Annotated in this window: 53 protein-coding genes (2 of these 53 cut by a window edge); 20 read left to right on the forward strand and 33 right to left on the reverse strand. The window is 66.9% G+C overall.

Annotation, left to right across the window (positions count from 1 at the left end; translation table 11 throughout):
- A protein-coding gene (locus tag DFR24_RS09310) for a diguanylate cyclase domain-containing protein (RefSeq protein WP_133880986.1) crosses the window boundary here: on the forward strand, positions 1 to 860 show its final stretch. 2,275 nt of this gene lie to the left of the window's left edge; only the last 860 of its 3,135 coding nucleotides appear in the window; the start codon falls outside the window, past its left edge; its stop codon occupies positions 858 to 860.
- Positions 861 to 953: 93 nt separating this feature from the next.
- On the opposite strand, the gene recJ is transcribed toward DFR24_RS09310, so the two are convergent.
- The 12 genes from recJ to leuB form a co-directional block, all read right to left on the reverse strand.
- Positions 954 to 2,726, reverse strand: a complete 1,773-nt coding sequence (recJ, locus tag DFR24_RS09315) for a single-stranded-DNA-specific exonuclease RecJ (protein WP_133880987.1) — start codon at positions 2,724 to 2,726, stop codon at positions 954 to 956.
- A complete protein-coding gene (locus DFR24_RS09320; protein WP_133880988.1) occupies positions 2,665 to 3,462 on the reverse strand; it encodes an SPOR domain-containing protein in 798 nt (265 codons plus the stop codon). The genes recJ and DFR24_RS09320 overlap by 62 nt, the downstream gene beginning before the upstream one ends.
- On the reverse strand, positions 3,455 to 4,711 hold the full coding sequence (gene folC / locus DFR24_RS09325; protein ID WP_133880989.1) for a bifunctional tetrahydrofolate synthase/dihydrofolate synthase: 1,257 nt from the start codon (positions 4,709 to 4,711) through the stop codon (positions 3,455 to 3,457). The genes DFR24_RS09320 and folC overlap by 8 nt, the downstream gene beginning before the upstream one ends.
- 5 nt (positions 4,712 to 4,716) lie before the next feature.
- Entirely contained in the window at positions 4,717 to 5,583 is an 867-nt protein-coding gene (gene accD / locus DFR24_RS09330; RefSeq protein ID WP_133880990.1) for an acetyl-CoA carboxylase, carboxyltransferase subunit beta, read from the reverse strand.
- A gap of 73 nt (positions 5,584 to 5,656) precedes the next feature.
- Positions 5,657 to 6,463: a tryptophan synthase subunit alpha gene (trpA, locus tag DFR24_RS09335; protein WP_133880991.1), complete on the reverse strand. Its 807-nt coding sequence runs from the start codon at positions 6,461 to 6,463 to the stop codon at positions 5,657 to 5,659.
- 64 nt (positions 6,464 to 6,527) lie between these two features.
- Positions 6,528 to 7,046, reverse strand: a complete 519-nt coding sequence (locus DFR24_RS09340) for a dihydrofolate reductase family protein (RefSeq protein ID WP_133880992.1) — start codon at positions 7,044 to 7,046, stop codon at positions 6,528 to 6,530.
- Between the two features lie 46 nt (positions 7,047 to 7,092).
- The gene (gene trpB / locus DFR24_RS09345) at positions 7,093 to 8,304 is read right to left on the reverse strand and encodes a tryptophan synthase subunit beta (protein WP_133880993.1); all 1,212 of its coding nucleotides are present in this window, start codon (positions 8,302 to 8,304) and stop codon (positions 7,093 to 7,095) included.
- Entirely contained in the window at positions 8,301 to 8,990 is a 690-nt protein-coding gene (locus DFR24_RS09350) for a phosphoribosylanthranilate isomerase (protein WP_246051575.1), read from the reverse strand. Before DFR24_RS09350 ends, trpB begins: the two co-directional genes overlap by 4 nt.
- Positions 8,991 to 8,995: 5 nt before the next feature.
- Positions 8,996 to 9,775, reverse strand: a complete 780-nt coding sequence (gene truA, locus DFR24_RS09355; protein WP_133880994.1) for a tRNA pseudouridine(38-40) synthase TruA — start codon at positions 9,773 to 9,775, stop codon at positions 8,996 to 8,998.
- A 9-nt stretch (positions 9,776 to 9,784) separates the two neighbouring features.
- Positions 9,785 to 12,145 (reverse strand): FimV/HubP family polar landmark protein, encoded by a 2,361-nt coding sequence (locus DFR24_RS09360; RefSeq protein ID WP_133880995.1) that lies wholly within the window; start codon positions 12,143 to 12,145, stop codon positions 9,785 to 9,787.
- A 224-nt stretch (positions 12,146 to 12,369) separates the two neighbouring features.
- Complete coding sequence (asd, locus tag DFR24_RS09365) at positions 12,370 to 13,482, reverse strand: aspartate-semialdehyde dehydrogenase (protein ID WP_133880996.1); 1,113 nt, start codon at positions 13,480 to 13,482, stop codon at positions 12,370 to 12,372.
- 192 nt (positions 13,483 to 13,674) lie between these two features.
- Positions 13,675 to 14,751: a 3-isopropylmalate dehydrogenase gene (gene leuB, locus DFR24_RS09370; RefSeq protein ID WP_133880997.1), complete on the reverse strand. Its 1,077-nt coding sequence runs from the start codon at positions 14,749 to 14,751 to the stop codon at positions 13,675 to 13,677.
- Here leuB and DFR24_RS09375 point away from each other — a divergent pair.
- Positions 14,750 to 14,974 (forward strand): hypothetical protein, encoded by a 225-nt coding sequence (locus DFR24_RS09375; protein WP_133880998.1) that lies wholly within the window; start codon positions 14,750 to 14,752, stop codon positions 14,972 to 14,974. The genes leuB and DFR24_RS09375 overlap by 2 nt on opposite strands.
- A 5-nt stretch (positions 14,975 to 14,979) precedes the next feature.
- Here the strand turns inward: DFR24_RS09375 and leuD are convergent, their stop codons facing one another.
- The 4 genes from leuD to leuC are packed head-to-tail and all read right to left on the reverse strand — an operon-like array spanning position 14,980 to position 17,981.
- A complete protein-coding gene (leuD, locus tag DFR24_RS09380; RefSeq protein WP_133880999.1) occupies positions 14,980 to 15,618 on the reverse strand; it encodes a 3-isopropylmalate dehydratase small subunit in 639 nt (212 codons plus the stop codon).
- 24 nt (positions 15,619 to 15,642) lie between these two features.
- Complete coding sequence (locus tag DFR24_RS09385; protein WP_133881000.1) at positions 15,643 to 16,077, reverse strand: PaaI family thioesterase; 435 nt, start codon at positions 16,075 to 16,077, stop codon at positions 15,643 to 15,645.
- Complete coding sequence (locus tag DFR24_RS09390) at positions 16,074 to 16,559, reverse strand: PaaI family thioesterase (RefSeq protein ID WP_133881001.1); 486 nt, start codon at positions 16,557 to 16,559, stop codon at positions 16,074 to 16,076. Before DFR24_RS09390 ends, DFR24_RS09385 begins: the two co-directional genes overlap by 4 nt.
- A gap of 9 nt (positions 16,560 to 16,568) precedes the next feature.
- Entirely contained in the window at positions 16,569 to 17,981 is a 1,413-nt protein-coding gene (leuC, locus tag DFR24_RS09395; protein ID WP_133881002.1) for a 3-isopropylmalate dehydratase large subunit, read from the reverse strand.
- A 142-nt stretch (positions 17,982 to 18,123) separates the two neighbouring features.
- On the opposite strand from leuC, the gene DFR24_RS09400 reads away from it, so the two are divergent.
- On the forward strand, positions 18,124 to 18,987 hold the full coding sequence (locus DFR24_RS09400; RefSeq protein WP_133881003.1) for a LysR family transcriptional regulator: 864 nt from the start codon (positions 18,124 to 18,126) through the stop codon (positions 18,985 to 18,987).
- Positions 18,988 to 19,181: 194 nt separating this feature from the next.
- Here DFR24_RS09400 and DFR24_RS09405 read toward each other — a convergent pair whose 3' ends face one another.
- From DFR24_RS09405 to DFR24_RS09420, 4 genes are all read right to left on the reverse strand, one after another.
- A complete protein-coding gene (locus tag DFR24_RS09405) occupies positions 19,182 to 19,838 on the reverse strand; it encodes a glutathione S-transferase family protein (RefSeq protein WP_133881004.1) in 657 nt (218 codons plus the stop codon).
- An 83-nt stretch (positions 19,839 to 19,921) separates the two neighbouring features.
- The gene (locus tag DFR24_RS09410) at positions 19,922 to 20,746 is read right to left on the reverse strand and encodes a crotonase/enoyl-CoA hydratase family protein (protein ID WP_133881005.1); all 825 of its coding nucleotides are present in this window, start codon (positions 20,744 to 20,746) and stop codon (positions 19,922 to 19,924) included.
- 33 nt (positions 20,747 to 20,779) lie between these two features.
- Positions 20,780 to 21,613 carry a hypothetical protein gene (locus tag DFR24_RS09415; protein WP_133881006.1) on the reverse strand — a complete coding sequence of 278 codons (834 nt, stop codon included), beginning with the start codon at positions 21,611 to 21,613 and terminating at the stop codon, positions 20,780 to 20,782.
- A gap of 10 nt (positions 21,614 to 21,623) precedes the next feature.
- Complete coding sequence (locus tag DFR24_RS09420; RefSeq protein WP_133881007.1) at positions 21,624 to 21,848, reverse strand: hypothetical protein; 225 nt, start codon at positions 21,846 to 21,848, stop codon at positions 21,624 to 21,626.
- A gap of 295 nt (positions 21,849 to 22,143) precedes the next feature.
- On the opposite strand from DFR24_RS09420, the gene DFR24_RS09425 reads away from it, so the two are divergent.
- Positions 22,144 to 25,278 (forward strand): EAL domain-containing protein, encoded by a 3,135-nt coding sequence (locus DFR24_RS09425; RefSeq protein ID WP_133881008.1) that lies wholly within the window; start codon positions 22,144 to 22,146, stop codon positions 25,276 to 25,278.
- A gap of 130 nt (positions 25,279 to 25,408) precedes the next feature.
- A complete protein-coding gene (locus tag DFR24_RS09430) occupies positions 25,409 to 25,897 on the forward strand; it encodes a prepilin-type N-terminal cleavage/methylation domain-containing protein (protein ID WP_162851122.1) in 489 nt (162 codons plus the stop codon).
- Positions 25,898 to 25,917: 20 nt separating this feature from the next.
- Here the strand turns inward: DFR24_RS09430 and DFR24_RS09435 are convergent, their stop codons facing one another.
- The 4 genes from DFR24_RS09435 to prmB form a co-directional block, all read right to left on the reverse strand.
- Positions 25,918 to 27,111 carry an MFS transporter gene (locus tag DFR24_RS09435; protein ID WP_133881010.1) on the reverse strand — a complete coding sequence of 398 codons (1,194 nt, stop codon included), beginning with the start codon at positions 27,109 to 27,111 and terminating at the stop codon, positions 25,918 to 25,920.
- Between the two features lie 113 nt (positions 27,112 to 27,224).
- Positions 27,225 to 28,325: a chorismate synthase gene (gene aroC / locus DFR24_RS09440; protein WP_133881011.1), complete on the reverse strand. Its 1,101-nt coding sequence runs from the start codon at positions 28,323 to 28,325 to the stop codon at positions 27,225 to 27,227.
- A 65-nt stretch (positions 28,326 to 28,390) separates the two neighbouring features.
- Positions 28,391 to 29,410, reverse strand: a complete 1,020-nt coding sequence (locus DFR24_RS09445) for a cation diffusion facilitator family transporter (protein ID WP_133881012.1) — start codon at positions 29,408 to 29,410, stop codon at positions 28,391 to 28,393.
- Positions 29,407 to 30,342 (reverse strand): 50S ribosomal protein L3 N(5)-glutamine methyltransferase, encoded by a 936-nt coding sequence (gene prmB / locus DFR24_RS09450; protein ID WP_246051576.1) that lies wholly within the window; start codon positions 30,340 to 30,342, stop codon positions 29,407 to 29,409. Before prmB ends, DFR24_RS09445 begins: the two co-directional genes overlap by 4 nt.
- 107 nt (positions 30,343 to 30,449) lie before the next feature.
- Here prmB and DFR24_RS09455 point away from each other — a divergent pair, with 107 nt between their 5' ends.
- From DFR24_RS09455 to DFR24_RS09465, 3 genes are read left to right on the forward strand one after another with little or no spacing between them, the layout of a single operon-like run.
- Positions 30,450 to 31,088, forward strand: coding sequence for an SCO family protein (locus DFR24_RS09455; protein WP_133881013.1), 639 nt, complete (start codon positions 30,450 to 30,452; stop codon positions 31,086 to 31,088).
- Positions 31,089 to 31,108: 20 nt separating this feature from the next.
- Positions 31,109 to 31,957 (forward strand): archaetidylserine decarboxylase, encoded by an 849-nt coding sequence (gene asd / locus DFR24_RS09460; RefSeq protein WP_133881548.1) that lies wholly within the window; start codon positions 31,109 to 31,111, stop codon positions 31,955 to 31,957.
- 27 nt (positions 31,958 to 31,984) lie between these two features.
- Entirely contained in the window at positions 31,985 to 32,473 is a 489-nt protein-coding gene (locus DFR24_RS09465; protein WP_133881014.1) for a DUF6010 family protein, read from the forward strand.
- Between the two features lie 12 nt (positions 32,474 to 32,485).
- Here DFR24_RS09465 and DFR24_RS09470 read toward each other — a convergent pair whose 3' ends face one another.
- Together DFR24_RS09470 and DFR24_RS09475 are read right to left on the reverse strand one after the other, a co-directional pair.
- Positions 32,486 to 33,157 carry a peroxiredoxin-like family protein gene (locus DFR24_RS09470; protein WP_133881015.1) on the reverse strand — a complete coding sequence of 224 codons (672 nt, stop codon included), beginning with the start codon at positions 33,155 to 33,157 and terminating at the stop codon, positions 32,486 to 32,488.
- A gap of 72 nt (positions 33,158 to 33,229) precedes the next feature.
- Positions 33,230 to 34,477: an acyl-CoA dehydrogenase family protein gene (locus DFR24_RS09475; protein ID WP_133881016.1), complete on the reverse strand. Its 1,248-nt coding sequence runs from the start codon at positions 34,475 to 34,477 to the stop codon at positions 33,230 to 33,232.
- Positions 34,478 to 34,620: 143 nt separating this feature from the next.
- Between DFR24_RS09475 and DFR24_RS09480 the strand changes: the two genes are divergently transcribed.
- Positions 34,621 to 35,592 carry an AraC-like ligand-binding domain-containing protein gene (locus DFR24_RS09480; protein ID WP_133881017.1) on the forward strand — a complete coding sequence of 324 codons (972 nt, stop codon included), beginning with the start codon at positions 34,621 to 34,623 and terminating at the stop codon, positions 35,590 to 35,592.
- Here DFR24_RS09480 and DFR24_RS09485 read toward each other — a convergent pair.
- The 5 genes from DFR24_RS09485 to pepN form a co-directional block, all read right to left on the reverse strand.
- A complete protein-coding gene (locus DFR24_RS09485; protein ID WP_133881018.1) occupies positions 35,589 to 36,536 on the reverse strand; it encodes a glutathione S-transferase family protein in 948 nt (315 codons plus the stop codon). The two genes, DFR24_RS09480 and DFR24_RS09485, sit on opposite strands and share 4 nt — an antisense overlap.
- A gap of 58 nt (positions 36,537 to 36,594) precedes the next feature.
- Complete coding sequence (gene phoR / locus DFR24_RS09490; RefSeq protein WP_281280148.1) at positions 36,595 to 37,968, reverse strand: phosphate regulon sensor histidine kinase PhoR; 1,374 nt, start codon at positions 37,966 to 37,968, stop codon at positions 36,595 to 36,597.
- A gap of 26 nt (positions 37,969 to 37,994) precedes the next feature.
- On the reverse strand, positions 37,995 to 38,687 hold the full coding sequence (gene phoB / locus DFR24_RS09495) for a phosphate regulon transcriptional regulator PhoB (RefSeq protein ID WP_133881020.1): 693 nt from the start codon (positions 38,685 to 38,687) through the stop codon (positions 37,995 to 37,997).
- A 113-nt stretch (positions 38,688 to 38,800) separates the two neighbouring features.
- Positions 38,801 to 40,024, reverse strand: coding sequence for a multidrug effflux MFS transporter (locus tag DFR24_RS09500; RefSeq protein ID WP_133881021.1), 1,224 nt, complete (start codon positions 40,022 to 40,024; stop codon positions 38,801 to 38,803).
- Positions 40,021 to 42,615 carry an aminopeptidase N gene (gene pepN / locus DFR24_RS09505; protein WP_133881022.1) on the reverse strand — a complete coding sequence of 865 codons (2,595 nt, stop codon included), beginning with the start codon at positions 42,613 to 42,615 and terminating at the stop codon, positions 40,021 to 40,023. Before pepN ends, DFR24_RS09500 begins: the two co-directional genes overlap by 4 nt.
- Before the next feature lie 148 nt (positions 42,616 to 42,763).
- Here pepN and DFR24_RS09510 point away from each other — a divergent pair, with 148 nt between their 5' ends.
- Genes DFR24_RS09510 through DFR24_RS09520 form a run of 3 tightly spaced genes read left to right on the forward strand, consistent with a single transcriptional unit; the run spans position 42,764 to position 44,289 of the window.
- Positions 42,764 to 43,078: an SCP2 sterol-binding domain-containing protein gene (locus DFR24_RS09510; RefSeq protein WP_133881023.1), complete on the forward strand. Its 315-nt coding sequence runs from the start codon at positions 42,764 to 42,766 to the stop codon at positions 43,076 to 43,078.
- A gap of 17 nt (positions 43,079 to 43,095) precedes the next feature.
- Positions 43,096 to 43,779, forward strand: coding sequence for a class I SAM-dependent methyltransferase (locus DFR24_RS09515; RefSeq protein ID WP_133881024.1), 684 nt, complete (start codon positions 43,096 to 43,098; stop codon positions 43,777 to 43,779).
- 12 nt (positions 43,780 to 43,791) lie between these two features.
- Positions 43,792 to 44,289: a SixA phosphatase family protein gene (locus DFR24_RS09520; protein ID WP_133881025.1), complete on the forward strand. Its 498-nt coding sequence runs from the start codon at positions 43,792 to 43,794 to the stop codon at positions 44,287 to 44,289.
- A gap of 66 nt (positions 44,290 to 44,355) precedes the next feature.
- Here the strand turns inward: DFR24_RS09520 and DFR24_RS09525 are convergent, their stop codons facing one another.
- Positions 44,356 to 45,510: an acyltransferase family protein gene (locus DFR24_RS09525; RefSeq protein ID WP_133881026.1), complete on the reverse strand. Its 1,155-nt coding sequence runs from the start codon at positions 45,508 to 45,510 to the stop codon at positions 44,356 to 44,358.
- A 47-nt stretch (positions 45,511 to 45,557) separates the two neighbouring features.
- Positions 45,558 to 46,070 carry a gamma carbonic anhydrase family protein gene (locus DFR24_RS09530; protein ID WP_133881027.1) on the reverse strand — a complete coding sequence of 171 codons (513 nt, stop codon included), beginning with the start codon at positions 46,068 to 46,070 and terminating at the stop codon, positions 45,558 to 45,560.
- A gap of 53 nt (positions 46,071 to 46,123) precedes the next feature.
- Between DFR24_RS09530 and DFR24_RS09535 the strand changes: the two genes are divergently transcribed.
- The 8 genes from DFR24_RS09535 to DFR24_RS09570 all read left to right on the forward strand — a co-directional run.
- On the forward strand, positions 46,124 to 46,750 hold the full coding sequence (locus DFR24_RS09535) for an arylesterase (RefSeq protein WP_210772290.1): 627 nt from the start codon (positions 46,124 to 46,126) through the stop codon (positions 46,748 to 46,750).
- A gap of 141 nt (positions 46,751 to 46,891) precedes the next feature.
- A complete protein-coding gene (locus DFR24_RS09540) occupies positions 46,892 to 47,158 on the forward strand; it encodes a hypothetical protein (protein ID WP_133881029.1) in 267 nt (88 codons plus the stop codon).
- A gap of 67 nt (positions 47,159 to 47,225) precedes the next feature.
- Positions 47,226 to 48,770: a Tad domain-containing protein gene (locus tag DFR24_RS09545; RefSeq protein ID WP_133881030.1), complete on the forward strand. Its 1,545-nt coding sequence runs from the start codon at positions 47,226 to 47,228 to the stop codon at positions 48,768 to 48,770.
- The gene (locus DFR24_RS09550; RefSeq protein WP_133881031.1) at positions 48,767 to 49,639 is read left to right on the forward strand and encodes a hypothetical protein; all 873 of its coding nucleotides are present in this window, start codon (positions 48,767 to 48,769) and stop codon (positions 49,637 to 49,639) included. The genes DFR24_RS09545 and DFR24_RS09550 overlap by 4 nt, the downstream gene beginning before the upstream one ends.
- Entirely contained in the window at positions 49,636 to 50,325 is a 690-nt protein-coding gene (locus tag DFR24_RS09555) for a hypothetical protein (RefSeq protein WP_133881032.1), read from the forward strand. The genes DFR24_RS09550 and DFR24_RS09555 overlap by 4 nt, the downstream gene beginning before the upstream one ends.
- Complete coding sequence (gene cpaB / locus DFR24_RS09560) at positions 50,322 to 51,350, forward strand: Flp pilus assembly protein CpaB (protein WP_133881033.1); 1,029 nt, start codon at positions 50,322 to 50,324, stop codon at positions 51,348 to 51,350. The genes DFR24_RS09555 and cpaB overlap by 4 nt, the downstream gene beginning before the upstream one ends.
- Positions 51,343 to 53,013 carry a type II and III secretion system protein family protein gene (locus DFR24_RS09565; protein WP_162851123.1) on the forward strand — a complete coding sequence of 557 codons (1,671 nt, stop codon included), beginning with the start codon at positions 51,343 to 51,345 and terminating at the stop codon, positions 53,011 to 53,013. The genes cpaB and DFR24_RS09565 overlap by 8 nt, the downstream gene beginning before the upstream one ends.
- Positions 53,014 to 53,582: 569 nt before the next feature.
- Positions 53,583 to 56,897: the 5' portion of an RHS repeat-associated core domain-containing protein gene (locus DFR24_RS09570; RefSeq protein ID WP_281280164.1), read on the forward strand. Its footprint extends 1,299 nt past the window's final position; the window shows 3,315 of its 4,614 coding nt (coding positions 1-3,315); the start codon lies at positions 53,583 to 53,585; its stop codon lies beyond the right edge, outside the window.

The raw sequence follows: 56,897 nt of genomic DNA on the forward strand, positions 1-56,897 counted from the left end.
GCGCGAGCGACGCCGTGGCCGCCGCCAAGCAGGCCGGCCGCAACACGCTGCGCGTGCACGAGGCCTCGATGAGCCGGCGCGAGACCGCGGTGGACGAATCGCTGTGGGTGCGCCGCATGCGCGCCGGCCTGGACGAGGGACTGCTGCACCTGACGACGCAGTGGATCCAGCCATCCGATCCGCTGTCGCGCGAGGGCGCGGTGTTCGAGGTCTCGCTCGCGCTCGAGGACGAGGAAGGCTTCTGGGCCGAGACCGCCACGTTCCTGCCGATCGCCGAACGCACCGGCATGGTCGCGGAGATCGAGCGCTGGGCGCTGCGCCAGACGTTCGAGCACCTCGCGCGCAGCCCGGACGTGACCGAGCGGCTCTCGTTCTGCTGCCTGCCGCTGTCACCGCAGACCGTCAGCGAAGGCGCGACGCTCGAGCTGCTCGCGCAACTGTTCCAGTCGCATCCCGACCTGCCGGCGAGCCGCATCTGCTTCGTGCTGCGCGAGACGGTGCTCAACGAGGCGCCGGGACCGGCGCTGACGTTCTGCGAGGCGATGCGTTCCCTGGGCTGCCGCGTGGCGGCGGATCATTTCCTCGCACGCGGCGTCGCCTCGGTGGACCTGCTGCGACGCCTGCCCGCGGAGTTCATGCGCATCGATGCGCGGCATTTCGTCGACGTCGGCGGCGATGCGCTGGATCAATCGATCGCGGATTCGTTCATGCGCTTGGCGCGCACGCTGCAACGCCGCGTGATCGTGACCGACATCGGCGACAACGTCGCACGCGACGCCTGGCGAAATCTCGGCGCCGACTACTTCCAGGGCCTCGCCATCGCGCGGCCGTCGCCGGTGGTGTTCACGGTCAACACCTGAGCGTCTCGAGCGCAGCCCGGGTGAAACCCGGGATGGTCTCTCGTTGTACGAATACCGTCCGCCTTCCAGCAGCCATCCCGGGTTTCACCCGGGCTACGGTGAAATCGCTTCCAGGTGCGTCAGCCGCAATTCGAGGCTCTCGTTTCCCTGCCACCGGTTGATGCTCAGCGCGTACGCCACGCGCACCCGCCCGCTCGTGCACAGGCGCGTCGCGCCGCCGAAATCGACGGCGATGATTTCGGTTCCGCGCGGGCCACGCAGGCGATAACGCACGTGCGACTGGTCGCGTCCCACCGGCTTGGCGTAGGCGACTTCGAACTCATCCTCGAACAGCGGCTCGGGCAGTCCCTGCCCCCACGGTCCCGCCTGCTCGAGCGCCTGCGCGGTCGACAGCGCGAGTTCGGCGCCATCCAGCGGCCCGTCCGTCTCGACGACGCGCTCGAGCTGCGCCGGCGTGAGCCGCTCGCGACAGGCCTCGTCGAAAGCCTCGCGGAATCTCGGCAGATCGTCTTCACGCAGGCTCAGGCCCGCCGCCATGGCGTGTCCGCCGAAGCGCAGGATCAGCTGCGGCTGGTGGCTGTCGATGTGCGCGAGCACGTCGCGCAGGTGCAGGCCCGGCACCGAGCGCGCGGATCCCTTGAGCACGCCCTCTTCCTGCGCGCGGGCGAAGGCACAGGCGGGCCGGTTCGCATGTTCTCGCAGGCGCGAAGCCACGAGCCCGACGATGCCTTCGTGCCAGTCAGGATCGAACAAGCTCAGGCCATGCGCGTCGTCTTGCGTCGCCTCGACGAGCTGGTCGAGCGCCGATTCGTTCATCTGCGCCTGCATCTCGCGACGCAGGCGATTGATCCGGTCCAGTTCGCGCGCCAGGGTCAGCGCCTCGTCGGCGTCGTCGCTGAGCAGGCAGCGGATGCCGATGCGGATGTCGTCCAGCCGTCCCGCCGCGTTGATGCGCGGGCCGAGCACGAAGCCCAGGTCGGTGGCAGTCAGTTCGCGCTCGCTGCGGCCGGCGACTTCGAGCAGCGCGCGAATGCCCGGACGCGCACGACCGGCGCGGATGCGCGCGAGGCCCGCCGACACGAGGATGCGATTGTTGCGATCCAGGCGCACCAGATCCGCCACCGTGCCGAGCGCGACGAGGTCGAGCAGTTCGGCGAGGTTGGGTTCGCTGCGCGATCCGAAGTCACCCTGCTCGCGCATGCGCGCACGCAGCGACATCAGCAGATAGAACATCACGCCGACGCCGGCCAGATGCTTCGAAGCGAACGTGCAACCGGGCTGGTTGGGATTGAGCAGCGCGTCCGAGCGCGGCAGCTGCGTTCCGGGCAGATGGTGATCGGTGATCAGCACCTGCATGCCCAGTTCGCGTGCGGCATCCACGCCGGCGAGGCTGGCAATTCCGTTGTCGACGGTGACCAGCAGCTGCGCGCCGGCCTGCGCGGCCTCGCGCGCCAGCTCCGGCGACAGGCCGTAGCCCATCGTCAGCCGGTTGGGCACGACATAGTCGACGTGGCGGGCGCCCAGGCGGCGCAGGCCGAGGACCGCGAGGGCGACGGCCGTCGCGCCATCGGCGTCGTAGTCGCCGGCGATGACGATGCGCCGGTCCGAGCGCACGGCGTCCAGCAACAGATCGGTGGCCTGCCGGATCCCGAGCAGGCCCTCGGGCGGCAGCAGTTCGCGCAGTTCGAGCGCGATCTGCTCCGGATCGATCAGGCCGCGGGCGGCCAGCACGCGCGCCACCACCGGATGCAACGTGGCGGGCAATCCGTGCGGCGGGACGCCGCGACGCCGCAGCTGCGGCGAATCAGCCGCCACTGACGACCTGGGCCGCGATGCCGCCTGCCGACAGCGCCTTGATCGCCGCATCGGCCTTCGCGCGATCCGGGAACGGGCCGCAGCGCAAGCGGTACAAAGTGCCCTTGGCCGTTTCGGCGGGTGAGATGAAGCAGTTCACGCCGCGCGCCGAGGCCTGCCCGCGAATGGTCTCGGCCTTGTCGATCAGCGAATACGCGCCTGCCTGGACCACCACCTTTCCGGCGGACGCCGCCTCGACCGGTTTGGTCGTCGGCACCGGCTTGGCGACCGGCGCGGCAGGTTTGGGCGTGGGCTCGGCCACCGGCTTCGGGGCCGGCTTGGGCTCCGGCTTGGGAGTGGGCTTCGGCTCCGGTTTGGCGATCGGCTTGGGTTGGGGTTTCGGCGCAGGCTTGGGCGCTGCTTCAGGCAACGCGATGACTTCGACGGGATCCGGTGCCGACCGCCGCGGCGCAGCGTCTTGCGCGACCACCGGCGGCACCGGCGCGGGCGCTACCGGCGATCCGTGGGCAGGCTGGCCAGCCGCGGGCGGCACGGCTTGCGGCTCCCCCTGATCCGCTTCCGGCGATTCGGCTGCGGCGGCTTCCGCCAGCGCGGGGCCTTCCTCGATAGACGACAGTCCCCCTTCTTCCGGCCGCGAATCCGCCCGCGTCAGGTCCATCGTGACGACACGTTCATCCGCGCCGCGCAGGCGGTCGAGACCCGGACGCGGCAGCAGCCAGCTCAGCAGGAACGCGATGATCGCCAGGGTCAGGATTCCGACGACCCGGCGGACCACGACCTCATCCATGGGCGAGCCCTTCCGCCACCGTCAGAAACGAACCTGTCACCAGCACCTGATCCTCCGCTCCCGCTGCATCGAACGCCGCACGCATCGCGCCGGCCACATCCGCGAACCCGCTGGCTTCGACACCGGTCGATCGCACTCGTGCGACGAGGCCTTCGGCGGCCAATCCTCGCGGGGGCGGCAGAGCAGCGCAATACACGTACTGAACATGCGGCGCGAGTACGCGGCAGAACGCTTCGACCGGCTTGTCCGCGAGCATGCCGAGCACGAGGTGCACGCGACGTCCCGGAAGCTCCGACTGGAGATGTTCGGCCAGCACCTGTGCCGCCTCGACGTTGTGCGCCACGTCGAAGACGCAGCGGCCGTGACGCTCGAAGCGACCGCGCAGCGACAGCTTCGGCAACGCGGCGCGGATCGCGGATTCGGAGACCGGCACCCTGCCCTGCAAGGCCGTGATCGCCGCGATCACGCCCGATGCATTGCGTAGCTGCGCATCGCCCCCGATGCCCGGAAACGGCAGCTCCCGCAGCGACGTGCGCCCGCGCGTCCAGTTCCAGCCATTGGTGCCACGCGTGTAGGAGAACGATTCGCCGAGGGTCTCGAAGCGCGCGCCGATGGCCTTCGCATGCGCGCGGATCGACAGCGGGACATCGGTCTCGGCACAGATCGCCGGGCGGTCACGGCGATACACGTGCGCCTTTTCGAGCCCGATGCTCTCGCGATCCGGTCCCAGCCAGTCGAGGTGATCCAGGCCGATGCTGGTCACCAGGCTCGCATCCGCGTCGACCAGATTCACGGCGTCGAGCCGTCCGCCCAAGCCGACTTCGAGCACCTGCACCTGCACGGCGCGCTCGCGGAACAGCCATAGCGCGGCGAGCGTGCCGTATTCGAAATAGGTCAGCGCGATCTCGCCGCGCACCGCCTCGATCGCGGCAAACGCGCGCACGAGGTCGGCGTCGCTGGCGGCAACGCCGCTCAGTGAAACGCGTTCGTTGTAGCGCAGCAGGTGCGGCGAGGTGTAGAGGCCGCTGCGGTATCCGGCCTCGCGAAAGATCAGGTCCGCGAGCGTGGCGCTGGAACCCTTGCCGTTGGTGCCGGCGACGATCAGCGTCGGGATGCTCGCGTCCGGAAGATCCAGTCGGCTCGCCACCTTGCCGACACGATCCAGCCCCAGCTCGATGTTCCGGGGATGCAGCCGTTCCTGGTAGTCCAGCCATTCCGCCAGCGAGGAAGCGGCGGATGGCACGCGCATTACGCTCAAGCCTCCGCGGGGGCCCAGTGCGTGAGCATGGCGAGCATGCGATGGATCTTTTCGCGCAGCTCGCGGCGGTCCGTGATCATGTCGATGGCGCCGTGCTCGAGCAGGAATTCCGAACGCTGGAATCCTTCCGGCAGCTTCTGGCGCACCGTCTGCTCGATGACGCGCGGACCGGCGAAACCGACCAGCGCACGAGGCTCGGCGATGTGGATGTCGCCCAGCATCGCCAGGCTCGCCGATACGCCGCCCATTGTCGGGTGCGTGATCACCGAGATGAACGGCAGCCCGCGCTCGCTGAGCTTGGCCAGCGCCGCGGAGGTCTTGGCCATCTGCATCAGCGAGAACAGCGATTCCTGCATGCGCGCGCCGCCCGACGAGGAGAAGCACACCAGCGGCACGCCGAATTCGAGGCAGGCGTTGGCGCCGCGCACGAATTTTTCGCCGACGACGCTGCCCATCGATCCGCCCATGAAGCCGAACTCGAAGGCGCAGACCACCAGCGGCAGTCCGATGAGCTGGCCGCGCATGACGACCAGCGCATCCTTCTCGTCGGTCTCGGCCTGCGCTTCCTTGATGCGCTCGGTGTACTTGCGTGAATCCTTGAACTTCAACGGATCCATCGGCGTGACGTCGGCGCCGATCTCGTGCCGCGATTCCGGGTCGAGGAAGTGGTTCAGGCGCGCCCGGGCCGTGATCGGATGGTGCGCCCCGCACTTCGGACAGACTTCCAGCGTGCGTTCCAGCTCGGCTCGATAGAGCACCGATTGGCAGCTGTCGCACTTGGTCCAGAGACCCTCGGGCACATTGCGCTTGCGTACGCCCTTGGTCAGCAACTGCGACCCTGAAATCTTGTCCAGCCAGCTCATGCGAAGTCCTGATCCAAAGCGGGAAATGCGGGGTGCAGCAATACGGAACGCCGGGTCCCCGGTATCGCCGCGATCATAAGCGATCCATCGCCATGCGCATCGGGGCGAGCTTGGCCTTGAGCAGCTCCGGCAGGCGCTCGGGATGGGCCTGGTTGCGCTCGATTTCAGAGACCAGCGCGCTGCCGACGATCACGCCGTCCGACACCGCGGAGACCGCCGACGCCGAGGCCGCATCGCGGATACCGAACCCCACGACGACCGGGATGCCGGTGATGCCCCGGATCTCGGCGACCTTGGCCGCGACGCTGTCGACGTCCAGGTTCGCAGCGCCGGTGACGCCCTTCAGCGACACGTAGTACAGATAACCACTGGCGAGCTTCGCGGCGGCTTCGATGCGCGCGGCAGGGCTCGTCGGCGCGATCAGGAAGATGCAGTCGAGGCCGGCCTTGGCCAGCGTCGGCGAGAATTCCGGCGCCTCTTCCACGGCGAGGTCCACGACCAGCACGCCGTCGACACCAGCCGCGTGCGCGGTCTTGGCGAAATTCTCCAGCCCCATCGCCTCGATCGGGTTCAGGTATCCCATCAGCACGACCGGCGTCTTCGTGTCGCGCTGGCGGAACTCGGCGACCATCGCGATGCACTGGCGCAGCGACGTGTGGTGCACCAGCGCGCGTTCGCAGGCGAGCTGGATCACCGGGCCGTCGGCCATCGGGTCCGAGAACGGCACGCCGAGTTCGAGCACGTCGGCGCCCGCCTCGACCAGCGCGTGCATCAGCCCGACCGTGTGCTTCGGGTGCGGATCGCCCGCCGTGATGAACGGGATCAGGGCCTTGCGGCCCTTGGACTTGAGTGCTTCGAGGACGCCCGAGATTCTGCTCATGTGTTCCGTATCCGGACGACCGACGCGCGATGCGGCAGGCGGCGCCCGGGATTTCCCTTTTGGTTCAGACCTGGTTGAGGACCTGGTAATGCAGCATCACCAGCCCGGTGCTGTAGGTGCGCGAATTCAGCAGCTTCATGCGCAGATCACGCAGCAGGCCACGGAACAGCGGAACGCCGCCGCCCAGCGCCAGCGGGTGCACGGCGATCATGCATTCGTCGATCAGTCCTTCCTGCGCGAACTGCCCGCAGACCTCGGCGCCGCCGAAAAGCCACGCGTGCTTCATGCCGTCCTCGACCATGCGCAGGCGCAGGTCGGCGACGTCGCCCGAGAACGGAAACACGTTTTCGCCATCCGCGCGCATGCCGCGTCGCGACAGCACGTAGTAACGCTTGGCCGGGTCGAGATGCTCGCCCATCTTGCGCGTCAGCTCATAGGAGTGACGACCCATGATCACGGAGTCCACCGACGCGAAGAACGCGCCCTGACCGTAGTCCTGATCGGTGAAGCACCAGTCGAAGCCGCCGTCCGGACGGGCGATGTAGCCGTCGAGGCTGGTGGCGAGTTGGAGCGTGACTTTCATTTTCGATTCTTCGATTCCGCTGCGGCCGCGAGTGCCGGGACGCCCGTCACGTCAGACTGATGCCTTCGCGCTTGGCGATCGTGAAGATGTCCTTGTCGCCGCGCCCTGAAAGGTTCACGACGATGTGGCGGTCCGCGGCCATGCCGGGTGCCACCTTCTTCGCATAGGCCAGCGCGTGCGAGGACTCGAGCGCCGGCAGGATGCCTTCGGCGTGCGCGAGTTCGTGGAAGGCGGCGAGCGCCTCGTCGTCGGTGACTGCGGTGTATTCGACGCGACCCGCGTCCTTGAGCCACGCATGCTCGGGACCGACGCCCGGATAGTCCAGGCCTGCCGACACCGAGTGCGTGCCGATGATCTGGCCGTCGTCGTCCGCCATCACGTAGGTGCGGTTGCCGTGCAGCACGCCGGGCTTGCCGGCGCTCAGCGGCGCGGCGTGGCGACCGGTCTCGATGCCGTCGCCGCCGGCTTCGACGCCGACCATGCGCACTTCCGGGAACGGCAGCATCGGGTGGAACAGTCCGATGGCGTTGGAGCCGCCGCCGACACAGGCCGTCAGCAGGTCCGGCAGCCGGCCCATCTGCTCCTTGGACTGGCGAATGACCTCGCGGCCGACGACGCTGTTGAAGTCGCGCACCAGCATCGGGTACGGATGCGGGCCGGCGACGGTGCCGATCACGTAGAACGTGTCGTCGACATTGGTCACCCAGTCGCGCATCGCCTCGTTGAGCGCGTCCTTGAGCGTCTTGGTGCCGCTGGTCACCGGCACCACTTCGGCGCCGAGCAGCTTCATCCGAAAGACGTTCGGCGACTGCCGCTCGACGTCCTCGATGCCCATGTAGACCACGCACTTCAGGCCCAGCCGAGCCGCGATCGTCGCGCTCGCGACGCCGTGCTGGCCGGCGCCGGTCTCCGCGATGATCCGTGTCTTGCCCAGGTGCTTGGCGAGCAGCGCCTGCCCGACCGTGTTGTTGATCTTGTGCGCGCCGGTGTGGTTCAGGTCCTCGCGCTTGAGCCAGACCTGCGCGCCACCCCAGGCCTTGGTCAGGCGCTTGGCGTGATACAGCGGCGACGGACGTCCGACGTAGTGCTTGAGGTCGTCGTCGAGTTCGGCCAGAAACGCGGGATCGTTCTTGAGCCGCGCGTAGGCTTCCTCGAGCCGGCGCAGCGGCTCCATCAGCGTCTCGGAAACGAACCGACCGCCGTACGGACCGAAATGGCCGCGATCGTCAGGGAATGCAGAGTAGTCAGGGGTTTTCATCGTTGCATCTCGGCATCCGCCAGCCTCACGGCCTCGACGAACGCCTTCATCTTCTCGAAATTCTTGTAGCCGGGGGATGTCTCGATGCCGCTGGACACGTCCACCGCGTAGGGGACCACCATTCTAACCGCCTCGCCCACGTTGGCCGCCGTCAGCCCGCCCGCGAGAAGGAACGGCTTGCCGGAATCCTGTGGAATCCGGCTCCAGTCGAAGGTCTGGCCGGTGCCGCCCAGGCCGCCTTCGGCATGACTGTCGAGGATCAGGGCCGCCGCCTCGGGGTGGAGCCGCGCGGCCTGGCGCACGTCGTCGGCCGTGCGCATCGCCACGGCCTTGAAGTAGGGACGGCCGAACGAGGCGCAGAACGAAGCGGACTCCTGGCCGTGGAACTGCACGAAATCGGGCATCACCATCTCGATGGTGGCGCGCGCACGCTTCTCGTCGGCATTGCTCAGCAACAGCACCGTGGCCATGAAGGCGGGCACGGAAGCGCGCAGATCGGCGGCCTGTGCGGCCGACAGTTCACGCTTGCTGCCGGGCACGCACACCAGGCCGATGGCATCCGCCCCGAGCCGCGCCGCACCTTCGATGTCCTGACTGCGCGTGAACCCGCAGAACTTGATCCGCGTGCGCAGACGTTCGCCACCCGGAACGGGGAAACGCGACTCCTGGCGGATGGGGGGGCTCACGGGAATCAGGGCAACCAGAAGTCGGGGGCAACAGGGACCGCGAATTCTGAGGGATATTCGACATCCACGAAATAAAGGCCGGCGGCCGGAGCGTTCATGCCCGCGTGTGTGCGCTGCCGGGAAGCCAGCACCTCGCCGATCCAGGTCTCGGGACGCTTGCCGCTGCCGACGTCGCAGAGGCTGCCGACGATGTTGCGCACCATGTGATGCAGGAAGGCGTTGGCGCGCACGTCGACGACCACGAAAAGCCCCTGGCGGCGCACGCGGATCGAGTGGACGTTGCGCATCGGCGTGCGCGACTGGCACTCCGCATCGCGGAACGCACTGAAATCCAGCTCGCCGATCAGCACCTGCGCGGCGCGGTGCATCGCCTCGGCGTCGAGCTGCCAGGCCACCCAGGCGGCACGTCCTTCCAGCAGCGCGGAGCGAAAGCGCGCGTTGTGGATCACGTAGCGATAGGCGCGGGCCCGCGCCGAGAAGCGTGCATGGAAGTCGTCCCGGATGGGTTGCACCCAGCGCAGGGCGACATGCTCGTGCAGATTGGTATTGACGCCCAGCAGCCACGCGTGCGGCGTGCGACGCGCGTCCGAATCGAAATGGACGACCTGATGGAAGCCATGGACGCCGGCATCCGTGCGTCCCGCCGCCACGGTCTGGACGAGATGGTCGGCGACGCGCGACAGCGCTTTTTCGAGCTCGGCCTGCACGGACGGCGCGTGAGGCTGCGCCTGCCAGCCCGAAAACGAACTGCCGAGGTATTCGACCCCGGCGGCCCAGCGGCTCATCCGCGCCGGCTAGCCGAGCAGGCGCTCGCGGAGCTGCTCGGCCTCGCGCTTCTGCTCGTCGGTGCCGGTCTTGGTCACCTGCTCGAGAAGGCTTTGCGCCATCTCGGCATCGCCCATCTCCACATAGACCCGCGCCAGGTTCAGGCTGGTCGTCGCGTCGTCACCGGCGGACTGCCCTTCTTCCATCGGATCGTCGATGACCATCGGCTCGAGTTCGTCGAGCCGCACGTCGAGTTCGCTCTTTCCCGGGCCGAGGACATCCGTGCCGCCGAGATCGAATTCCTTGAAATCGATCACTGCGTTCGCCGGCGGCGGCGTGCTCGTCTTCGGCTTGTCGACACCGCCGAGATCGAACTCGCCCAGATCGAATTCGAGCGACTGGCTCGCCTGGGCCGCCAGCTGATCGGTCTTGCTCGGCAGCTCGAGTTCTTCGAGGTTGAACTCGAGACCTTCGTCGACCTTCACCGGCACGATCTGCGCGACGTCGTCGTCGAACGTCAGGTCCAGTACCGTATCGGTGTTCGAGCCCTCTGCGCCTGCGGCGAACAGGTCCGAAGCCGGTGCCAACTGACGCCCCATGATCGAGAGCTTGCTCCACTCGTCGGAGCTGACGTCGCCCTTGAGCGTGCCGGCGATCTGCTCGAACTCGGTCGCCTTGCCGGCGGCGAAGTAGGTTTCGGCGAGCTTCACGCGCAGATCGGTGCGGCCCGGAGAACGCGCGGACGCCTGCTGCAGCAGCAGGGCGGCCTCGTCGTACAGACCGTAAGCCAGATGGAAGTCGGCCTCGGAGAGCGGATCGTTGTCGCCGAGCTTGATCTCCTTGGTGTTGGCCTGGAACTGCGACGTCACCGCCAGTTCCGCCTCGTCCATCGGGCGGTCCGACATGATCGGCGGCGGGTACGCCGGGATCTTGCTGGTAGTGACCATCCGCGTACGGTCCTGGTCGTCATCAGCGGCGCCGGCCACGATGGGGGCGATGCGCGTGGCGTCGTCATCATCGATCTGGCGGCCGAGTTCTTCGAGCTCGTCACGCGCCGAGTTCCCGCTCTTGGCCTGGAACGAGCCGGTGGCCCCCATGCGGGGAGCCGGGATGCGGGTGGTCTCGCGAGCAGCCTTCTCGTAATCGCGCTGCGCCTTGCGCTCGCGGGCGGCACGCCAGACGACGACCGCGATCAGCAGGACGATCAGCGCGATGAAGACGGGCAGCAGCCGGGTGAGCCAGTTCGCGATCGTGGCCTGCGAATCGACCGGCGGCTCGCCGGCAGCCGGCGTTTCAGCAGCCGGTACGACGTCCGTGGCCGTCGTGGTCGTCGGCGGCGTGGCGGGTGTCTGGCCGACGCCTTCCATGTCGACATCACCGGCAGCCTGATCGCCGGCAGGCGCTGAGGCGCCCGGTGCTTCCACGGTCTCGGTCGTCGCCGGAGGCGAAGCCGGAACGCTGGCCGCAGGGGGTGGCGTGGCCGGAGTGAGTTCTTCGTCGACGTCAGCCGGCGCGGCGGGCTTGGGCGTCTGTGCCGGCGGGAAGGCAGAAGAAGAGAGCGTCGAGGACGATGCCGGGCCGGACGGTGCTGCAGCGGCCTGCTGCGCGCTCAGTTCCAGCACACGCGCCCGGGCGGCCGCGTTGCTGAATTTCTGCATCGTGTCGGCATCCGGAACCTGCAATCTCGACCCCGACCGCAGGTACTCGATGTCGCCGCCCCGGAAGGCGTCCCGATTGGCCTCGTACAACGCGAGCATCGCCTGATCCAGACCCACGCCGGCCGGCTTCACGGCCTGCGCGATCATCCACAGCGTTTCACCGTCGCGAACCGGCCCGTACAGCCCATCGGCTCCAACCGAAGAGCTCCGCGGCGAAGCCGACGCTTCGGCGCTGCGCCGGGGCGTGCTGCCGCCCCGCGCCTCTTCGGGTGTCTGAAAAAAATCGGAATCCGATGCCGCGGACTGCGCCCGCCCCATCGGCGCTCCGGCCCCGGACGTGACCGCCGGATCGAGCAGCACCGTGTACTCGCGCAGCATGCGTGTGCCGCCCGTCTTGCGGACTTCGATCAACAGGGTCAGCAGAGGCTCGCGTGCGATCTCGCCGCTGCTCAGTTCGAGTCGCGGATTGGCGCCGTCGGTGATCGCTTCCACGCGGATCGAGGACAGGTATCCGGAACGGTCCAGACCGGCTCGTGCAAAATCCTGGTTTTCGGCCACCCGGGCACGGACATTGGCGGCTTCTTCGGGTGTCAGCGAGGTGAACGGGATGACCGCGGAGAAACGCTGGTTGAGCCCCGATTTGACCTTGATGTCGCCCAGCCCCATGGCGTGCGCTGGCGCCACGGCCGCCAACACACAAAGTGCCGCCGCGACTGACAGTCTTCGCAACATATCGTCTCCCTCGACGCTCGCCCGGCGCCGCCCCTCGGTGCCTGAACTTACATGAGCTTGGGCGTGTAAGCCCTTTTATACAGGATAAAAGGAGACGTGCCCATCAAAGGCGGGAGCGGTCGCCCGCCGGCATGAGTCGAGCCGTTGGACGGTCAGGCTCCGAGGCCTCGCCGGGGACGACGGGCGGGCCGGAGGCGGTGTGAACCTCCGGCCCGGTACGACGATCAGCGGGCGAGCAGGATGCGCAGCATGCGTCGCAGCGGCTCGGCGGCACCCCACAGGAGCTGGTCACCGCAGGTGAAGGCGCCCAGGTACTGCGGACCGAAGTTGAGCTTGCGCAGACGCCCGACCGGCACTTCGAGCCTGCCGGTGACGGCGGCCGGGGTCAGGTCCCGCATCGACGCCTCGCGGGTGTTGGGGATCAGCCGCACCCAGTCGTTGGACCCGCGGATCATGGCTTCCAGGTCGGCCAGCGGCACGTCCTGGGTCAGCTTCACGGTAAGCGCCTGCGAATGGCAGCGCATGGCACCGACACGCACGCAGATGCCGTCGACCGGCACCGGGTTGCCTTCGCGACCCAGGATCTTGTTGGTCTCCGCCTGGCCCTTCCACTCTTCCTTGGACTGGCCGTTGTCGAGCTGCTTGTCGATGTACGGGATCAAGGACCCCGCCAGCGGCGCACCGAAGTGCTCGGTCGGGAAGCTTGCAGAACGCAGGGTCTCGGCGACCTTGGCGTCGATGTCGAGGATCGGGCTCTTCTCGTCCTTCAGCTGCTCGGCCACCGCTGCGTTCGCCACGCCCATCTGCTTGAGCAGCTCGCGCATGTTCTGCGCCCCGGCGCCGGACGCGGCCTGGTAGGTCATCGCGCTCATCCACTCGACGAGGCCGGCACGGAACAGGCTGCCGAGCGCCATCAGCATCAGGCTCACGGTGCAGTTGCCGCCGATGTAGTCCTTCACGCCGGCGTGCAGCGCGCTGTCGATGACCTCGCGGTTGACCGGATCCAGGATGATCACGGCGTCGCTCTTCATGCGCAGGGCCGAGGCCGCATCGATCCAGTAGCCCTTCCAGCCGGCGGCGCGCAGCTTGGGGTACACCTCGTTGGTGTAGTCGCCGCCCTGGCAGGAAATGATGGCCTCCATGCCCTTGAGCGCGTCGACGCTCATCGCATCCGACAGCGGTGCGATGTCCTTGCCCACGTCCGGCCCCTTCCCGCCCACGTTCGACGTGGTGAAGAAGTGCGGCTCGATCAGCGCGAAGTCCTTCTCTTCCTGCATGCGCTGCATCAGGACCGAGCCCACCATGCCGCGCCAACCGACGAATCCGACTCTCATCATGTTTCTTTCTCTCAGACTGCTGATCGAACTTCTGAAAAATTAACCGCAAAGGCGCAAAGGGAAAAGAAAGGGCGCAAAGGTTTTTGATCGGATGAAGTCGAGGGTCTGATCGAGAACACTCTCTAAGACCACCTTTGATTTTTCTTTCTTTGCGACCTTTCTTTTCCCTTTGCGCCTTTGCGGTGAAAACCCCTACGCGCGAAGTACGGCCACGACCGCGTCGCCCATCTCGCGCGTACCGATAACCTTGTCGCCGCTCGACGCGATGTCGCCGGTGCGATGCCCCTGCTGCAGCACCTTCTTCACCGCCGCCTCGATGCGATCCGACACCGCGGCATTGTCGAAGCTGTACTTGAACATCATCGCCACCGACAGGATCGTCGCCAGCGGGTTGGCCTTGTTCTGGCCCGCGATGTCCGGCGCGCTGCCGTGGATCGGCTCGTACATGCCCTTGTTGTTCACGTCGAGCGACGCGGACGGCAGCATGCCGATCGAGCCGCCGAGCATCGAGGCTTCATCCGAGAGGATGTCGCCGAAGATGTTGCCGGTGACGATCACGTCGAACTGCTTGGGGCGCCGCACGAGCTGCATCGCGGCGTTGTCCACGTACATGTGGCTCAGCTCCACGTCCGGATAATCCTTCGACACCTCGATGACGACCTCGCGCCAGAAGCGCGAGGTGTCGAGCACGTTCTCCTTGTCCACCGAGCAGAGCTTGCGCGAACGCTTGCGTGCCGCCTCGAAGGCGACGCGCGCGATGCGCTCCACCTCGGGGCGGCTGTAATGCATCGTGTCGAAGCCCTCGTCGTGCCCCTCGGCGGTCTTGCGACGGCCGCGCGGCTGGCCGAAGTAGATGTCACCGGTGAGCTCGCGCAGGATCAGGATGTCGAGGTTCGAGATCAGTTCCTTCTTCAGCGGCGAGGCGTCGGCGAGTTCCTCGAACACGCGCGCCGGACGCAGGTTGGCGAACAGGCCCAGATCCTTGCGGATGGCCAGCAGGCCGCGCTCGGGGCGCAGCTCGCGCGGCACCTCGTCGTACTTCGGTCCGCCGACCGCACCGAGCAGGATCGCGTCGGCTTCACGCGCGGCCTTCTGCGTCGACGGCGGATACGGATGCCCCTCGGCGTCATAGGCCGCACCACCGAGGTGGCCGAACGTCCAGGCGATCTTCTCGCCGCCGGCCTTCAGCACCTCGAGCACCTTCACGGCTTCGGCCAGCACCTCGGTGCCGATGTAGTCGCCGGGGAGAATCAGGATCTTCTTCGTCATGGGAGCTTCTTTCTCGGGATTCAGAATTTTTACCGCAAAGGCGCAAAGGGAAAAGAAAGGACGCAAAGAAACACAAAAAGAAGAAGATCCAAAAATGGTTTTGCGGGGGTTCGATCAGACACACACCATCGCCAATCGAAAACCTTTGCGACCTTTCTTTTCCCTTTGCGCCTTTGCGGTGAATTTCTCGGCTAGGCGCAGAATCAGCGCCGCTCGCCCGTAACCGGATCAGGCAAACAACCACGGCGCCTCGACGCGCCTGCGCGCCTCGTAGGCGTGGATGTCGTCGGCGTTCTGCAACGTCAGACCGATGTCGTCGAGGCCGTTGACCATGCAGTGCTTGCGAAAGTCGTCGATCTGGAACGGAATCGATTCGCCCGACGGCGTGACCACCGTCTGCGCGGGCAGATCGATCGTCAGTGCGTAACCGGGCGTGGCCTCAACTTCGCGGAACAGCCGGTCGACGACGTCGGCCGGCAACACCAGCGGCAGGAAGCCGCCCTTGAAGCTGTTGTTGAAGAAGATGTCGGCGAAGCTGGGCGCGATGACGCTGCGGAAACCCGCCTGCTCGAGCGCCCACACCGCGTGCTCGCGTGACGAGCCGCAGCCGAAGTTCTCGCGTGCGAGCAGGATCTCGGCGCCGGCGTAGCGGGCCTGGTTGATGACGAAGTCCGGGTTCGGACGCCGCGCCGCCGGATCGATGTCGAGGTCGCCCTTGTCCAGGTAGCGCCAGTCGTCGAACGCGAACGGGCCGAAGCCGGTGCGCTTGATCGACTTCAGGTACTGCTTGGGGATGATCGCGTCAGTGTCCACGTTGGGACGATCCAGCGGCGCGACCTTGGCGGTGATTTGGGTGAAGGCTCTCATGACACGAATCCTCGGCTGCTCGAATCAGACTGCAAGAAGAAAATGGGCATTGGCCGCCGCAACCGGCTTGGCCACGTCGTCCTGGTAGGCGACGACCTGCACGTTGGCGACACGACGACCGTGGCGGGTGACGGTGGCACGCGCGAACGTGTCGACCGCCTGCGCCGAACGCAGGTACTCCACCGTGATGTTCACGGTCTTGGGCACGCGCACGATCTCCGAGAGCGTCAGGAGCTGGCACATCGCCGTGAGCTCCATCAGCGCGCCCAGCGTGCCGCCGTGCAGCGCCTGGATGCGCACGTTGCCCAGCCGGCCCGGCGAGAAGTCCATGCGCCCGATCACGTTGATGCCGTCGCGGATCATCGAAAAACCGAGGAAGCGCGCGTAAGGAATCGTCGCGATGAGCTTCTGCAATTCTTCGATCGAGCGCGTCTGCGGCAACTGTCCTTCGAGGTTCATGAGGCGACGCCCTCGTTGACGACGTGATCGCGCGGATGCGAGCGCGTGTCGTCGCGGAACACCACGAAGGTGCCGACCGCGGTCGCGACCAGATCGTCGGGATCGCCGTCATGCGCCGTCGCCCGCGCGAACGCGATGTGCTTGGTCAGCCGGTGGCACTCGGCGAAGCAGCGCACCGTCTGACCTGCACGCGCCGGCCGCAGGTAGTCGATGCGCAGGTCGAGCGTCGCGATCCGTCGCAGCTCCTCGAGCTTGCACAGCACCGCGCCGCCGAGCGCCGCATCGAACATGCCGCTGATCGCACCGCCGTGGATCACGCCGGTCTCCGGATCACCGACGAGGTTCTCGTGCCACGGCAGATCGAACACCACGGTGCCGACGTCGTTCTCGACGTAGCGCAAGCCCAGCTCCGCGTTGTACGGGATGACGTCGATGAAGAAATCCTGTCCCTTCCCCGGCGGCGGCTTGTGCAGCGGATTCACGGCCGGCTCCTAGAGCGAACGCACGTCGACGAAATGGCCGGCGATGCCCGCCGCCGCCGCCATCGCCGGCGAGACCAGGTGCGTGCGACCGCCCTGCCCCTGCCGACCTTCGAAATTGCGGTTGGACGTGCTGGCGCAGCGCTCGCCCGGCTCGAGCCGGTCGGCGTTCATCGCCAGGCACATCGAGCAGCCGGGCTCGCGCCATTCGAAGCCGGCGTCGAGGAACACGCGGTCGAGCCCTTCGGCTTCGGCCTGCGCCTTCACCAGACCCGAACCCGGCACGACCAGCGCGAGCTTCACGTTGGCAGCCTTCTGCTTGCCCTTCACGACGACGGCTGCCGCGCGAAGATCCTCGATGCGCGAGTTCGTGCACGAGCCGATGAAGACCTTGTCGATGCGGATCTCCTGGATCGGCGTGTTCGCCGTGAGACCCATGTAGGTCAGCGCCTTCTCCATGCCGCTGCGCTTCACCGGGTCGGCGACCTGCGCCGGATCCGGCACCTTGGCCATGACCGGCAGCACCATCTCGGGCGAGGTGCCCCAGGTGACCTGCGGCGCGATGCTCGCGGCCTCGATGACGATCTCTTCGTCGAACTTTGCGTCGGCATCCGAGTGCAAGGTGTTCCACCACGCGACGGCCTTGTCCCAGTTCTCACCCTTGGGCGCAAACGGACGGCCCTTCACGTAGTCGATCGTGGTCTGGTCCACGGCGACAAGGCCGGCGCGCGCGCCGCCTTCGATGGCCATGTTGCACACGGTCATGCGGCCTTCCATCGACAAAGCCTGGATCGCTTCGCCGGCGAACTCGATCGTGTAGCCGGTGCCGCCGGCGGTGCCGATGCGGCCGATGATCGCGAGCACGATGTCCTTGGCGGTGACGCCGGGGCCGACGTGGCCGCGCACCGTGATGCGCAGGTTCTTCGATTTCTTGCTCTGCAGCGTCTGCGTGGCGAGCACGTGCTCGACCTCGCTGGTGCCGATACCGAACGCGAGCGCGCCGAACGCGCCGTGCGTGGAGGTGTGCGAGTCGCCGCAGACCACCGTCATGCCCGGCAAGGTCGCACCTTGCTCCGGTCCGATCACGTGGACGATGCCCTGGCGCTTGTCGTTCATGCGGAATTCGGTGATGCCGAACTCGTCGCAGTTGGAATCGAGCGCGTCGACCTGCGTGCGCGAGATCGGATCGCTGATGCCCTTGGAACGATCGGTGGTCGGCACGTTGTGGTCGGCCACCGCGAGGTTGGCGGCGAGCTTCCAGGGCTTGCGGCCGGCCAGGCGCAGGCCGTCGAAGGCCTGCGGGCTGGTCACCTCGTGGACGAGATGGCGGTCGATGTAGATCAGCGCGAAGCCGCCGCCGTTGTCGCGGACCAGGTGCGCGTCCCAGAGCTTGTCGTAGAGGGTTTTGGGGGTCTTTGCGTTCATCGACGATTTCTCTCGAAGGCCGCGCAAAACAGGCTCGCGCAGCGGTTCTGGATAGTGAGGACCGCCATTCTGGCCTCGGCTCATCCATAACTCCAATGAATCGTTTTCATGTCCTGCATGCCGATACGGCATGATTCGATTCATGGACACCCAAGCTCTCGCCGCATTCCTCGAAGTGGCCGACGCCGCTTCGTTCACGCGCGCCGCCGAACGGCTGCACCTGTCGCAGCCGGCCATCAGCAAGCGCCTGAAAAGCCTGGAGGACGAGATCGGCCAGCGCCTGTTCGACCGCGTCGGACGCTCGGTGCTGCTGACCGACGCCGGGCACTCGCTGCTGCCCTACGCCCGGCGCGCGCTGCAGACCGTCGAGGACGGACGCCGTGCGCTGTCGCAGTTGTCGGCCAAGGTCAGCGGGCGGCTGTCGATCGGCACCAGCCATCACATCGGACTGCACCGTCTGCCCCCGATGCTCAAGCGCTTCGTCCTCGAATTCCCGGACGTGGATCTGGACCTGCACTTCATGGATTCGGAGGACGCCTGCGAGGCGGTGCTCGCCGGCAAGCTGGAACTGGGCATCGTGACCCTGCCCCTGCAACCGTTGCCGAACCTGGAGAGCCGCATCGTCTGGCCCGATCCGCTGGCCGTGATCGTCGCGCCCTCGCATCCGCTGGCGCAGCGCAAGCGGGTCAAGCTCGAGGATCTGGCGAAGCATCCGGCGGTGCTGCCGGACGAGGACACCTACACGCACCGGATCATCCGGGCGGAACTCGAGGCGCGCGGTGTCGAGCCACGCGTGCGCCTGGCGACGAACTATCTCGAGACCTTGAAGATGCTGGCGGCGATCGGGCTGGGCTGGAGCGTGCTGCCGGAATCGATGATCGACGACAGCGTCGTGCGCGTCCCGGTCAGTGGCTTTGCGCCGCACCGCGACCTGGGCTGGGTGCGGCACACGGGGCGCGCGGTGTCCGGACCCGCGCGAGCCCTGATGGGATTGCTCTCGCCGTAGCCCGGGGCTTTCCTCGCGTACGGAGCGCAACCCCGGGCTTCGGTTTTGCCGACAGCGTCGTGCGCGTGCCCGTCAGCGACTTTGCGCTGCATCGCGACCTGCTCTCGTAGCCCGGGTGCAACCCGGGGTTTCCGTTCGAGGTGCGAGAAGAAGCCCCGGGTTGCACCCGGGCTACGCCGACGACACGACCGACTTCAATCGATCTGGATCCCTTCCCGTTCGACGACCCGCTTGACCGCCGGCCGTGCGCGCACCGCGTCCATCAGCCGCGCGTACTCCGGAAAATCGGTGCGCATCGATAGGCCGCAGCGATTGCCCCAGCGGTAGAACACCAGCAGGTAGGCATCGACGGCGCTGAAGCCGCCATCGAGCGCACTGTCGCGACCCCTCAGACGCTGTTCGATATCCGCGTATCCCGCACGGATCGACTCGCGACCCTTGGCCGCGATGGCCGGCGCCCCACTGGCATCGGTCGTGAAGCGCTCCGGGCGGAACACGGTGCGCACGCCGGCCTGGTGCATCGTCGAGCCGAGCCAGCCCATCCACTCCAGCGCGCGCACGAAGCCTTCCGGATCTGCCGGCAGCAGCGCGGGCTGCGGATGGCGCCGCGCCAGATAGACCAGGATCGCCATCGCCTCGGTCAGCACGCGCTCGCCGGCCTCGTCGCGGATCCACAGCGCCGGCACGCGGCCGCGCGGATTCACGGCCAGGTATTCCGGCTTGCTGTTGGCGCCTTCGGCGATCACGACGCGCACCGGCTCGTAGGGCACGCCCAGTTCCTCGAGCACGATATGCGGAGCCAGCGAGCAGGCGCCAGGGGAATGGAACAGGCGATAGGTCGGAGTGGACACGGGTGGACTCGATCGAGGCGACGGGATGTTCGACGTTGCTGCGCAGCTTCAGCAAAGCATGCGAAGCGTGAGAACGATGAGCCTCAGGAACTGACGCTGCGCGGCGCGTAGGGCTTCGGGTTGGCCTGCCCTTCGCGCGACATGTTGTTCTTCACGGCGATGCGCTGGTTGGTGCGGCCCATCAGCCGGCGCTGCCACTGGCGCTCGAACGACAACGCACCGGATTCGTCGTCATGCCAAGCCTGCTGGAGCAGGAACTTCGCCGCGGCGATCGCGTCGGGCGATCGCGTGACGATCTCGAGCGCGAGCTTCTCGGCGGCGGCCAGCGGATCGGCTTCCACGTGGGTGACGATCCCCAGCGCCTTGGCCTCGGTTCCGCTGAACACGCGCCCGGTGAAGCAGAGTTCCTTGGCCACATCGAGCGGCACGAGTTCGCGCAGCAGCGCCGCGCCGCCCATGTCGGGGATCAGTCCCCACTTGGATTCCATGACCGACAGCTTCGCGTCAGGCGCCGCGATGCGGATGTCCGCGCCCAGCGCGAGCTGGATGCCGGCGCCGAAGCAGTTGCCGTGTACCGAGGCGATCACCGGAAACGGCAGTTCGCGCCAGGCCATGCTCCAGGCCTGGAAGTCGTTGCGCGTGGGCTTCCACAGCTTGGCGTATCCCGCGGCGGCCTTGAGCGGCTTGGCGAGCACCGTCTTGAAGTCCAGACCCGCGCAGAACGACGGGCCTTCGCCGTAGATCAACGCGGCGCGGATGCTGCGGTCGCGCTTCAGGCTCGCGCAGGCGTCGATCACGCCCCGCAACATCTCGAAGTCCATGCCGTTGTGTTTGTCGGCGCGGTCGAGCCGCACGCGCGCAAGGCCGTCCTGAATGTCGGTGGTGACGCGGTCGTGGAAGTTGGGCATGGGCGGACGTCGGAGATTCGAAAAGGAAAAAGATCAGGCCATCAGCCTGGCGAGGCGCTGTGACGCCACGGCCGGCAGCGAGGCGACCAGGTCCGTCAGCAGCGCCTGCATGCCGTGCTCGCGCGCCGCGATAACAAGCTGTTCTCCGACGGATTCGTCCGCATGGGTCATCGCGGCCTGCACGATGCGCACCCGCAGCGGCGCCTCGACACCGGACAGCAGCACCATCACGGCACCGCCCAGCGCCAGTTCTGGACGGCCCGCGATCGCGACCACCTTCTGCAGGCGCGCGTCGTTCATCAGGCTCACGACCTCTGCGAGCCGCTGCGGCGATTCGACGAAGAAGCCGATGCGCAGCATCGATTCATCGTCGATCACCGCCATGCAGCCACGGATCTGCTCGTCCGTCAGCGTGTCGACGAAGCGCGCCATGACGATGAACTCGCGCCGCTTGACCAGCTCGCGCGTCACCGCGACGACCAGGTCCATCGGCATCAGGCGCAGCATCGGCGCCGCGCTGCGAGGATCCAGCAGCAGCGTTACCTCCACGTTGAAACTCAAGGCCACGCGCGTCGCGATCTCGACGCCGTCCTTGGGCGGCATCAGGCCGGCAACACGCGACGCCAGCACCGGGCCCATCGCCTTTTCGGCGAGCAATGCGTTGAGCGCACCCGGCAGGATGCGGGCCGCGCCCGCCACGCGCTGCAACGTGGCGCGATCGCCGTCGAAGAGCATCGAGGTGCAGGCGCCGCGGAGCTGACGCAGGGCCGCGACATCGAGCCCCGCGAGTCCGGCGATCACGCTTTCGGGGCAGCCCAGCAGGCGCGCGAGCTTGAGGTGTTCGGCCTGCAGGGTCAGGGAGCTCACGAACCCGGCCTCACCCGAACAGGATCTTGCGAACCGCGGGACGCAACAGCATCGGGACCAGGCGCAGCGAATGCTCGGCCGAGTCTTCCAGCATCTTGCGCTGCTGACGCTTGGCGGCCCGCACCGCTGCGACGAACGTCTCCAGCGCCGGATCGGGCACCGAGGAAAGATCCGGCAGCTTGTTGCCGCCAGGTCCGAGCTCGGCACGCAGGGCATCGATCAGCGGTCGGCTCATGCGCGAGGGTTCTCGGATAGCGAAAGCAGGGCGGCGATTATCGGCCCGTGTCCCGGGAATGCCAAAGGCGATGCGTCGTTCGCGGCGCGTGGGCGCTGCAGCGGCGGCCGCTCGTTCATGACGGCGGCGTCGGCTCTTGCGACCTCTCTTTCGGCCGTCGCGGGGAAGACCCGATCTGCACGAGGATGTTGGTGCAACCCCCGATTTCTATTGTCGATCCTGCCGCGCTCGCGTAGCTTACGGCTGCGATGTCGCAGAACGGCCAAGACCACGCCGACGCGCAAACGATCAAGGAATGAAAATGGTCGATAAAGCCGTCACGGGGAACGGCAAGCTCAACGCTGCCGACGCAGGAGCCAACCGGATCTCGCTGTCCGGAGCGGGGCGGACCAGCCAGCGCGCCCGCCTGCTCATGGTCATGGCGACCCTGGTCGTCGTGGGCATCTTCGGCCAGTCGACGCTGATCAATACCTACGTGCTGCGCGACTTCGCCCGGCTCGAGCAGAGCCAGGTGCAGGCGAGCCTGCGCCTGATCCGCCTGTCGCTCGACCGCTTCGTGCGCCCGATGGAAGGTCTGGCGATCGATCTGGCCACCGCGTCGCAGCGGCTCATGATCCCGACCGAGGCCGATGCCGAGTGGCTGCGCGAACGCCTGCGCACGGCGAATCAGCTCGACGTGGGATACGACGCGGCCGTGGTGCTCGGCGGCGACGGCGCCGTGCTGCTGGCACTGGCGTACGACAAGGCGACCGGCTGGGGACGCCAGCCCACCGACGTGGAAATGACCCTGCTCGCCCAGCACGCAGCGACCCTGCGCGCCGCCGATCTTGCTTCGCAGAGCGGATGGAACGTCGTGCCCGGCGGACTGTTCGCCGTCGCGGGCGCCCGGCTCGGCGACGATCCGACCGGACCGGTGGTCGTGATCGGACGCAATTTCGACGAAGCCGCGATGAGCGCGCTCGACGAGCTCTCCGGCACACGCATCACCATCGTCCATGGCGAGGCACCACCCCTGAACGAACCGGATCGTCCCATGCAGGCCTGCACGCGCCTGTCTCCCACGCTGAACGTGCAGCCCCAGCATCTGTGCGTGCGCCTGCAGGACTCCATCCTCGAACGCGGCCAGCGCAGCAGCGCCGACCTGAGACTGGCCAGCCTCGTCGGCTTCGTCGTGCTGATGCTGGGGACCTGGTTGTTCCTCGATCGCAGCCTGCTCCGACGTCTGACCAGCCTGACGAAGAAACTCGACGTCCGCCTTCCCGGTGGAACCGAGGCGGTCGAGCAGGCGATGCTGGCCGACGGAGAGCGCGGTGACGAGCTGGGCCGCATGTCGCTGGGCCTGGGCCAGCTCCTGGGCCGTGTGCGCCAGGCCGAGATCGACATGCGCGAGCGAGAGCGCAGCTTCCGCGTGCTGGCCGAATCGTCGGGCGTGGCGATCTTCGTGGTCCGCGAAGGCGTCCTCTACAGCAACGCCTTCGCCTCGCGCCTGACCGGCTACGACAAAGACGAACTGCGCGGCCGTTCGCTCGCGGACCTGTTTCACGAAAGCTGGCGCGAACGCTTCGAGCAGGCGATGGCGCGCGGCTCGGTGGAAGACAGCGAGGGCGAGGAGCTGCGCGGCCGCCGTCAGAACGGCACCTTGTACTGGGCGCGCCTGCACATCGCACGCATCGAATACCGCGGCGGCGCGGCGCTGCTGCTCACACTGTTCGACGTCAGCGAACAGCGTGCACTCGAACAGACGCTCGCCGACGAAAAACAGAACCTCCAGCTCATCCTGAGTTCGATCCACGACGGCATCGTCGCGGTCGATCACGCAGGAACCGTGCGGTTCATCAATCCGGCGGCGCAGCGCATGACCGGCATTCCGCTGGCGCTGGCCAATGGCAGCGCGCTCGAGGACGTCGTGGTGCTGAGCGACCCGGACAGCGAGGAGTTGCTGGCCACGCCGCTGCTCGACACCCTGGCCGCCGCCGGCGACAACGGCACGGTGGCCAACCTGACCACGCCGCAGGGCCGATGGCGAAACGTCGAGGTCACGCTGTCGCAGAACCAGTCCGAAAGCGGCGACGGACAGCGCGGCTCGGTGCTGGTGATGCGCGATGTCTCCGACCTGCGCCAGCTCACCAAGATCCTCGCCGACCAGGCTTCGCACGATGATCTGACCGGCCTGATCAATCGTCGTGAATTCTCGCGCCGCCTGCTCGAAGCCCTGGCCACTGCGCAAGGCAGACGCAGCCGCTACGCGCTCTGCTACGTCGACCTCGACCAGTTCAAGCTGCTCAACGACACCTGCGGCCATCACGCGGGCGACCGCATGCTGCGCAACGTGGCGGAGGCGCTGCGCAGCCAGGTGCGTCCCACCGACACGCTCGCGCGCCTGGGCGGCGACGAGTTCGGCGTGCTGCTGGACGACTGCCCGCCCGAGAGGGCCATCGACATCGCCAACGCGCTGCGGGCCAAGGTCGCCGCCGTGCGCTTCCAGTGGAACGGGCAGAGTTTCAGTGTCGAGGCGAGCATCGGCATCGCGATGCTGGAGAACGTCGACGGCAGCGTCGACGAAGCCCTCGCCCTGGCCGACGCCGCCTGTTACATGGCCAAGGATCTCGGCCGCAATCGCGTGCATCTCTACAGCGCCGCGGACAAGGATCTGCAAGAGCAGCTCAAGCAGATGCGTTGGGCGACGCGGCTCAAGGACGCCGTCGAGAACAGCCAGTTCGTGCTCTACGCCCAGGGCATCTCGCCGGTGGCGCCGAATGCTCCTCAGCTCAACGCCTGCGAGGCGCTGGTCCGCATGATCCAGCCCGACGGCAGCATCGCGTTGCCCGACGAGTTTCTTGCGGCCGCCGAGCGCTACCAGTTGATGAACCGCATCGATCAGTGGGTCGTCACCGCTGCGCTCGATGCGCTGCAACGCGAGCACGCGCTCGGACGTTCCACGCGCCCGCTGTTGTTCATCAATCTCTCGGGACAGAGCCTGGGCGACGAATCGTTCCGGGAATTCCTGCTCGAGAAACTTCGGCAGCACGCCAACCTGACACCGCAGATCGTGTTCGAGGTGACCGAGAGCGCCGTTGTGACATCGCTCGGGCGCGCGAAGAAACTGATGGACGATGTGTACGATCGCGGGTGCACGTTCGCGCTCGACGACTTCGGCACGGGCATGTCTTCGTTCGGCTATCTCAAGGAGCTGCGCGTCGACTATCTCAAGATCGCCGGCTGCTTCGTGAAGAGCGTGGCGCTGCCGCTCGACGCGGCGGTATGCCGCAGCTTCACCGAGTTCGCACGCATGATGAAGGTCACCGTCATCGCCGAATGGATCGAGGACGAGGCCATCCTCAGGGCGTTGCGCGAGATCGGCGTCGATTACGGCCAGGGCTGGCATTTCGGCCTTCCGAAACCGATCGAGCAGGTCCTCGATATCGCGTGAAGCGATTCTTCGTCTCCCGCAGCGAGCCGACTCCCGCGTCATCTGTCGACTGACGCATACAGCGGGTCGGCCAGGATCTCCCCCTGGGTTACGCTGCGGTCGCCGTTGGAATCGACGCTGGAGAGCGCCCGTGTTTTTCTGCAGAAACGAAATCGCTCGCCATGCCGGCGCCGTGAACCCGTCGCGACGAGGATTCACGCTGATCGAACTGATCGTGGTCCTGCTCATCGCCGGCATCCTGGCGGCGTTCGCGATCCCCCGCTTCGCCAGCGTCGATATCGACGCGCGCGTCGCCACGATGCTGGGGCTCGCCAGCAGCCTTCAGAGCTCCTCCACGATGGTTCACGAACTGGCGGTGACACAAGGACAGACCGGAGCGGACGGATCGGTCGAGCTCGAAGGGACGAAGATCCGCCTCGTCAACGGATATCCGGCGGCGTCGGAAACGGGCATCGAAGCCGCTCTGCTCAACCTCGAGGGTTTCGAGGTCGCCCACAGCGGATCGACGTCGACCTTCCGCCCGATCTCGTTGAATCCGGGCACCGGTTGCATCGTGACCTACACCGCCACCACAGGGACGGTCGACGCCTCGAAAGCGGACGCCACGCGCTGCAGGTAGGACGCTTCGGGAACCGAGCATCAGGCTTCGAGGCTGGCCGATTCCTTGACCACCGGCTGCGCATGCCGGTCCAGCCGCGGCGCGTACAGGGCCACGCAGCCGCCGATCATCGCGACAGTCGTGGCGGCGAGGTAGACCGTGGTCGGCCCGAGAGAGTCCCAGGCCGCGCCGGTGACCAGACTGCCGATTCCACCGCCCAACCCGAAGCTCACCGCGGCCAGCAGTGCCTGACCGCGACCCTGCATGCGTCCCGGGAACAGCTCGTGGATGTAATGCACGGTCACCGCGTGGTACACGGCGAAGCTCATGAAGTGCATCACCTGGCTGATGACCAGGAGCGTGCGGATGTCGACGAACAGCGCCAGCAGGGCCCAGCGCAACGCCGAGCACAGCAGCGTGGCCACCAGCACCGGCCGCGCGCCGAAGCGGCGGATGATGCGGCCGGTGTAGAGAAAGACAATCACTTCCGCGACGACGCCCAGCGCCCACAGCGCACCGATGACGCTGCGCGAGTACGCATGCTGTTCCAGGTAGATCGAGAAGAATGCGTAGAACGGGGCGAACGAAAGCTGCGACAGGAAGCAGGTCGTCAACAGGGCCAGCACCGCCGGTTTGCGCGCCCGGGCCAGGAATCCTTCGAGTGAGGAATCCGGCGGCCGGATGTCCTGCACGTCGGGCACGTACAGCGCGAGCCAGACCATGCCGAGCATGCCGGCCACCACGACCCAGGGCACGGGTTCGACGCCGGTGACATCCAGGATCGGGCCGAGCGCGGCCACTGACAGCACGAAGCCGACGCTTCCCCACAGACGGATGCGCGCGTAGTCGCGCCCCGTGCGGGCCAGGTGATTGAGCGTCACGACGTCGAACGCCGGCAGGGCCACGTTCCAGAACACCGCGTAGGCCGCATGCAGCGCGATCAGCACCGCGAAGCTCGGCGACCACGGCACCAGACCGAAGAGGATCGCCGACACGGCCATGCCGCCCGCGATCCACGGCATGCGCCGGCCGCTGCGATCCATGACCCAGCCCCAGGCGATCGGCACCACGACGCGCACGAGCCCGGTGGTGGCCAGCGCCATGCCGATCTGCGCGGCCGTGTAGCCCAGCGAATGCAGGTACAGCGGCCAGAACGGAATGAACGCGCCGACGGCGACGTAGTAGACGAAGTAGAAGCCGGAGAGCTTCGCGTGGAGGCCGGGAGTGGAGATCAAGCTCTTTTACCGCAAAGGCGCAAAGGAAAAAGAGAGGGTGCAGAGAAAAGAAAAATCACAAAACCTTTGCGACCCTTCTTTTTCCTTTGCGCCTTTGCGGTGAACCTTTCGCCCTACGCCGCCGATCCCGGAATCCGCGGCGTGTCGGCGACGACATCCGCGTTCTGCGCGCGATGGCGCAGCGCGTGGTCCATCAGCACCAGCGCCACCATCGCCTCGGCGATCGGCACGGCGCGGATCCCCACGCAGGGGTCGTGACGTCCGGTCGTGCGCATGTCGACGGCCTTGCCTTCCTCGTCGATCGACTTGCCGGGGGTCGTGATGCTGGACGTCGGCTTGATGGCGATCGAGCAGACCAGATCCTGGCCGGTGCTGATGCCGCCGGAAATGCCGCCGGAATGATTCGACAGGAAGCCCTGCGGCGTCATCTGGTCGCGATGCTCGGTGCCGCGAAGGCCGGCCACGCGCATGCCGTCGCCGATCTCGACACCCTTGACCGCATTGATGCCCATCAGCGCATGCGCGAGCTCGGCGTCGAGCCGGTCGAACACCGGCTCGCCCAGACCGACCGGCATGTTCGAGGCGACCACGCTCACGCGCGCGCCCACCGAATCGCCTTCCGAACGCAGGCTGTCGATGAACTGCTCGAGTTCGGGAACGCGCGACGGATCGGCGCAGAAGAACGGATTGCGCTCGACGGCGCTCCAGTCCTTCAGCGCCAGCTCGAGCGGACCGATCTGCGCGACATATCCGCGGACTTCGATACCGAACTTCTGCCGCAGCCACTTCTTGGCGATACCACCGGCCGCGACGCGCACCGCAGTCTCGCGCGCCGAGCTGCGCCCGCCACCGCGGTGATCGCGCACGCCGTACTTCTGCACGTAGGCGTAGTCGGCGTGATTGGGGCGGAAGGTCTGCTTGATCTTCTCGTAGTCGTAGCTGCGCTGATCCTTGTTCTCGATCAGCAGCGCGATGGGCGTACCGGTGGTGCGCCCTTCGAACACGCCGGACAGGATGCGCACCACGTCGTCTTCCTTGCGCTGCGTGACGTACTTCGACGTGCCCGGCTTGCGGCGGTCGAGGTCGGGCTGCAGGTCGGCCTCGGTCAGTTCCAGTTCCGGCGGGCAGCCGTCGACGACGCAGCCGATGGCGATGCCGTGGCTTTCGCCGAAGCTGGTGACGCAGAACGAACGGCCGAAGGTGTTACCGGACATGGAACGAGGACGGAGCTGCCGAAAGAGGACGGGGTTCGCGGCACAAAAGCACCGGCCCCTGCCCGCTATTGTCGCTCATCCGCCCCGCAATCCGCGCTGACCTCGCAGTCCTGGCGCTCGACCTGCACCGTGACGTGGCCGATCCGGTGGGTGTCGCGCAGCCAGTTGCGGATGCGTGACAGCGTCTGGTCGGCGTCGGCCGCAGGCGCCAGCACTGCGTGCAAGGTCATCAGGTTCTCGCCCGGCGTGATCGACCAGGCGTGGACGTGGTGCACGCTCTGGATGCCCGCGACCGCGCGCGGCAGTTCGCTGACGACGCCGGGCAGGTTCAGGCCCGGCGGCGCGCCTTCGAGCAGCACGTGGGCGGATTCGCGCGTGACCCGGATGCCGGTGCGCAGGATCAGCAGCGCCGCGAGCACCGACAGCAGCGGGTCGGCGCGCAGCCAGCCGGTCTGCCAGATGATCAGGCCGGCGATCAGCGCCGCCACCGAACCGAGCAGGTCGGACAGCACGTGGGCTACCGCGCCGCGCCGGTTCAGGTCGTGCTCGTGGCCGCCATGCAGCAGCAGGAAGGCCGCGAGGTTGGCGATGAGCCCGATCAGCGCCACGCCCGCCAGCGCCAGGCCTTCGACCGGTTCGGGCGTCAGCAGGCGCTGCACCGCCTCGATCGAGATCCAGGCACTGACGCCGAGCAGCAACAGGCCGTTGGAGAACGCGGCCAGCACCGGGAAGCGGCCGCGACCGTAGCTGTGACGCGCATCGGCCGGCTTGGCCGCCTGCGCGAGGGCCAGCACCGCCAGCAGCAGGCTGCCGGCATCGGCCAGCATGTGGCCGGCATCCGCGATCAGCGCGAGCGAGTTGGTCCACCAGCCGCCGACGGCCTCGACCAGCATGATCGTGGCAGTGATCGCCAGCGCCAGCTTGAGCCGGCCGGCGCCCTGGTCGCCGTGGTCATGTCCATGGTCGTGACCATGATCATGACCATGACCATGGCTGTGCCCTTGGCCGGACCCGTGGTCGTGGCCGCAGCCGGCCGCAGGACCGTGATCGTGCCCATGGTCGTGGCCGTGGTGCCCCGCGCTCACAGCGTCGATCTCGCCTTCTGCAGGGCCTCGCGACCAATGCTGAACACGCCGTCACCGCCGCGCTGGAAGTGGATCCAGGTGACCGGCAGGCGCGGCCAGCGCGCCTCGAATTCCTCGACGCTGCCGCCGACCTCGCAAATCAGCAGGCCGTCCCGCTCGAGATACTCGGGCGCCTCGCGCAGGATGCGCGCCACGATGTCCATGCCGTCGCTGCCGGCGTCCAGCGCCAGCCGCGGCTCGCGGCGATATTCGTCGGCCAGCGCTTCCCACTCGCTCGTCGGCACGTACGGCGGATTGCTGACGATCAGGTCGAAGCGCCGGCCTTTCAGACCCGCGAACAGATCGCCCTTGACCGCCTTCACGCGCTCGCCGACGGCGTGCCGCGCGATGTTGCGGGCGGTGACTTCCAGCGCGCCCGCATCGATCTCGCCCAGCGTCACGTCGCATTCGAAATGCAGCGCGCAGGCGATGCCGATGCAGCCGGAGCCCGCGCACAGGTCGAGCACGGTCTTGGGCGGTTCATCGAGCCAGGGCGCGAAGCCTCGCTCGATCAGTTCGGCGATCGGCGAGCGCGGCACCAGCACGCGCTCGTCGACGTAGAAGGGATAGCCGGCGAACTCGATCTCGCCGATCAGGTAGGCCGCCGGTTCGCGCGTGTCCAGTCGACGGCGCAGCAGCGCATGCACGGCGGCGCGCTCGGAGGCCGACAGGTTCGTCTCGAGATAGAGCGCCGGCAGGTCGTACGGCAGGTGCAGCGCGTGCAGTACCAGGTGGAACGCCTCGTCCAGCGCGTTGTCCGTCCCATGACCGAACGTGAGGCCCGCTTCGCGAAACCGGCTCGCCGCCCAGCGCACCCAGTCGCGCACGGTGGCCAGGGCCGACAGGTCGGACGGAAGCTCCAGGGAGGGCACGGACGGTAGAGGCATCGACATGAGAAAATGCGCGGGCGGCAAATTATGCCCACCCGCTCCCCTTGCCCGCTTGCCAGTCGTCCCGTGGACGGCCGCCGGGCCCCGAATCGCAGCCCTGTTCCTTACGAATGTCCAGCCCCGTCAAAGCCCTCACCCTCGGCGTCATCGCGGCGATCGCGGCCATCGCCGGCCTCGTCGTCGCGAACTTCGTGTTCAAGCCCGACCAGCCGGCCGGCGTGCAGATCGCCTCCGGCACCCTGCTGCCCTCCCCGCGCGCGATTCCCGAGTTCGCCCTGACCGGCGGTGGCGGCCAGCCGTTCACCAAGGCCGGCCTGAACGGCCAGTGGAGCGTGATCTTCGTGGGCTTCACGCACTGCCCGGACGTGTGCCCGAACACGCTGGCCAAGCTCAAGGCCGTGCACAGCACGCTCGCCACCCAGAACAAGCCGCTGCAGGTTCTCTTCCTTTCGGTCGATCCGGAGCGCGACACGCCGCCGATCATCGCCAGCTACGTCACCCACTTCGATCCCGCCTTCGTCGGTGCGACGGGACCCAAAGAGGAACTCGACAAGCTGGGCTCCGCGATGGGCTTCATCTACATGAAGAGCCCCGGCGCCACGCCCGAGACTTATTCCATCGACCATTCCTCCGCGCTGATCCTGATCAACCCGCAGGCCCAGGTCGCCGGCTATTTCACGCAGCCGCTGAAGGTCGATGAGCTGGTGGCGGATCTGGGCACCCTGATCGAACCGTCGGGAACGCTCTGATGGCCGTCACTGCCGCCACGCTGTCCGATCGCGCGTTCGCGCTGCTGCAGCTCTGCCTGCCGACGCGCTTCATTTCCTGGCTGGTGTTCAAGCTCACGCGCATCGAGTCGCCGGGTTTCAAGAACGCCTTCATCCGCCGCTTCATGGAAGCCTTCCAGGTGACGCTGGACGAGGCCGAGCACGGCCAGCCGGAGGACTATCGCCACTTCAACGCGTTCTTCACGCGTGCACTGAAAGACGGCGCAAGGCCGCTCGATCCTGATCCGTGCACGCTGATCTCGCCGGTGGACGGCACCGTCAGCCAGCTCGGGACGATCGACGGCGAGCGCATCTTCCAGGCCAAGGGCCAGAGCTTCACGGCGTCCGAGCTGCTCGGTGACGCGGAGCTGGCGCGGCCCTTCATCGGCGGCAGCTTCTGCACGATCTATCTGGCGCCGTACAACTACCACCGCATCCACATGCCGCTGGCGGGCCTGCTGAAGGAATGGCTGCTGGTGCCGGGCCGGCTGTTCAGCGTGAACCCCGCGACCGCGCGCGCGATGCCGCGGCTGTTCGCGCGCAACGAGCGCGTCGTGACGATGTTCGACACCGCGTCCGGCCCGTTCGCGCTGGTCCTGGTCGGCGCGCTCAACGTCGGCAGCATGGAGACCGTCTGGGCCGGGCAGATCACGCCGCCGCATATCCGCAGCGGGCTGGGACGCTGGTCCTCGGGACGCAGGGTCGAGCTCGATCGCGGCGAAGAGATGGGCCGCTTCAACATGGGCTCCACCGTCGTGTTGCTGCTGCCGCCGGGCAAGATCGAGTGGGGAGAGGCCTTCGGACCGTCGGTGACGGTGCGCATGGGTCAGGGGATCGGAAAACTCTTGTAGCGCGGGTGTGGGGACGGGGAGAAACGGATGGATGCGAGCGTCGTCGGGTTCGTGATGATCGTCGTGCTGTACGCATCGGTGGGCGTGCTCGCGGCCACTGGATCTGCGGTCATATCGCGGAAACTGTTCGGTCCGCGCGCCGAGCAACTCTTCTACGCCGGCTTCTTCGTCGCCATCGCCGCGTTCTATCTCGCGTTCACGGCGTACTTTCGCGCCGATGCGGCGTGGCGCCTGGAGACGTACGCGGTCCTCGCCTTCACGGCGCTGGCCGTGATCGGCGCGCGCGTGCCGATGGCCTTGATCATCGGCTACCCGCTGCACGGTCTCTGGGACGGCCTGCACGAACTGCAGGCCCACGGCGGATGGCGTGCGTTCGAACCCGGGCAATCGACGGACGTGCCGCTGGCCTACGGCGTGTTCTGCGCCATGTTCGACTTCTGCATCGCCGGATATTTCTGGACGAGGCGCCAGGCATGGTCGTCGGCCTGGGCACGTCAGGGTCTCGCGACGGCCTAGGACGTCACCTATTCAGGCCGACTGCACGGCCCGATCCAGCACGCCGAGCAGGGCTTCCGGCTCCGGACGCCGCGTGTAGTCCGGGTTGACCTCGGCGTAGACGATCGTGCCGTCCTGCGCGATGACGTAGCGCGCCGGCATCGGCAACGTCCACGACGGATCCTCGTTGAACGCCGGCAGGTCGATCCTGGCGCCCTGGTACAGGTCGCGCAGGTCCTGCGGCAGCGCGAAGCGCAGCCCGAAAGCGGCGCCGACCGCGCCGCCAGCGTCCGACAGGATCGGGAAGCCGACCTGGTTCTGCCGCATCGACTTGCGGCTGTTCGCCGGTGTCTGCGGAGAGATCGCGACGAGGCTCGCGCCCAGGCGTTCGTAAGTCGTCAACAGGGCCTGCAAGGCCTGCAGCTCGAAGTTGCAGTAAGGGCACCAGACGCCGCGATAAAACGTCACGATCAGCGGGCCGCGTGCGAGCCGTTCGGCCGACGAGACCACGTTGCCGTCGGCATCCGGCAAGTCGAACGCAGGCGCGCGGTCGCCGACCTTCCTGGCGAGCGCCGCCGCGCCGGATGCCTTCAACGCCGCGGTGGCGCGATGCATCGTCTCGATGTGCTCGCGCTTCATGTTGTACGGAGGCTTGCCGCCCTCGAAGTCGGACTTGAAGGCGTCGAGCCGGGATTGAAGGGTCACGCTTGCCTCCAGCACACAGGCACCGGACGGAGCGCCATCGCAACAGCGCTCGTGGAGCCCGCAAGGAACTCGTTACCGGCCTTCGGCCGAGGCCATCGGGTCGTAACCCTCGGCCTGGAACTTGCGGTGGAGCTGGCGACGCCGAACACCCATGTTGCCGCCGTCGTACAGCGGGAAGCACAGCGCGTCCTGGATCAGTCCGGACAGCGGGCTCAGGTCGCTGTAGCTGTTCACGCCGACCAGGCGCATCGCGTCGTAGACGACCTGCACGCACAGCTCGGAGGAATAGACCTTGGTCATGATCGCGAGCTCGTCGCTGCGGCGATCGGTGATGTCGAGCTGGTGACAGGCCTTCCAGGTGAGATAGCGCGCCGCCTCGATGCGCATCTTGAGGTCGGCGAGCATGTAGCCCGCGTTCTGGTACTCGATTACCGGCACCGGGCCATTGCGCTTGTCGGTCTTGGCGAACTCGAACGCGATGTCGAACGCGGCGCGCATCACGCCGGTGCAGGCGGCGCCGATCAGCGCCGCCGTCCACGAGAACGCGTGCTGGCAGATCTTGGCGCCGTCGCCGGGCTTGCCCAGGATGTTGCCGGCAGGGACGCGGACGTCGTTGAAGTGGATGCGCGGCGAGGCGACCGCGCGATGACCCGCGGTATCCAGGTAGCTGACGACCTCGAGCCCCTTGGACGAACCCGGCACGACGATGACCGCGAGCGACTCCGCCGGCGGCTTGTTCGGATCGGTGCGGCAGACCACGGTCAGGAGCTGCGCGCCCTTGCCATCCCAACCGCTGCCGTTGGTGGTGAAGTGTTTCTTGCCATTGATGACCCACTCGTCGCCCTCGAGACGGGCGAAGGTCTGCACGCCGGCGGTGGGATCCGGGTTGTCGAAGTTGGCGCTGCCGCCGACCTCGGTGAACGCGAACGAGGCGAGCCGCTCGCCCGGCTTTTCGAGGATCTCGCCGATCCACTTCTTCTTCTGCTCGTGCGTGCCGTAGCCCAGGATCGGCTCCATGCCCAGCCCGGTGCCGAGCAGGGTCGTCGGCACGTTGATGTCCACGGCGCTGAGTTCCTCGGCCGCCAGCGCGAAATCGAGCGCCGACATGCCCCCGCCGCCATATTCCTTCGGGAACAGCGCGTGCACGAAGCCGGCTTGCGCCATCTGCGCATAGAACGGCTGCGTCGCGAAGAATCGCTGCTCGGGACGCGGCAACGGATCGATGACACCTCGAACCTTGGTCAGCACTTCCTTGCCGAAGGCGCGGGCACCGGCCTGCAGGGCCTTCTGTTCGGGGCTGAGCGTGAAATCGATGGCCATGGCGGGCTCCTGTCGTCGGTGGTATGCAGTGTGCTTAAACTTACGCCAGTCGAAGCCTAGCGCTGCATCCGGACGGCCACTCGTCCAATCGCGCACGGCGACTCGACTTTCCGCGCAGCGCGTCCGTACCCACCGGGGGCAGCATGAAGACCTGGGACACCCACCACCTGTCGGCCAACCACCGGTTCGGCTACTGGCGCGACGTGCTGTGCGAGGCCTTCACCGCGCTCGACTCCACGCCGCAGGACCGCACGGATTACCGCAGCACGGTGACGCTGCACGAGCTAGCGGACGTCAACGCGGCGGAACTGTCCTCGTTCTCGCAGCTCGTGACCCGTGGTCGCGAGCAGATCCGTCGGCGCGCCGACGAGTTCTATTTCGCCAACCTGCAGGTCGCCGGCGATTGCGAGGTCGAGCAGGACGGGCGCCGCATTCACGTGAAGCCCGGGAGCTTCTACCTGGTCGATACGACGCGTCCGTACTCGTTGCGCTTCCTCGAAACCTTCCGGACCGTGTCGTTCCGGATTCCGCATCACCAGCTGACGCCGCTGATCGCGGACCCGCGCAAGGCGACGGCGCGCCTCGTGAGTTCATCCAATGCGCTCGGACAACTCGCCACCGCGCATATGGCCGGCGTGCTGCAGTGCGCCCCCACCGCCTCGCCCGCCGTGGCCGCGACGCTCGCCGATACCCTGGCGAGCCTGATCTCGGTCTCCGTGCTCGGCGCCACGCAGGCTACGGATGGCGCTCGCGAGGATGCGCGCCGCGCGTTCCGTGCTTCGATCGTGCATCACGTGAACGCGAACAGCGCGAACCCCGACCTGTCGGTCGCATCCGTGGCGGCGCGCTTTCGCGTTTCGCCGCGCTACGTCCACGACGTGTTCGGCGAACAGTCGTCGTCGTTCGCGCAGACGGTGCTCGAGAACCGGCTCGAGACCGCCGCCCGGCTGCTGCTCGCCGATCCGTCGATCCGCGTCACCGAGGCCGCGCTGCGCAGCGGCTTCGGCGATCTGTCGTACTTCGGCCGCGCGTTCCATCGCCGCTACGGCGTGGCGCCGCGCGAGTGGCGTCGTGATGTGTCGAGCCGCCCGACTTCGCCGGCCGACGACGGCTAGCCGACCTTGGTGACGCTGAACGCCTCCGGCGGGAAATGCACGATTACCGTCCCCGCCCGCGCATCCTCGCGCCGCACCGCCACCTCGAAGGCGTTGGCAATCACCAGTTCGCCCTCGACCTGGTCGGGCGCGTAGTCCGTCGCCCCGATCTTCACGCGATCGCCGAGGCGCGCCTGCGGCAGCGCCAACGGCGCTCCCGGCAGCGGCGGCTGCGATGTTCGGGTTGCCCGGCACAGCTCGACTGCCGCCGCACCGTCCAGCTCGCTGAACGGACCATCACCGAACGCCAGGATCCGATCCGCCCACGCGCATAGTTTCGGAAACGCCTTCAATTCGGCCTTGATGCCGGCGTTGGTGTAGATGAACCAGATCGGGTTGTAGACCGCGAAATCGATCTGCGTCGGCGCGTCGCCGCCCAGAAAGGGCTTCACGCCGAGCTGCGTCTCGATCGTCGCGAAGACAGCCGGCAGTTCAGCGCGCGCGGTCTCGAGATTCGGCCCTGGCAGTGTGCCGCCCTGCGCGAACATCGCGGCACGGTCCTTCAGGAACGTATCGAGCATCCCGGGCGGCAACGCCGAACTGAAGGCGGCGACGCCCTGCGGCTGAAAGAACAGCGCCACCGCGTTGAAGAACAACGTCTGGTCCACCCAGCGCTCGATCATCAGCGTCGCGGCCTCGGCGCCCGGCGGGATCAGCGGGCGCTCCGGCTTCAGGCGGTCGATGACACGGCACATGAGCTTGGTGTCGCAGTACACGTCGTGGCCGACCTGCAGGATCGGCGCCTTGCGATAGCCCCCCGTCAGCGCGATCTGGTCCGGCTTGGGCAGCACCGGCGGCGCCTGCACCGACTGCCAGGCCATCTGCTTGTACCCGAACACCTTGCGCACCTTCTCGGAGAAGGGCGACGCGGCGTAGTGGTGAAAGATGGGCGTGCTGGCGCTCATGCTCGGCTCCTCGTTCTTGTCGGACCGGAAGCATAGCCGCGGCGTCAGGTCGTGTGCCCTAGCCGGCCAGTGCGGACTTCTCGGGCGGCTCTTCGGCGCGGTGCACGCGATGCGGCGGGAAATGGCACAGGAAGGTGCTTCCCTGCCCGAGCTGGCTCTGGATCTCGAGATGGCCTTCGTGGCGTTGCAGCGCGTGCTTGACGATCGACAGGCCCAGCCCGGTACCGCCGCTGGCGCGCGAGCGGCCCACGTCGACGCGATAGAAACGTTCGGTCAGGCGCGGGATGTCGTCGTCGGCGATCCCGATGCCGCTGTCGGTGACGGTGAAATGCGCGCCCTCTTCGTCACCGAACCACCGCACCTCGATACGTCCCTGCGGCGGCGTGTATCGAATGGCATTGGTCACCAGGTTGGAGAAGATGCTCTGCGCCTCGGTCTCGCGACCGAACAGGAACAGCTCGGGATCGATGCTCGCTTCGATCGTGTGCGAACCGAGCGACATCGCCCGCGCCTCCTCGAGCACTCGCGTCAGGACCGACGGCACGTCGAGCACTTCCTGCTTGGCGTCCACGTCGGATTCGAGCTTGGCCAGCTTGAGCATGTCGTTGATCAGCGACTCCATGCGCGTGGACTGCGCACGCATCTCGTTGAGCGGCATCCGCCAGGGCGCGAGCGGACCCGGGCCTCGCGACTCCGGCTCGATCATGTCCAGATAACCGCGCAGCACCGTCAACGGCGTGCGCAGTTCGTGCGAGGCGTTGGCGACGAAATCGCGCCGCGCCGTCTCGAGCCGTCGCAGCTCCGAGACATCACGCACGATCATCAGCCGCTGGTTGTTGCCATACGGGATGATCTTCATCGCGATGCGCACGCCGCGATTGATCGGCGAGGCGACTTCGACCTCACCCAGGTACTCGTTGTCGGTGAAGTACTGCGCGAATTCGGGATTGCGGATCAGGTTGGGAATACGGATGCCGACGTCCTGCTGCCCGCGCAGTCCGAGCATCGCCTGCGCCGCCTTGTTGAACCATGCGATCTCGCCGCGTTCGCCGAGCACGACCGCACCGTCGGGCAGCGCAGCGGTCGACGCCTGGAATTCGGAGACGATCGCAGCGAGTTTCCTCTTGCGCTTGCGATTGCGCTTCTGCAGGTCCAGCAGCTTCTCGAACACATCACCCCAGATGCCGCCGGGTTCGTGCAGTTCGACGTACTTGGGCGCCTCGAGCCACTGGCGCAATGCCCTCAGATGACGAAGCTGGATGCCGAGATAGAGCGTGACAGCGACTGAATATCCAAGCAGGGCATGGTCGAAGAGCCAGCCGACGATGGCACCCGCGAGGCAGATGCCGACGATCTTCGAGACCTCGCGCCGCAGCGCGTGGTGCACCGCCCTGAAGACCGGCACCTTTTCCTTGCCGTCCGGCGGGGTCACCGCCGGCGGCTTTGCCGGCGCGTCGTTCAGAACTTCTCCGAGAAGCGATACCCGGTTCCGCGCACGGTCTGGATCATGTTGTCGAAGCCGAACGGCTGCAGCGCCTTGCGCAGCCTGCGGATGTGCACGTCGACGGTGCGCTCTTCGACGTAGATGTTCTGGCCCCAGACGCGGTCGAGCACCTGCTCACGGGTATAGACGCGCTCGGGGTGGCTGATGAAGAAGTGCAGCAGCCGGTATTCGGTGGGACCCAAGCGGATCGGCTCGCCCTTGGCGCTGACGCGCTGGCTCGCGTGGTCCACTTCCAGGCCCGCCACTTCGAGCTTCTCGTCTTCACCGCCGGGCGTTGCGCGACGCAGCACGGCGTGGATTCGCGCAATCAGCTCAGGAAAGGAGAAAGGCTTGGAGACGTAGTCGTCGCATCCGCTGTTGAGGCCGCGAACCTTGTCCTCTTCCTCGGCACGCGCCGTCAGCATGATGATCGGGATGTCCTTGGTCGTCGCGCTGCCCTTGAGTTCGCGGGCCAGTTCGATTCCCGAGACCCCCGGCATCATCCAGTCCAGCAGGATCAGTTCCGGACGTTCGTCCGCGATGCACATGCGTGCATCGGCGGCGCTCGGCGCCGTGGCCACCCGGAAGTTCGCCCGCTCGAGCGCGAACTTCACCATTTCCCGGATGGAAGCTTCGTCTTCGACGACGAGTACGAGTTTGTCTTGCATGCCCATGACAGAACTTTAAGTCTGGAACATTTCGACCATGTTACAGCGACCCCTGAAAATCCACGCGGATCGAAGAAGACGGCTGTCACGCAAACGACACGAAGCACTCCGCCTCATGCGAGCGGTTCGACCACAGCCGCTTCGGGCGCGACATCCGGCATGCGACGACGGAGCAAAGTGGCGCCGAACAACGTCGACAGCACACCGCAGACTGCCATGATCGCCATCATCGGCAAGCCGGTCTGGCCGTCCCAGAAGCTCACGGCCAGACCCGAGAGCATGCCCACGAAGAACGACAGCGCACCGAGCAGGGCGGACGCGGCGCCCGCGACGCGGCCCTGGTCCGCCATCGCCATCGCGCCGGTGTTGGGGCTGATGACGCCCATGCTCGCGACGAACACGAACAGCCCGGACATGATCAGGGGCAGCGGCACGCCGCCGTGAAGCCCCATCGCCAGCAGCGCGAGTCCGGATGCGGCCGGGAGCCAGAAGCTCTTGCGGAGCACCTCGTTCGGCCGCTGCTTGCGCAGCCACCAGCCGTTGAGCTGGGATGCGGCGATCAGCCCGAACGCGTTGAGCCCGAACACCATCGCGTACTGCTGCTCGCTCAGACCGTACAGCCCCATCAGCACGAACGGCGATCCGGCGATGTACGCGAACATGCCGGCCATGCCGAAAGCGCCCGCCATCACCGGCAACAGCAGACGGCGATCCTTCATCAGCTCGGCGTAGGTGCGCAGACTGGTCCCGATCCGCAGCGGCCGCATATCGGTGCGGCGCAGGGACTCGGTCATGCCGAACCAGATCGCCACCATGCATCCGAGCGCGAACAGCGCCTGGAATACGAAGATCCCGCGCCAGCTCGCCACCACCAGCATCCATCCGCCCAGCATCGGCGCCAGGATCGGCGCAGCGCCCATCACCAGCATCAACGTCGACAGCGCACGCGCCGAGCCCTGGGGATCGAGACGATCGCGAATGACGGCGCGTGACACGACCATGCCGACACCACCGCCCAGCGCCTGCACGAGGCGCCAGAGCGTCAGCTGTTCGATGCTGCCCGAGAGTGCGCAGCCGATGGTGCCGACGAGGTAGATCGCCAGACCTGCGAGCAGTGGCGGGCGACGGCCGAACCGGTCGCTCAGCGGGCCGTACACGAGCTGCCCGATCGCAAGACCCGCCAGGAAGATGGGCAGCGTGCGTTCGACTGCGCCGCGCGGCGTTCCGAGGTCGCCGGCGATCACCAGAAACGCCGGCAGGTACATGTCGATGGACAGCGGACCGATCGCGGTCATCGCCCCCAGCAGCACCAGCCATCCCGGGAAATGCCGCCTCATGCCGTGGGGCGGCTCTCCAGCGCCTTTCCGATCTTCTCCGCCACGTCGCGCGACGGCCCGGCCTGCGCGAGCTGCTCGAGCGCCGCGCGCATGTGCTCGCCCAGCGCGGGCACCAGCCGGCGCCAGCCCAGCAGGCCCTCGACCAGCCTGGCCGCGAGTTGCGGGTTGCCGGCATCGATCTTCGCGAGCTCCGTGGCCAGCAGCCGATACCCGCCCCCGTCCGGCGCATGGAAGCTGCGCAGGTTCTCGCGCATGAAGGTTCCGAGCACGGCACGCGTGCGGTTCGGATTCGGCTTGAAGTCGGGATGCGTCAGCAGCGCGGTCACCCGTTCCAGGCCAGCCGGGCGGGCGGATGCCGCTTCCATGGCGAACCACTTGTCGAGCACCAGCGGCTCGTCGCGGAATCGCAGGTGGAAGGCATCCATCGCCTCTTCGCGCTCGGCGGAATCCGAATCGCGCAGCGCGGCCAGGCCGCCGATGGCCAGACTCATGTTCGGCGAGTGGGCCCTCTCCAGCGCCAGCTTGCGGATACGCGCGGAATTCAGATGCCCGAGATACCACAGCGCCAGATTCGAAAGGCTGCGGCGGGCGCGATTCTCCGGCGACAGATCGGTGGGCATCCAGGCCGCCCACACCGACAGCGGCCCGGTGAGCGCCTGCGCGATCGCGTGGCGCAGGCCGTCGCGGGCACGCGTGACGGCATGCGGATCCAGCGGCTCGATCTGAGCAGCCAGTTCGCTCTCCGCCGGCAGGCGCAGCAGTTCGGCGAGCAGCGCCTTGTCAGCCGGCGGATTCGCCGCCAGCACCTGCAGCGTATGCAGCAGCATTCTCGAATGCTCGCCGGGCTCGCCGTTCATCGTCTCGAACAGCGCATCGAACATCAGGCGCTGCGACGCTTCCCAGCGCAGGAACCCGTCTTCCTCGTTCAGCACCAGCGCGGACAGCGCATCCGGCGTGTAGGCGTATTGCAGCTTCACCGGCGCCGAGAATCCGTGCAGGAAAGCCGGCGTCGGACGCGACTCGATGTTGTCGAACCTCAGCTCGGCTTCGGCCGCTTCCAGCAGGATCAGGTCCGCGCGCGGCATCAACGGCGGCTGTGGCGATAGCTGCAGCAGCTGGCCGTCGTCATCGCGCAGGCTGAAACGCAGAGGGATCGGCAGCACCGTCTTCTGCGCCTGATCATGCGTGGGCGCCGTGTGCTGCCGCAGACGCAGGGTGTAGCGGCCCTCGGCCGCGTCGTATTCGTCGGTGATCTCGACGCTCGGCGTGCCCGACTGCGAGTACCAGCGGCGGAATCCGTCGAGTTTTTGCCCGCTCACGGCCTCCAGCGAGGCGAGCAGATCCTCGACCGTCGCGGCGGTGCCGTCGTGCTGCTTGAGGTAGTGACCGATGCCGGCGACGAACGTCTCTTCGCCGATCACGCTGGCGAGCATGCGCAGGATCTCCGCGCCCTTCTCGTACACGGTCGCGGTGTAGAGATTGTTGACCTCGGCGTAAGCGTCGGGTCGCACCGGATGCGCCGTCGGCCCCGCGTCCTCCGGAAACTGCAGCGCCCGCAAGGTGCGCACGTGTTCGATGCGCGTGACGTCACGCGAGCCCAGGTCCGCGGAAAAGCACTGATCGCGATAGACCGTCAGGCCTTCCTTCAGCGAGAGCTGGAACCAGTCGCGGCAGGTCACGCGATTGCCGGTCCAGTTGTGGAAGTACTCGTGTGCGATCACCGACTCGACGCCGTCGTAGTCGACGTCCGTCGCGGTCTGCGGCGACGCCAGCACGAAGCGCGCGTTGAACAGGTTCAGGCCCTTGTTCTCCATCGCGCCCATGTTGAAGTCGCGCGCGGCGACGACCATGTAGATGTCGAGGTCGTACTCGAGCCCGTAGACCGACTCGTCCCACTGCATCGCCTTGCGCAAGGATTCCATCGCGTGCGCGACGCGGTTCTCGTTGCCGCGATCGACATAGAAGCGCAGTGCGACGTCGCGACCCGACGGCGTGCGGTGGCGGCCTTCGACGCAGGCCAGATCGCCGGCGACCATCGCAAAGAGATAGCAAGGCTTGGGATGCGGGTCTTCCCAGACGGCGTAGTGACGTCCGGGCCCGGCGTCGCCCGACTCGACGCAGTTGCCGTTGGCGAGCAGCACCGGATAGCGGGCCGTCTCGGCCTCCAGCCTCACGCGGAAACGGCTCAGCACGTCGGGGCGATCGAGCGCATAGGTGATGCGCGAAAAACCCTGCGCCTCGCACTGCGTGCAGAGCATCGGTCCCGACCGGTACCAGCCTTCCAGCACGGTGTTCTTTTCGGGGTCGTTGCGCGTCAGCGTGCGCAGCACGAAGGCGTCGGGCACCGCCGGGACGACCAGCTGCTCCGGCTCGATCCGGTAGCCCGAGGGGGCGATCGGCGTGCCGTCGAGTTCGATCGACAGCAATTCGATCCCGCGCCCGTCGAGCACTAGCGACGCAGCCGGATCGGCACCCGGGCGGCGACGCAGGTGGAGCCAGGCTTCGACCGTGGTGAGCGCCTCGACGCTCACGTGCAGCTCAATGCGGTCGAGCAGGAAATCGGACGCTCGGTAATCGCTACGAAGAATCACGCGGACGGGTTTGAAAAGGGGGAATTGGAACGCCGGCTTACCATCAAGCGGAGCGTCTGCATTGTAGGTTGTCAGTAGAGGGTCTGCCCGCTAGCATCCGGCGATTCCGAATTCCCATTACCCCACTCGTATCCACCCGGAGCACCCCATGACCGCTGCCGACATGATCCGCAATCTGCCCAAGGCTTTCGACGCTTCCGCCGCCCAGGGCACGGACTGCACGATCCAGTTCAACTGCTCCACGCCGATGCACGTGATCATCAAGAGCGGGACCTGCACGACCGGCGAAGGCACCGCGGCCAGCTCCGACCTCGCCATCACGATGGAAGACGAAGATCTCGTCGCGCTGATGAAGGGTGAACTCAACGGCATGCAGGCCTTCATGACGGGCAAGCTGCAGGTCGAAGGCGACATGATGCTGGCACAGCGCATGGCCAGCTTCTTCGACTCGTCGAAGGTCTGAGCAAGAGCGGACACAACATGCAGAACCAGACCCCGGGCGGCGACGCCCGGGGTTTTTCTTTGGTGCCCGTCGAAGACGGTCTCGCGCTGCAGGCCGAGCACCGCCCGGACTGGAAGCCGCTGCTGATCGACTGGGCGTCCGTCGAACAGCGCAGCCGCATCCGCGCCGGCCGCAAGCAGCTGCTGGGGCGTGCGGCCGGCCTGCACCTGAAACGTGACGCGTGTGTGCTCGACGCCACCGGCGGTCTGGGCCGCGATGCGTTCACGCTCGCAGCGCTGGGCGCCCACGTCGTGCTGGTCGAACGCCAGCCCCTGGTCGTCGAACTGCTGCGCGATGCCCAGCGCCGCGCCCGCCTGCTGCCGGACCCGCTGCTGGTCGAGGCGGCGGATCGCCTGCGCATCGTCGGTTCCGACGCGCTCGACGTCGGCATCGCGCAGGGCCCGTTCGACGTCGCCTACCTCGACCCGATGTACCCGGACGACGGCAAGACCGCGCTGCCGCAGAAGGAGATGCAGATGCTGCGCGACCTTGCTGGCGACGACCTGGACGCCGATCGCCTGCTCGCCCACGTGCGCACGCTGGCGCCGAGAGTGGCCGTGAAGCGTCCTGTGAAAGCGCCTCCGCTGGCCGGCATGAAACCAAACACCACGCTGGAAGGCACACAGGCGCGTTTCGACCTTTACCTTTCGACCCCGGCCTGATCACACTGCGCCATGCTGCGACTCACGCTCGTCCGCCACGCCAAGTCTTCCTGGGCCGATCCGGGCATGCGGGATTTCGAGCGCCCGCTCAATCCGCGCGGCACCCGCGACGCTCCGGTGATGGCCGTCCGCGTCAGCGAATTGCGCCGCCTGCCCGATCACCTGGTATCGAGCCCCGCCCTTCGCGCGTTCACGACCGCCGGTGTTTTCGCCGACCGGCTGGGATTCAGCGCCGAGGCGATCCGCCTCGAACCGCGCATCTACGAAGCCAGCCGCGAAACCCTGACCGGGATCGTTCGCGAGCTCGATCCGAAATCGCGTCACGCCATGCTGTTCGGCCACAACCCCGGCTTCTCGGAACTCGCACGCTGGCTCGCCACCTGTCCGTTCCATGACATGCCGACCTGCGCCATCGCCAGCCTCGAGCTGCAGATCAGCGACTGGCGGGAACTCGGCCCCGGCTGCGGCAAGCTGGCGCACTACCTGTATCCGAAGGACGGCGCCGACTAGCGTAGCCCGGGTGAAACCCGGGTTTGCCGCTCCGTCGTTCGAGGGGAATCCCGGGTTTCAACCGGGCTACGAGGGTGTCCCCGGCGCGGATTCCTTCTTCTCCCGCGACGCCGGACTGAGCAGCCCCGTCAAAAACGTCGCGATACGCAGCGCCGCCATATCGATCCCCGCGAGCGGCCGCCTGAGCAGCCACTGCACCAGCAGGTGCACGGCCACCAGCACCACGCCGACGAGCACGTAGGCGAACGGGTTCAGCCAGCTCCAGTCGAAGCGCGCGATGTACGGCGGCAGGAACGTCGCCACGAACCCGTTGATGACGAACAGGTCCAGGCTCTTGCGGCCCATGTGCGCGAACACCTCGGCGCCCTTGAACTTCGACAGGCCACGGCTCAGGCAGACCACGCCCAGCGCACCCGCCAGCGAAGTCAGGAAGAACAGCGGCAGGAAGCCGTAATTGCCGCCGAACATCCGCACGCCGAACGGACCGGCCCAGCGCGCGCAGGCGTCGTGCATCGTGTAAGCGCAGCCGCTGTTGAGCGGCGCCAGGAAGTACACCGCGACGAACAGCGGCACGCACAGCCAGGCCGGCCATTTCACCTGCCACTGCGCTAACAGCACGCCGAGCGCGAAGAACGACAGGCCCGGCATCCAGGTACGGAACAGGAACTGGTTGGGCGCATCGAAGTACACGACCACCGCGGTGCCCGCCATGCCGATCAGCACGACGCTCCAGGCGGGCAAGTAACGCAGCAGCACGTAGGCCAGCAGCTGCACGAAGCACAACGCAGTGAGAAACCACAGCACGCCGACCGACCACAGGAAGCCCTGCAGGATCGGGTTGAAGACGGCGACGGCGGCCGTCCAAGGCGAGGTCAGCGCCTCCGGCGCCAGCCCCAGCGAGAAGACCACGACGATCCCCAGCAGGTGCACCACCCAGGCCAGCGCCAGCAGGCGCAGCGAACCGCGCACGACATCCGGCCAGGCCTTCTTCGGCAGTTTCAGGTTCACCGCACCCGAGACCAGGAAGAACAGCATCATGTGGAACGAGTAGATCCACTGCCACTGCGTGAACGCCGATTCCAGAAAGGCCTTGTCCGCAGCGGGTTGCGCCGGGTAGATCGGTTCGAGGAAGTGACCGTAGATCACCAGCGCCATGCCGATGCCGCGTGCGATGTCCCAGGTCGAGTCGCGCGCGGGTGCAGCGGTCTTGGCCTCGCTCATGAAGGTCCTGCTCCCGCGTGTGACATTGGAACGCGGCCGACGCGCGGCTAGATCTTCGCCGCCAGGTAGCGCTTCGCGTTCTCGCGATAGAACTGCGCGTTGAGCTGAAGGTTCTGGATTTCCTGCGGCGACAATTCGCGCACGACCTTGCCGGGCGTTCCCATGATCAGCACGCCATCGGGATAGCTCTTGCGCTCGGGAATCAGCGACCCCGCACCGACCAGGCTGTTCTTGCCGATCTTCGAGCCATTGAGGATCACGGCCTTGATCCCCACCAGCGAGCCTTCGCCGATCTCGCAGCCGTGCAGCATCACCATGTGGCCGATCGTGCAGTTGGCGCCCACGCGCAACTGGAAGCCGACGTCCGTGTGCAGCACCGAGCCGTCCTGGATGTTGCTGCCCTCGCCGACGATGATCTCGTCGCAGTCGCCCCGCAGCACGCAGTTGAACCAGACGCTGGCCTGCGCCTCCAGCGTGACGCGGCCGATCAGGCTCGCGTTCGGCGCCACGAAGTTGTCGCCCTTGAGCAGCGGCGTGCGATTCTCCAGGGTATGGATCATGTCCTTGGGCAACGCATCGAATGAAGGAAGGAAGCTGGACTATGGCCGCGCCCATGAGGCACTCGCAAGCCAGGGCGCTCTGGCTGCTGATCGTGCTGCTGCTCGGCGCGTGCGGTGGCGGTGCGGGCGACGGACATCGACTGACACCGCTGGCCAGCGACGCCCGCATCCTGGCGTTCGGTGACAGCCTGACCTACGGCACCGGTGCCGACAGGCCTCAAAGCTATCCCGCCGTGCTGCAGGACCTGATCGGCCGCACGGTGATCAACGCCGGGATTCCGGGCGAGACCACCGCGCAAGGCCTGGACCGGCTGCCGGATGTCCTCGACGACGCCTCGCCCGCGCTGGTGATCCTGTGCCTGGGCGGCAACGACATGCTGCGCCGGCAGGATCGCGTCCGGATGAAGGAGAACCTGGGCGCGATGATCGCGCTGATCCGCGAGCGGGGAATTCCCGTGGTGCTGCTCGGCGTGCCGGAGCCCAAGCTGTTCGGCCTGACCACCGACCCCGCGTACTTCGAACTCGCCAAGCAATACCAGTTACCGATCGAAGCACTCACGATTCCGGACGTGCTGGGCGACAAGGCCCGCAAATCCGACCAGATCCATCCCAACGCCGCGGGATACGCGGACATGGCCAAAGCGGTGGCCAAGCTGTTACGGGATACGGGGGCGGTTTAGGGGGCGCGCAAACCCAACGCCTCACACCTATGCATCCACACGATTGTTCCTCCCCTGCGCGAGATCGATTCTTCCCTCGCCGACTCTGATCCGCACCTCGCTTCGTCGGCCTCGACAGCAACGCTCCAGGGAGAGACGACGATGAACGACAAGCTGGCAAGCCGCGCACGCGGCCAGGGCATGGTGGAGTACATCATCATCGTGGCGCTGATTGCCCTCGCCGGTATCGCCGCCTTCTCCTTCTTCGGCGGCGCGATCCGCGGACAGACCGCGCAGATGGCGCAGCAGGTGGCCGGGCAGAACGTCACCACCGGCCGCACGGCCGCGCAGACGGCGGCCAACAACGCGCTGACCGAGGGGAACACGGAAGCCAATCTCAACAACTACGTGGATCGCGACAACCCGTGATCCGTGGGAGACCGCCTCCGCACGCCGCATGAACTGATCCGCACCCGGCATCCAGAGGACGTCACGGATGAGCATCGTGCTGCCGTCGTCGCGAGCACAGGCGGGGCAGATCATGCCGATGACGGCGGTCTTCATCGTCGTCGTGCTGCTCGCGCTCTGGGTGATGTACGACTCCGGCGAGTTGATGAGCGACAAGGTCCGGCTGCAGAACACTGCCGACAACGTGGCCTACAGCACCGCGGCACTGGTATCGCGCGACCTGAATTTCATCGCGTACACGAACCGCGGCATGGTGGCCAACCAGATCGGCATCGCGCAGATGGTGGGCCTGAGTTCGTGGGCCGCGAGCATCGAGCAGTTCGCGGTGAACATGAACGAGATCGGCCAGGCGATCCCTTACGTAGGGGCTGTCAGTGGAGCCGCAGAAAGCGCGGCCACGGCGGGCTCCATCGGGATCGATCTGACCGCCGAACGCGTGATCCCGCTCAACGAGCGCGTGATCGAAGGTCTGTCCGACGCGCAACGCATCTTTCACCAGGGATTCGTGCTGCAACTCGCGACGTTTGGTCGCGATATCGCGCGAGGCAACGATCCGGACGCCTATTCGTTGCTGAGCCTCGGCGGCGCCTCGTTGCCGGACGCCAGCTCCGTGATCCGCGACTGGAACCGGCAGATCGGCGAGCAATACCGGTTGCGGCGCGTCACCGACGCCTCCGACGACGGCTCGCTGGACAATCGCCGCTATCGCGACTTCGACAAGGTGGTCCAGGACTCGCGCGACCGCTTCTCGTCAAACCGGAGCTATCGATGGCCGGCGCCGTTCACGGACGACGTCGGCGGCTTTCGATGGCGTACACGCAAGTACGGCGGCACGGAGTTCCTGCGCAGCATCGATCCAGACGATCAGACCTATCGATGGGACTGGGCGGCGATGGAGACCGTGAGTCTCTACGCCGAAATGTATGTGCCGATCAGTGGCTGGGAAACAGCTCCGGGCGTGCCGCGTGAGCTTCCGTTGGCGTGGGGCGCCGCGCACGCGCTCGACCAAAGCCGCAATCCTTCGAGATTCCACGACTATGGCGTGAGCCGCGCGCGGCGCTCCAACAGGCTCTGGGGCAACGGCGCCTGGCGCAACGCCAACGCGGCGCGCCTGCTGCTGACCAGTCCAGCCTACAGCCGTACCGTCGGCGGCAAGGACCACGTCAATCACAACCTGGCGTATGTCGGCGGACTGCGCGAATTCTATGAATTGCGCGATGAGCATTCGCCGGACGGCGGGCCCGCCGTCATCGCGCTGTACGTCAAGGACGAAGAAGACCTCGACTCGCAGAACCGCATCATCGAAAGCGGCGGCGGGACCGTGGCGGGCAACCTGGATACCGATGCTCGCGGCGGCTTGATCGCGGGCCGTATCGGCGCCGTCGCCAAGGCGCAGCCCTACTACGCGCGCCCGACGGATCTCGCGGAGTGGCAGCGGTCGGATCGTCGGGCCGAATTGGGGAATCTTTACAACCCGTACTGGCAACCGCGTCTGGTGGACCTCAGCGACGCGGAGAAGGCTACGGCGACCGCGATCGTTTCCGATGGCCGTCTGGCGGCACGCAAGCCATGAGCGCGATTCCGCAGATCCGGCGCCGACCACGTCATCACGCGCGATGCACGGCCGCCGGCTTTCGTGGCCAGGCGCTCACCGAATTTCTCATCGTCGCCACATTCCTGCTCATGCCGCTCCTGCTGCTGATTCCGGTGATCGCGGGTCTGATTTCCCAGAAGCAGGACGTCGAAATCGCGGCGCGATACGCCGCCTGGGAGCGAACGGCCTGGTATCGCGAGGCAAGCCGCAGCTCCGGCGGCAGCGACACCGTGAAGACCGACGAACAGATCGCACGCGAGATCGATGCGCGGATCTTTTCTGCCGACATCGAGCCGGTCACATCCCCCGCCGGGGAGCCGTCCAGGCTGGATGCGCTCTCCTATCGCCCGCACGACGGCCAGTCGATGCTGTCCGGACGCGGGACGACCTCCGGCGCGCTGACCCAGTACGCCGATCAGCACTCATCGGATTCCACTCCAGGCGGACTTGCCGGCCTCAGTACAGAGACCGCTTCCGTGCTGGGGAGCTTCACCCGCTTCGACCTGAGCGATCGCGGACAGATCGATGCGATCGTGTCGCTCGACATCGTCGACCTGAGGCCCTGGTTCGGGCTGGCGGAGGTCGATCTGGACGCGCTTCGTCTGACGCGCCGCAATCGATTGTTCGTCGAGACCTGGACCGGCGGCGCGAAGCACGACGTGGAGCGCACGATCTCGGGGCTGCTGCCTCAGCAGTTCATCGACAGTTCTGCGGCTCGAAACACCCAGGATTTCGCCGCCTTCGCACCCAGCGCGCGCGAGGTCCGCAGCGATTGGCTGCAGTTTGGCCACGTCGACATCGACCCGCTGCCCGAATATCGCGTCTCGTCCGAGACGCCGCCGCCATGAGCGCGAACGTCTGGCAGCGAATCGGCATCGCCTTGCTGTTGCTGCTGCAGATCGCGCCCGCGCTGGCTGCCGGCCGCTTCGGCGGCATCGAGAACTTCGATCTGCCACGTGGCATGCAGGCGGACAACATCGGCGAATGGATGCGCATCGACGGCATCGAGACGCGCGCCTGGCAGTTCCATTCCACCGACGATGCGGATGCCATCGCCGAACACTTTGGGCGCGAATGGAACGGCCGATTCGTCCGTACAAAAGCCGGGGGCTGGGACATCCTGTCGCATCGCCAGGACGACTGGCTGGCGACGGTGCAGACAGGTCCTGCCGATGCGCTCGGCAACCGCCGCGGCTTCATCGCGATCGCGCATCGGTTCGCGCCACGTGATCCTCCGAGGCCACCTCCGGGCGCCCTGCCCTCGACACAACTGCTGCAGGACATCGAGGCCGAAGACCACGGCCGTCGAAGCCGCACGATGCTGCTGGTCAGCGACCAATCGGCAGCCCGGAACCTCGATTTCTATCGGGCGCACTTCCGCACGGAGGGCTTCGAGCCCTTGGCCGCAGGTGCGCTGACGAGATCTGCCGACGGCGGCGGCATGTCGCTCGTGCGCGGCAACGAGCAACTCGATCTCGCCATCGCGGAACGCGACGGACGCTCGTGGATCGTCATCGTCCAGGTGCTGCCATGAAGGCGCCGGACCTGACCGGCTGGATCCTGCTGGCCGCCGCGATCGGCTTCGGCGTCGGCGCGTATTTCCTGCTCCAGAACTACATGAGCGGCGAAGCGCAGCGCCTGCGCGAGACCGCGCTGCAGTCGCTGGGACCGATGGCGCGCGTGGTCGTCGCGACGCGCAACCTGGAGCCCGGCTCAATCATCAGTCGACAGTCGATGTCGATCGGCGAGATCCCGCAGCGACACCTGCCCGCTCGCGCGGTGCTGCCCGGCGATTTCGCCAGCGTCGAGAGCCGCGTGCTGAGTCGTCCGATGTCGGCCGGCGAACCTCTGCTCGACGATTTCGTCTCGGGATTGACCGTGGAGCGCTTCTCCGACTTGCTGGAGCCGGGAACGCGCGCGATCAGTCTCGAAGTCTCTGCGCTGGAGAGCCATGCCGGACTGCTGCTGCCCGGCGACTACATCGACCTGTTCGTGCTGCTTCCCACCCGGGAGGGCCGGCACGAGAAGAAGCTCGAAGGGCTGATCGAACGGGTCAAGGTACTGGCCGCCGGGCACGAGCCTTTGCGAACCGCGGATCAGCCCTACCAGCCGCTCGAAGCGGACGGTGCGAGCTACAGCCTGATCACCGTCGGCCTGCCCTGGGCAGACGCGGAGCGGACGCTACGCGCCCGGCGCGCCGGCGAGGTCGTCTACCTGCTGCGTCCTGCGGTCGACGAGCAGTTGAGATTCGACGACGCCGGCATCGCGCGATTCGGAGATACGCCGGCCCCCAGCGGATACACCTATTTCTCGAGCGCTGTTCCGCGCGGCGAACGACGCGACATCCGCAAGCCGGCGCCTCAACGCGCCTTCGTCGAGTCCGATGAGACGCCATCCGGCTCTGAAGAGACGCCAATCGAGGTCGGCTGGGACGACGACCCGCTGCCTCTGGACATCCTGTTCAAACAGGTGCCGAAAACGGGCGTTGCGTCGTCCGCAGCGGCGTCCGATCCCCTGCCCGCAGCCGCAACCGTGGTCATCGGCAACGGGCATGAATAGTCGCGCATCGATCTGCCGGCGCACGATGCACCGACTGGCGCCTTGGCTCGTCATCGCCTCCCTGGTTCTCGCTGGCGTCGTGCAGGCGCAACCCGTCAATGGCTTCGGCTCGATCATCGAAATCGAAGACGGCTGGACCGCAACCGTGTTCGTGCGTGGCGTCTCGCGTATCAAGGTCGACGACAACGCGGTTGCGACGGCCACCCTCCGCGAGCGCGGCAACACTCAGGTCTACGGCCGGACACCGGGGCGCACCCGACTCTGGGTCTGGACCGGCGCCGGCGCTCCGCTGGCGTACGACATCCGCGTGCTGCCGACGGGCAGCAAGTCGAACCGCCTCATCGGGATCAGCGATGGTGAGCTCGCGACTCACATCGCACCCTCGGTCGTTCCTTCCGCAGATGGCGCCGCTTCCACCGAACCGCCGATGGACCTGTTCGTCGGTTCGGTATCGACCTTGCAGCTCGGAGAGATCTCGCGGATCGTCGTCGGCAACGACAACATCGTCGAAGCCAGCGTGCTCGACGACGGCAGCCTACTGGTGCTCGGCAAGGCCCAGGGGGCGTCGGAACTGCGGGTGCTCACGGCCGGCGGCGCATCCCACGACTACAGCGTGCGCGTCTACGCGGCGCCGCCGAACGACACCCTGAACCTCGTCCGCTCGACGCTGGATGCGTTTCCCGACGTGCGGGTGCAGTCCAAGCTCGGCCGCATCCTCCTCACCGGAACGGTGGACGCGGCCAGCTTCCAACGCTTCGGCGAGCTGACGGAGCGCTTCCCCAACGTCATCTCGACGGTGACCTCCCAACTCAACATCGCCATCGAGCCGAGCGTGGTGCTCGATGTTTCGGTGCTGGAGATCAATCGCAATTATCAGCGCACCGTCGGCGTTCGCTGGCAGGACACGGCGGCGGGCCCGGCCGTGGGCATCGTCGGCAATTTCCTGCCTCATAGCCGCGTGGGCGCGGTATCGGATTTCGGAGACCAGACCGAAAAGCTCGAAGGCCTGCTGTCGCTGGTCGGATCGGGCACGCAGCGACTGAGCGGCTATCTCGGCATCACGTCGATCATCGGCTCCGAACTCCAGCTGCTGCAGGAAGAAGGCCATGCCCGCGTGCTGGCCGCGCCCAGCCTGTCGACCGTCAGCGGCGAGGAAGCCACGTTCCTCGCCGGTGGCGACTTCCCGGTGGCGATCCTCAACGAGTTCGGCCAGCCGGTCGTCGAGTTCCGCGAATTCGGCGTGCAGCTCAAGATCCAACCCTTCGTCGATCGCAGTCTCAACATCCGCTCGAAGATCACCGCCGAGGTGAGCTCCATCGACTTCTCGGTGCAGGTCAACGGCGTGCCCGGCCTGCTGCGTCGCAAGACGACCTCGACGATCACCGCGCGTCCAGGCGAGACCGTGATCCTCTCGGGTCTGCTCGACGCCCGCGACACCCGCAATGCCGACAAGGTGCCGGGCCTTGCCAACCTTCCGATCATCGGACAGCTCTTCCGCTCCGACGATTTCATCAAGCAGCGAACCGAGCTGGTGGTGACGGTGACGCCTCGCGTGCAGCAGCCGAATGCGCCGGTCGCCGAGGGCCTGCGCGCAGCCGATCGGTACCTGCGCAAGGACCTGCTCACCGGCAGCAAGGATCTGGACAAGGCGCTGATCCAGTAGGACGAGGAGTTCGGCACATGGCGAAGAACGTCACAGGTGGTCGCGAACGAAGCCGGATCGCAGGTCGAGGCTCGGCGATCGTCGAGTACGTCGTCACCACCAGCATGACGCTGGGCGCACTGCTGCTGCCCATGGGCGCCGACAACCACAGCGCGTTGCAACGACTGATCGAGGCGATCCAGCGGGAGCACGCCGGTTATCTCTACGCGGCCAGCGTTCCCAGCCTGCCGCGGGGAAGTCTTGCCGGCAGCGATGTCGCAGCGGGGTATGACGGCGGCTCGGGCGATGTCCCCGATGGCGAGCCTTCTGCCGGCGATCCCTCGGACCCCGCTCCCGCGCTGGACAACGGCAATGGCGAGAACAGCGACGCCGATACCCCGGGTGAAAGCGGGGGCGATGCCGGAAGCGCGGACACAGAGGACCCCGATGACGTGGCAGACACCTCTGCACCCGACCCTATCGACGACCACCCGCTGCCGCCCGACGATCTGGCCGACGACGGCACCGACGGTGACGCCGGCAACGGCGACGGCAATTGCCCGCTCGCGACCGCGGATGGCAGCGAAGGCATGGCGAACAATGCGTTCACCAGCGCCTCGCAACGCACCGGCGTGGTGGCGACGCAGGTCGGCAATCCCATTCATGTCGTCACCGGCAACAAGTACCAGCGCGAGGTCGACGTCGCCCTGCCCGCACTTCATCTCGCGTTCGTGCGCCACTACAACAGCCGCAGCTCGCATCGCGGTGCGCTGGGCAGCAGCTGGACGCACGGCTTCGACCTCCGCCTGTCCGATCGCGGCGATCATCTCGTGCTCTGGCAGGCCGATGGCCGGCGCATCGATTTCCCCCTCGATCGAGACGATCAGGGCGTGCGTCGCTTCCGGCCTTCGCAGTACGGCGACGGACTCTTCACGGCGGACCGTGGCGGTTACGAATGGCACTGGCGCGATCGCACCGTGCTCGGCTTCGATCGCAACCGCCGGCTCCGGCAGATCCGCGACGATCAGGGGCGGACGCTTCGCCTGGTCCGCGACGCCGGCGGCCATCTGTTGCGGCTCGTCAACGAAGCAGGCGACGCGCTGCGCTTGCGCCACGATGCACAGGGACGAATCGACACCCTGATCACACCCGAAGGGATCGCCGCGCGCTATGCCTACGACGACGGCGGCAACCTGGTCCGCGTCGAGTATCCCGACAAAGGCGTCCGTCGCTACCACTACGATGATCCGGGCGACGCGCACAACCTCACCGGCATCAGCGTCGGCGCTGGTGACGACGCGCTCCAGCGCATCAAGACCTGGGCCTACGATGCGCAGGATCGCGGCGTGCTCTACCGGCCCGAGAACAAAGACGAACAGATAGAGCTCGTCTTCGAGAATGGCCGCACGCGGGTGACCGATTCGCGAAAGCGCAGCAGCCTGTACTTCGGCATCGCGCTGAACGGGATACCGGTCGTGACGCGCATCGAGGGCCCTGGCTGCACACCCTGCCAGCCGACGCGCATGGCCGGTGAGCTTCGTTACGACTACGACGAGCGCGCCAATCTCATCGGTCTCGTCTCTGCCGATGGCAGCGTGCGACGTTACGAACGCGACACACTCGGACGAGTCGTCTCGATGACCGACTCCATCGGGGATGGCCGCCCCGCAGAGCGGCTGCGCTTTTCGTACTGGCGCGACACCGACGAAGTGGAAGCCGTCGCGCGAAACAGCATCAAGCCCGGTGCCGAGCACGCGATCCAACTGAAGTATCGCGACGACGGGCAGATCGAGGAACGGCGCGAGACGGGATTCGCTCCCTTGCCTGGCGGAGGCTACGTACCGATCCGGCGCAGCCAGCGCATCTCGTACGCGGGCAATCGCCTCGCTGCCATCGAGCCCTTTCGCCCGGGCAGCGAGGCGATAACACGCGTGGCCCGCGACGTGGAAACCGGCATGCTGGACGTGACGTTCCCGGATCACGGCGCTTTGCGGGTGCTGCGATGGGACGAGCGCGGACGTCCGCGCGTGCTGCAGGCCGACGAGCAGACGCCGCTGGAACTGCACTACGACGCCATCGGCAGGGTCGAGGCGGCGACGTCCGATCGCGGGCGCCTCGAGTTCCAGTACGCGCCGCAAGGGCAACTCGCGGAGATCCGCGGGCCTGGGGGCGTCGGCAAGCGGATTCATCTTCGCAAGCGACGCGCTGACGCCTCTGCAATGGTGGTAGCGAATGAAGACCGACCGACGGCAAGAGGGGTATCGGTCCCTGTGCCTGACGATGTCCGCTCTGGTCTACGTTCGGTAACCGACGGTCGCGGCATGACCACGACTTACGGCGTCGACGACTTCGGCCGGCGCGTCTTCACGCAGTCTCCAGACAGCGGCCTGACCCTGTACGACTACGACGAGGACAACCACCTTCGAAGCAAGACGACTGCGTCGAATGCAACGGCCACCTTCGACCGCGACGCCACGAACCGGCTGACCGGGATCCGGACGAACGACGAGGCTGCGCGTTTCGGCTGGACGCCGCCGGGACCCGCGTCGCGCGTTTCGGCGATCCGCACGGCCGAAGGCACCGAACAAACCCTCTACGACAATGCGGGCCGTGTGACGCAGCAGGTCGATGTGATCGGCGCCCGTCGCTACGTCACCGAATACCGCTATGCGTTTGACGGAAAGCTTATGTCGAAGCAATTGCCGGACGGCCGGGTCCTCGAATACCGATATCGCGAAAGCGATCGGCACCCGCCTGAACTGGCGGAAATCGTCGAACGGCGATGGATGCAAAAGCATCCGCTGATCAGCGATATGCAGCTCGCCGACGCTGCGATCGGCGACCGCACCGAGGAATGGATCACCCGTAATGGGATCAAGACATCGCTCGAGTGGGAGGGCGACATCCTCGCACGCCTTCGCATCGGCGCTCTCCACGATTTCGCTTATGGCCACGACGCACACGGAAGGATCGTCCGGATCGACGATCGGGACGAGGTTGCCGCGCGCTATCGCTTCGATTCGCGGGGTCGCCTCGACTTCGCGCTGACCCCGTCAGCACTGACCGGATACCGCTACGACCCGAACGGCAATCGCACGCAGAGCGTGGTCGACGGACACCCAGTCGACTACCGATATGGCGAGAAGGACAATCGATTGACTGAGGTTTACCCTCGAATCCTCCCGTGGCTACCGCCGATGAGGTTCGGCGTGCAGGCCATGATCGACGCGTCTTCCCACCTGTCGCCGCCGCTCGAGCAGATCTCGAACATCGTCGAGGCTGACCCGCTTCCTGACCGGATCGAGCCGCGCTACTCCGCCAGCGGAGAAATGGAGCGCCTCGGCGCGCTGCGCTTCGGCTACAACGCCAACGGCCAGATCGCCGACGTCTGGCGCGGCACCCGCCATCTGGCGCACTACCGCTACAACGTTCGCGCGCAGCGCATCGCCAAGCAGATCTCCGGCGTCGCCGCTGAACAGCACTTCCTGTACGAAAACGGAAGATTGGTTGCGGAAGCCGATTCGAGCGGCAAGGTTCGCGTTCAGTACCTGTACCTCGGTCAGCGGCCTGTCGCGATGCTCACCGATGGAGCGGCCTATTTCATTCACGCCAATCACCTCGGCGCGCCGATCGCCGTGACCGACGACACGAAGATCGTGATCTGGCGTGCGGCTTACTCTCCGTTCGGCCGCGCATCCGTCGACGAGGATCCGGATCGCGATGGGCATTCGTTCACCCTCAACCTGCGACTGCCCGGGCAGTACGAAGACACGGAGACGGGCCTGCACTACAACCATCATCGCTACTACGACCCGGACCTGGGCCGCTACCTGTCACCCGATCCGCTGGGCTTGGAAGCCGGCCCAAATCCCTACGTCTACGCAGACAATGATCCGATCAATCAC

Source organism: Panacagrimonas perspica (genome assembly GCF_004364935.1).
Taxonomy (GTDB): Bacteria; Pseudomonadota; Gammaproteobacteria; order Nevskiales; family Nevskiaceae; genus Panacagrimonas; species Panacagrimonas perspica.

Excerpts from the sequence above, each read along its gene's own strand:
- DFR24_RS09535 (WP_210772290.1), top strand. The coding sequence starts at position 46,124 with ATGAGGCACTCGCAAGCCAGGGCGCTCTGGCTGCTGATCGTGCTGCTG.
- DFR24_RS09340 (WP_133880992.1), bottom strand. The coding sequence starts at position 7,046 with ATGAAAGTCACGCTCCAACTCGCCACCAGCCTCGACGGCTACATCGCC.
- DFR24_RS09320 (WP_133880988.1), bottom strand. The coding sequence starts at position 3,462 with ATGGATGAGGTCGTGGTCCGCCGGGTCGTCGGAATCCTGACCCTGGCG.
- DFR24_RS09485 (WP_133881018.1), bottom strand. The coding sequence starts at position 36,536 with ATGAGCGCCAGCACGCCCATCTTTCACCACTACGCCGCGTCGCCCTTC.
- phoB (WP_133881020.1), bottom strand. The coding sequence starts at position 38,687 with ATGCAAGACAAACTCGTACTCGTCGTCGAAGACGAAGCTTCCATCCGG.
- DFR24_RS09540 (WP_133881029.1), top strand. The coding sequence starts at position 46,892 with ATGAACGACAAGCTGGCAAGCCGCGCACGCGGCCAGGGCATGGTGGAG.
- DFR24_RS09525 (WP_133881026.1), bottom strand. The coding sequence starts at position 45,510 with ATGAGCGAGGCCAAGACCGCTGCACCCGCGCGCGACTCGACCTGGGAC.
- DFR24_RS09520 (WP_133881025.1), top strand. The coding sequence starts at position 43,792 with ATGCTGCGACTCACGCTCGTCCGCCACGCCAAGTCTTCCTGGGCCGAT.
- DFR24_RS09410 (WP_133881005.1), bottom strand. The coding sequence starts at position 20,746 with ATGCCCAACTTCCACGACCGCGTCACCACCGACATTCAGGACGGCCTT.
- DFR24_RS09515 (WP_133881024.1), top strand. The coding sequence starts at position 43,096 with ATGCAGAACCAGACCCCGGGCGGCGACGCCCGGGGTTTTTCTTTGGTG.
- DFR24_RS09475 (WP_133881016.1), bottom strand. The coding sequence starts at position 34,477 with ATGGCCATCGATTTCACGCTCAGCCCCGAACAGAAGGCCCTGCAGGCC.
- DFR24_RS09480 (WP_133881017.1), top strand. The coding sequence starts at position 34,621 with ATGAAGACCTGGGACACCCACCACCTGTCGGCCAACCACCGGTTCGGC.
- DFR24_RS09500 (WP_133881021.1), bottom strand. The coding sequence starts at position 40,024 with ATGAGGCGGCATTTCCCGGGATGGCTGGTGCTGCTGGGGGCGATGACC.
- prmB (WP_246051576.1), bottom strand. The coding sequence starts at position 30,342 with ATGTCGATGCCTCTACCGTCCGTGCCCTCCCTGGAGCTTCCGTCCGAC.
- DFR24_RS09455 (WP_133881013.1), top strand. The coding sequence starts at position 30,450 with ATGTCCAGCCCCGTCAAAGCCCTCACCCTCGGCGTCATCGCGGCGATC.
- DFR24_RS09385 (WP_133881000.1), bottom strand. The coding sequence starts at position 16,077 with ATGAACCTCGAAGGACAGTTGCCGCAGACGCGCTCGATCGAAGAATTG.
- DFR24_RS09545 (WP_133881030.1), top strand. The coding sequence starts at position 47,226 with ATGAGCATCGTGCTGCCGTCGTCGCGAGCACAGGCGGGGCAGATCATG.
- recJ (WP_133880987.1), bottom strand. The coding sequence starts at position 2,726 with ATGCGGCGATCAAGGCGCTGTCGGCAGGCGGCATCGCGGCCCAGGTCG.
- accD (WP_133880990.1), bottom strand. The coding sequence starts at position 5,583 with ATGAGCTGGCTGGACAAGATTTCAGGGTCGCAGTTGCTGACCAAGGGC.
- trpB (WP_133880993.1), bottom strand. The coding sequence starts at position 8,304 with ATGAAAACCCCTGACTACTCTGCATTCCCTGACGATCGCGGCCATTTC.
- asd (WP_133880996.1), bottom strand. The coding sequence starts at position 13,482 with ATGATGAGAGTCGGATTCGTCGGTTGGCGCGGCATGGTGGGCTCGGTC.
- leuB (WP_133880997.1), bottom strand. The coding sequence starts at position 14,751 with ATGACGAAGAAGATCCTGATTCTCCCCGGCGACTACATCGGCACCGAG.
- DFR24_RS09375 (WP_133880998.1), top strand. The coding sequence starts at position 14,750 with ATGGGAGCTTCTTTCTCGGGATTCAGAATTTTTACCGCAAAGGCGCAA.
- truA (WP_133880994.1), bottom strand. The coding sequence starts at position 9,775 with ATGAGCCGCTGGGCCGCCGGGGTCGAATACCTCGGCAGTTCGTTTTCG.
- DFR24_RS09530 (WP_133881027.1), bottom strand. The coding sequence starts at position 46,070 with ATGATCCATACCCTGGAGAATCGCACGCCGCTGCTCAAGGGCGACAAC.
- leuC (WP_133881002.1), bottom strand. The coding sequence starts at position 17,981 with ATGAACGCAAAGACCCCCAAAACCCTCTACGACAAGCTCTGGGACGCG.
- DFR24_RS09550 (WP_133881031.1), top strand. The coding sequence starts at position 48,767 with ATGAGCGCGATTCCGCAGATCCGGCGCCGACCACGTCATCACGCGCGA.
- trpA (WP_133880991.1), bottom strand. The coding sequence starts at position 6,463 with ATGAGCAGAATCTCGGGCGTCCTCGAAGCACTCAAGTCCAAGGGCCGC.
- DFR24_RS09465 (WP_133881014.1), top strand. The coding sequence starts at position 31,985 with ATGGATGCGAGCGTCGTCGGGTTCGTGATGATCGTCGTGCTGTACGCA.
- DFR24_RS09555 (WP_133881032.1), top strand. The coding sequence starts at position 49,636 with ATGAGCGCGAACGTCTGGCAGCGAATCGGCATCGCCTTGCTGTTGCTG.
- DFR24_RS09565 (WP_162851123.1), top strand. The coding sequence starts at position 51,343 with ATGAATAGTCGCGCATCGATCTGCCGGCGCACGATGCACCGACTGGCG.
- cpaB (WP_133881033.1), top strand. The coding sequence starts at position 50,322 with ATGAAGGCGCCGGACCTGACCGGCTGGATCCTGCTGGCCGCCGCGATC.
- aroC (WP_133881011.1), bottom strand. The coding sequence starts at position 28,325 with ATGTCCGGTAACACCTTCGGCCGTTCGTTCTGCGTCACCAGCTTCGGC.
- DFR24_RS09510 (WP_133881023.1), top strand. The coding sequence starts at position 42,764 with ATGACCGCTGCCGACATGATCCGCAATCTGCCCAAGGCTTTCGACGCT.
- leuD (WP_133880999.1), bottom strand. The coding sequence starts at position 15,618 with ATGAGAGCCTTCACCCAAATCACCGCCAAGGTCGCGCCGCTGGATCGT.
- folC (WP_133880989.1), bottom strand. The coding sequence starts at position 4,711 with ATGCGCGTGCCATCCGCCGCTTCCTCGCTGGCGGAATGGCTGGACTAC.
- DFR24_RS09360 (WP_133880995.1), bottom strand. The coding sequence starts at position 12,145 with ATGTTGCGAAGACTGTCAGTCGCGGCGGCACTTTGTGTGTTGGCGGCC.
- DFR24_RS09420 (WP_133881007.1), bottom strand. The coding sequence starts at position 21,848 with ATGAGCCGACCGCTGATCGATGCCCTGCGTGCCGAGCTCGGACCTGGC.
- DFR24_RS09425 (WP_133881008.1), top strand. The coding sequence starts at position 22,144 with ATGAAAATGGTCGATAAAGCCGTCACGGGGAACGGCAAGCTCAACGCT.
- DFR24_RS09400 (WP_133881003.1), top strand. The coding sequence starts at position 18,124 with ATGGACACCCAAGCTCTCGCCGCATTCCTCGAAGTGGCCGACGCCGCT.